The sequence below is a fragment of the Cytobacillus horneckiae genome (genome assembly GCF_002835735.1).
Lineage (GTDB): Bacteria > Bacillota > Bacilli > Bacillales > Cytobacillaceae > Cytobacillus > Cytobacillus horneckiae.
In genome coordinates, this window is sequence record NZ_PISD01000049.1 from 1 (window position 1) to 57671 (window position 57671).

The window sequence follows — 57671 nt, forward strand, 5'->3', positions numbered from 1 at the left end:
TTATCATCTTTATTCGGGCTTCGGGGTTCTTGATGGAAATACGGCTCTTTCTTATCATCTTTATTCGGGCTTCGGGTTTCTTGATGAGAATCCGGCTCTTTCTTTTCGAAATTAACTTGGGTTTCGGTTTTATTGATGGGAATTCAGCGCTTTCTTATCTACTTTGACTGAAGCTTCATTACATAGTGATTGACATCCGCGTTGATTGCCCCTTACTCTTCCAACTGTTCCTTATTCCAAATGCATGAAGTTAAAAATGAATAGAGGGAGATAAACCTAATATCTCCCTCTTGCAAAAATTAATATGAAATTCCTGTGCGATAGTGTGTCTCTTCAAATGACTTCTTATCAGGGTCAAAATAGTCTTCATTATAAGCAGCGACAAATTTGTCATTCTCTACATAGCCCGACCCCCAAGTAGGGTCCATTGTCAGCCATTCACCATCCACCTTCGCTTCCACCCATGCATGGCGGCCGCCTAGAACTCCTCTAGTAAAGCCTGATCCAGCATTACCTTCCACGAACCTGGCTTCGATTTCACTTGCTCTTAACAAAGCAATCGCTAAATAAGCATAATCCTGACAAACGCCAATCTTTGTCTCTAAAGCTTTTAGTGCACTATCATCCCAATTAAAGTTATCTGTATTGAATTTATCTACATCATAAGCAATATTTTTTGCGACATATTCATAAACAGCTTTTGTTTTATCCCGTTCAGCGTCTTTGCCTCCTGTTATTTCACCTGCTAGTTCTTTAATTTTTGGTGAATCTGACTCAACCCCTCGCGAAGGAAGAAGATCCCGCTTATCTTCCCCCGTTGATTCCACCTCAAACTTTGCAACGCCGAAGAAACGGAATGTATCACTGTTTTCCTTTTTAATTTCAGGTACGCTGACGGTTACTTCATACGTACCTGGTCCAAATCGTAAATGAAAGGAATCATCAAATGTAAAGTCTTCAACTGGTATGACATCCAATGCTTCATCCTCACCCTTTTTTGTTGTGATATAAAGGTGAGAAGTTTCCGGTCCCCATTCCGCTTCTGGATCAATTGTACCGCTAATGCTGTACAGCCCGTCAGACTGATCACCGCTATAAGCAGGTTCAACAAGCGTTAAGCCACGTTCATTATACATATTGGAATATTCAATAGGCTCCATCCTTCGTGCCGAGCTATTATTAATCATGATTGTCGTCGCCGTTTGATAATAATTTTCTCGATCTTCATCAGGTACCATGACCTCAAGCTTATGAAGCCCTTCCCCATAGAACAGTGGAACATCGTAAGTAAACTGATTTCCATCTATAGCCAATACATGATTCCAATTATCCGAATCCTTTGAAACGCGAATCATAATCGTATCATCATCTTCTAATTGACCAGCCAAACCGGTTAATGAAAACGTCTCATCTGCCTCTACAAAACTTGAATCAAGATTAATGGACATTTCAGCATCCTGACCAAACGGGGTAAAAGTCATATCTCGTTTCTGTTCAGGGTTCACATTATGGACCGTAAATGACGCTGTATCATAATAATAATTATCCCGTTTCGTATCCGGAAGCTGCACTTTTACACGATACGTCCCCTCACCATTGAAAAAGTGAATCACCTGCTTAAACTTTCCATCTTCTATCGGTGCATAATACTCATAATCTCTCCCAGCCGGCCCCTCTTCATCCGAAGTTACCTTAATCCATGCATAATCAGACTTTAATCCAGTGAATTTTTCAATGGCTCCTTCAACAGTCACACTGCCATTCACAGCAAACTCTTTATATTCCGGTGCACTGAAAGCCGCACCAATCTCTTCACTATAAGTCGTTAATGCTAAAGGCTCCATCACCAGTTGCTTATTTTTCTCTTTTACCAACTTCTCATACTTATCTTCTTCCGTCTGCTTTTCTGACTGTTTGCCGCCATCAGCAACACTGCTGTCACTGCAGCCGGCTAAAAAGAAAAAACCACATAATATCAAAATAGGAAACAATGAAACTCGTCTTAACATGCCGTCCTCCTTTATTTTTCAAAATCATTTATTGTCAGTCTCTTAGTTTTATCGCTTGACACAGAAAAGAAATTTCTAAGTCACATTCATACTTACGATTAATTCCAATTTTAGTTCCTATGTCTAAATACCCGTTTTTTAAAAATAAATAACAATTAATTCCATGTGTTTATTTTGACATAATCATCTTCTCTTGCCTATAGGAGGGATTGCTTGCGTGAGTTTTATTTTAATTGTGTTAACAATCCTTTTGGTGCTTAAACTTTTAAATGGGACATTTATAAATAAAAACCTTGAAAGGCAGATAGCCCATCACAATGAGGGCACCTAGGGAACATCATTCCAGCCGGCTTCGTTCTACTTAGCCGATTTCTCTGCCGGTGATGAAGTCTTTGCCGGAGATGGCTTCTACGCCTGCTTTGATATTAGAAACACAGGGGACGAAATCGAGTGGTTGAGAGCCAGCCCATAAAAGATTGGCTTGATTATACATTCTCTTGTTCAATGAAATGACTTACAACTCATTTCAACTTATATTATTCTTTCTCTTTACTAATCTTTTTGTAAATATTACTTAATATCTATGTCATTAAAAAAGCACCTTTTGTCATTAGTAGACAATCAAGTGCTTTAAGTTCATCTTTTTAGTAAAATAAAATCGTTATTCTAGTAGCAACAGTATGACACTTATATATATCGTGAATTAAGTATTACGCTAAAACTTACGAGTTTGTATTACTTTTTTTAACAGGCAATTTTCCAATCTTTATTCATCACTCAAAATCCTATCATCTAACCTTTTTCTATATTTAGCAATTTGTTCATGTGAACTAATAAGGTTACTAACATAATCAATCTGAACCTCTCTATTATCTTGAAACAAATGTACAGTCGCCCCCTTACTTATTAAAGCATCCATTGTTTTCTTAAAACTTTTTAACTCATCTGTTTCAAAATAATCACATTCTAGTACCACATTATTATCTTCTATATTTCTTTTAATCTCTTGAATGCTTACTCCATTATTCTGCCTGATAATCGATACATACTTTAATTTGTTTGAATCATCATCAATCTTCAGTCTCATCTTTACCATAAAATTTTTCCTCCCTAAAAGTCTTTAATTATTTTTATTGTTCGCAGCTGTGTTTCTTAGGTGGTATATAATATCTTGGAGTGTTGATAACTTCATCAAATTATGTTTACAAGCTAATAAATACAATAAACAAAAGTGATAAAAGAATTAAAAACCGGAAGAAAATACATTTTCCAGTTTAGTTTATGATGTACTCATTGTTCACTCATCTTAAATAAAACATATTTTCTCGTTATACAATAGAACCCATGAATTCAGTGATAATTAATATATGTTCTTTTAGTTTCACCGTTTTTAGATTTTCAATTTTCTCTGTTCCACCTAATCCTAATAAAGTGGTTTACCCAATACACTCTTTATTGTTATGAGCTCTGTATTTACTAATCGCTACAGGATAAGGCTGCCACAACAGCTACTTCTAGTACCAATTCCTCTCCAACTCTTTCTATTTTTTAAAACATCAATTTGTTTCTTTTATTAACGATTCTCCCCCTTAACTTTTCTGTTTCGTTCGAGAAATCAGCTGTTTTTCCCAAAGGAATATGTTGTTTCCTACCGGTTGATAAAAGCGATGATTTTCTCCTTTTAATCTCATTTAAATCGAATTTAAGTTAATTTCTGTAGGATAACTCACTACGGTCCGCATAGAAAAAACACCTCTAAGTAGTCATTAGGTTAAAAATAACCGAATTTCACTTAAAGGTGTTTTATTTGCCTCATGTTATGGGTTCATTCCCAAGGCAACCAAGTGCATTATTGTTTACTTTTCTTCAAATGCCTTCATTCTTTCTATTAAATCTAACTGTTCTTTGTTTTTGCTTATATATTTGTATTCAAAATACTTAATTCTAGCTGTTGGACCGAATTCACTTTCATGCCAATTTGTATAATCAAAATGTACATTTAATTTCCCTGTATCATTTAAAGTTAATGTCACTGAAAACCAAGGTTCTTGGTCATTATCAATAAAAATTTTTTGGAGTTCGACAGTTAGTTGAAATAATTTATGTAACTCTTTATTATATGCCCTCTTATCTACACTATATACTTTTGGTATATAATGTGAAAAAATGTGTTTCTTCTCACCTTTGGGCATAAAAAAGAAGAAAACTCCTCCTTCTCCCTCCTTAATTTCACCATTAAAACAGAAATTATCCCATTCAGTAGGTATCATATCATTAACCTGTTGTGCAATTTCTTTATACAACTCGTTTAATTCTATTTCAAAACTCATCAATATCAGCCTCCAGATTTATTAGCAATCTCACGAATTATTGGAAATTGGCCTTCAATTTCATATTCGACCAAAAAGGAATTAGGTCTCATTGTTTTATTAGAATAAATTGGTTCAATGCTAACAGAAACTTTCTTAGGCGGTACCTCTTTCAATGCATTGGCCCACTCAGTCTCCATTTCATACCAAACCCCACCCCTCCTATTAATTTGACTATTTTGTGGTACAAGATTATCAATATCAGGAGGACCATTAAATTGTGCTCCTATTAAATGTCCACCATCATCATCTGGTAATCTATCTTTATCTCCTACATTTGCTTGTGCATATTTATTTCTATTTGCCTTTTTTAATACAAGTTCAGAAGCCTCAACAGTCACAATACGCCCAAGTTCATCGGTAGTATATTTATAATTATCATTCGTGACATACTTTGCATTTGGAAGTAACTGCTTTTTCCCATTTTTACCTTTTACAATATGTTTTCCAAATTCAGTTTCTTTAATTTCTTTAATAATATTATCTTTCCCAACACCCTTACCAACCCCATCCTTCACCTTCCCAGCCATACTCACAATCTGTTTCTTCCGCTGCTTCTCCAAGAGTTGTCGGCTGGATTGGCGTTCCGTTTGGTGTGGCGTAGGCGGGTTGCCAGGTTGGGATTCGGATGTTGCTGATTTTTTCGCTTAGGTGGGCGGCTGTGTTTCTTAGGGTGTTGAAACCTTTGGTGACGGCTTTGAAGACGTCATCTATGACAGCTTTGATTTTGTCTGGGTTGATGAGGTTTTTTAGCTTGCTGAGGTGCTTGCCTCCCCATTTGACGACCTTGGTGGCTCCTTTGACGATCATTTCCTCAAAAATCAAGTATTAAAACATAATGCCTTTATGGTATAACCATCTTGAGCTTTCATACAGTCTATTTTTTGTTGTCCAAAGCTTTAATTTTTCTCAATAAAACACTTTTTTTGACAATCCAGTGCTGTGTAGTTATTTTTATGGTGTGATTGAGAGCCAGCATGAATGATTGGCTTGATTATACATTCTCTTGTTCAATCATATCTTACACACTCATTTTATCTTACATATATCTTTTTCCTTATTAGACTTATTTGTAAATAGCACTTAATATATATCACTCATCTTTACTTAATAAAACATGCGATACATTTTGGTTTATTTCTATCTTTCGTTAAAATTGTCCTTCTCTTTTCATGATACTAAAAAAGCACTTTTTGTCATTGATAGACAATTAAGTGCTTTAAGTTTATCTTTTTAAGTAGCTTTGAATTTGGTTTGATTATGTTACCTTTTGTATTTTCTGTAAAGTATTCCATTAGAATTGCGAGTTCATCAGTTTCATTCTTACTTTATATTCATTGCCTCGAAAATGTCAACTCTCCTAAAATCGTACTTCATTTTATTTTCTGTTCTTATCATTTCACAAAATACTTCTTAATAAAAGTATTTTTAAACACTGATCCACTTCACATATCCTGTGTTTTTCATATGTTCTAGTTAAAGTTTGTATCCGTAAAAATATTTTTGTCCTCTTTCCCAGTTTTTACTTAAAAGTCCGTTAATATAGTCAATAAAACCTTTATAATTGCTTGCACTAACAACAGTATAGTAATTCGCAGGTACTCTTTCACCGGTCCAAATAGATAATAATGATGGTATTAATTCCATTTTTAATGTCTCCTCATTATTTGCAGCAACCATAACCCGCTGAATCAATTTTTTAGCTATGTCTCCAGGAAAAGCTAAATTCTGTTGAAAATAATAACTTTCTGTATCCTTTTCCTGACAATACATAAAATAAAAATTACCAATTTCATCTATAGTTGCATTTTCGCCAATTCGCTCTTCAAAATTAATAAAAGAATCAATAGAATCTCTTATAATAGTTGCTGTATCACTAATTTCGTCCCAATCTTCAAGTAAGGCCAATAAATATGGAATTACATCAAGAGAAAGTGATGTTGGGGCTGCTGATGCAAAAGTGTTTACTGTTTCTTCAGTTACCTCACTAAGAAAACGTAAATTATTTAAATCCCTTAAGTCATCATGTGTTGCAACAGATAAAAATACTCTAATACATAAATTCAAAACCGATTCATCTCTAGTCTGATTCATTAATTGGATCAATAATGTTTTTTGGGTAAAATCCCCTATTTTAAATAATTCTATTAAATTAAATAAAACCTCCGTTTCTGTTACAGACTTTAAAATTTTTTCTTTTATTTCTGAATTAGCTAAAGTTGTTTTTTCTCCAAACCATATACTATTCATTAGATTACCAGTTTCACCCATAAATGCACCTACTTCCATTAAACTATCTTTTTCCATTTTCTCGTTGCCATTTCAAAACTTTATTTTGAAAAACAGTAACCTCAGTATGTTGAGGATTATTACCAAATACAATAATCCCCTTTTCATTCTCATGTATTTTTAATACCTTAGCATTTTCTTTACCATAACCCATTTCATGATAAAAATCCAAATTTAAATCATTAATTTGTTCTCGACGAATAGTTGATTCTCCTGTATTTTTTATATTTGAACTTACATTCTCCCCCCCAAAAGATAAACCTTGTACATGGTGACCTTTTTCAAGTTCTCCTCTTCTTACTAACGCTTGATAGTCTGCTCTTGCTTCCTTTAGTTCTTTACCCTTTACTAATGTAGATTCATCAGGGTTAGGATACCAATCAGGGTTAGTTTCGTGTAATTTTTTTGCATCATCATAATAAGGTCCATAAACATCCTTTCTTGAAGGAGAATTATTACCACTCCCCCTACCAACCCCATCCTTCACCTTCCCAGCCATACTCACAATCTGTTTCTTCACACCATCCGCTGCTTCTCCAAGAGTTGTCGGCTGGATTGGCGTTCCGTTTGGTGTGGCGTAGGCGGGTTGCCAGGTTGGGATTCGGATGTTGCTGATTTTTTCGCTTAGGTGGGCGGCTGTGTTTCTTAGGGTGTTGAAGCCTTTGGTGACAGCTTTGAGGGCGTCATCAATGACGGCTTTGATTTTGTCTGGGTTGAAGACGTTTTTTAGCTTGCTGAGGTGCTTGCCTCCCCATTTGACGACTTTGGTGGCGCCTTTGACGATGGGACCTCCAAAGATGGCGGCGACGAGTGCGCCTCGTTCCAGGTAGCCGATTTCTCTGCCGGTGATGAAGTCTTTGCCGGAGATGGCTTCTACGCCTGCTTTGATATTAGAAACACCGGGAACGAAATCGAGTGTGTTTGAGAGCCAGCCCATGGAGGATTGGCTTTCTTTGACGTCCTTTACTTCTGTTCCGGCTATTCTGAAGGTCTCTGCCTTCATTAGCATTTCGTTTGTGCCCAAATGAACGGATGCGGGGCCATATGCTAAAAACTGGCTGAAGTTTGGAATGGTTAGGCCGCTTAGTTCCATAGCCAATTGGGTTGGCTTGTATTGAGAGATGCTGAGTTTGCCTGTTTGGAAGAGGCTTTTGATTTCAGTCACTGTCCGATTTAATGTTCGAAGGTCCTGGTCGACTTTTTCCAGCTTGGATGATTGGCTGCGGTCGAATTGATGCAGCTTTTGCAGTGTTTGATCGGCATGGCTGCCTGCCCGGTTTGCTTGTTGGATGAAGTCACCTTCATTCAATCTCGGAAGCGATACAATATCACTGACAGACTGGATGGTGGCATTGCCTTCACCTGTCAGATCCCTTGTGATTGTTTCTGCTTTGCTTAAGCCTTGTTCCACATCGTTTTCGATAAAGCTTTGGCGAATGAAGCCTTGCCCTGACGGTTCTAATGAGCGAAGGGCATTTCTCATTTCAAGCAATATTGCTTCATATTGATCTATCGTGTCTTTCATATACGTGAGGAATGGCAGGTGGGATTCTTGATAGAAGGAACGGATGGATTTTCCACCTTCTCCCTTTAGCTCTCCCTCAAGCGAAATAAAAGATTGAAGATTTTGTTCTATTTGTTCCAACTGCTTTTTTAATTGCAATAGAACTGTTATTGTTTCCTGAATGCCTGCATGTAATTGTTCTGCGTCTAGTACCTTCATTATATTTCACCCCGCAGATTTTTTTCAAACGGTATGACTTCCTGTTAAACAGAAAATTCTTAAAATAAAAATTTGCAATCATTCTCCATTGAAGGAGAATGATTGCTTTACTTTGAACCTTGTGCCATCTTTGGAATAAGAAAAACAAGGATTATGATGACTGCTACAGCAAGAATTGCTAAATATAATGTCTTTAAGCTAGACTGGCTGTCTTCGCTGCTCTGCTCTGCTGCTTCGTTTGCAGAAGCGATATTTGACTCTTGTGAAAAGAGGTTAAGCTGTTCTGCTTGAAGTGCAACCGTCTTTCTTGGCTCTGATTCACTTGAGAAGAGTTTCTCTTGCACTTGTTCATTTTGATTCAGGTTTCTTTGATCAAAGGTTAACCCTTTTTGTTCTTCTGGCACCTGCTGTTTTTGCTTATTTGCTTCATCTCTTAAAAACTCTTTATTATCTCTGAATTCTTTATCCTCATAAAGATTGGGGACAAGGGTTTCTATACTCGGCGCTGCCCCTGCTGTTTGTGTATGGCAGAGAAGCAGCACCGGCAAGACAGAAAGAATAAAGAGAATGTATTTACGAAGCTTCATAGGTTTCTTCATCGTCATTTTGAGCACTTCTGTTTTTAATATAGTTCACGCCAAATGGGATGAGTGCCAATACAAGGATAATAGCTAGCAACGTAATTACTGCTGGTATGAACAATGTATCTGGACCGTACTGAATGGACATATAGACTTTAGACATCGGATCCTCATAGCCGATATTAGGTGCGGTTAGCGCCAATAGCGGACTGATGAAGAATAAGACAAGTCCTACACTAGCAAACCATCCGATTAGGCGTCCGAGCGAGAATCCGACCGACACCACAGCCGAAGCAGCTGCCAAAAGCAATATCGTAAAGACTGTCCACTGGATGGCACTTTGTTCTCCTAAAGGATAAATATCCATGCCATACATGCTGATAATCAACCCTACAACTAAGTTTAATAGAATAAACATCGCACCTTTGACTAGTTTTGAAGAATTTGAGAAATAGTAGCTGAAATAGCCAATCATTAAACTGCTGATTAACACGATTACTAGCACGACAACAGGCGGCACTTTTTTCTCTTCCTGCTGTGCTGCTACCTGCCCGTTTACTTGCAGCGGGCTTGCCAAGTGATTATAGACATGACCATTTTTTTGACCGTCAACAAATGTATTTCCTAATACGGAAAAAATATCATCACGATACATCTCTGTTGTGGCTACATTATCTGACCATTTCTCATTTAAGTGGTCTGCATCCTGCTGAACGCTTTGCACCTTCGTTTGCAGCTCATCTGTATAGGTAACAACATTCGTTTGGCTTTCGCCGATATGATTGATGGCATCATTCATCGTTACCAGTCCATCACTGATGCTTTGCTGGTTCGTTACAAGCATGCCGCCGTTCTGAGATTCGCCACCTTGAACTGGCGCTTCTCCAATAATCGACACCATTTTTTGCATAACAGCATCTGCACTTTCCTGAATCACGCCAAGCTCTTCTCCCACTGTCGCTTGCTGCTCCTGCATTTTTCGGCTGTGATCCTCAAAGAATACAGTCGTTTCTTCCTGTAATGATGTTAGCTTTTCATCTGCTTCTGGCATATCAAGCAGCAACTTATCGAGTATAGACTGCTCATCTTCCTTTATGCCCAAGATTGGATTGAGGCTTGCAACATATGCTTGTTGGTTTTGCTCATCTCTTAAACTATTGGCAATGGCTGTTTCAAATTTAATCAACGCTGAGTGATAGCTCATAATCAGTTCAGGCTGCTTATTTACTATCTCTTTATTGAATGCCTCTCTCAGCACCTTTCTTTCGTTGTTTGGTTCATTTGATTTTAGCAATTGGGATTGAAGTATTTGCTCTTCTTTTTTCTCGATTTCGTCCATGACAGGTTGCAATCGATTTCTAAATAAGTCCAAATACTTCTCTTTAAACTGATCAGTTAACGTCTGAATGCGCTCCTGCAAAACAATGACTTGCTGCTGCAGTTCAGCCACTTGTTTCTGCAGCTCCTCAACAGTGCCTTGAAGAGGGTTTTCTTCCTCCTGTATGACTCGCAAGTTTTCATTAATGGCAGTCATTCGCGCGGTCAAGTCTGTTAATTCAGCAATAGCTGAAGTAATTTCTTTAATCTCAGGATCATTGATCTGAGTTAAAGATTCGCTGACAACATTCACTTCTGCCACGATAACCGAAAGCTTCTGTCTTTCTTCTTCTAAAGAAGGACCTGGCTGTTCTTCTCCTCCGCCTTCACCTGGATTTTCAGGATTTGGCTCATTTCCATCTTGCGGATCCTCTTCAATTGGCTCCTCCGGCAATTCCGGCTGTTCTGTAGAAGCTTCTGCCAATTGTTTTTTCAAATGGGGAATGCTAGTAATATATTTCCCTATTTCTTCCTCCTCGGCTTTTCTTCTATATTGAACTAAATCATCTCTTTGTCTCGCTACTTGCTCAATGCGAACCGCAGACAGCTCAGCCATCGTTTGGTTGTTTTGAGCAGGGTGGTGCCTAAAGCGCCCATGCTTTTAGACAGCTCATCACTTTGTTCGCGAAGATAAGCTCTTAGTTCCATATATCTAGGGTTTTGCTGGCTTATGGCATCATTGACCACCGCCATGCTTTCCTGCTGAAGCTGCTGAAGGAGCTCTTGCTGATTATCTTGATACTCTTTGTATTGCTCGACATATTCGACAAACGAACTTAATGACTGTTCGAATTGCTTCACATTTTCAGTATTGGATACAGTAAACTCTTCATTTGATTTCAAAGAAGATTGGATGCTTTCAAGCATCGTTTTTTGCTGTTCTATTTCATTGGCTAAATTTTGAGAGCTTGGTGAATAGAAGGCATACATCGTATTCTGGAAATCTATTTCTTTTTCTAAAATTCCATCAAACTTGCTTCTTACACTCTCTAAATCTTGAGATACATAACTCCAATAAAGAGTAGAAACGCTTGAATTCACTCTGGCAGTCGCTTTTTCGATTTCACGCAATACTTTTTCGCGATTGACTGCATTCAATTGATCTTGAACGGTATAGCGAAACTCTGCTTTTACAGGCGTTAAATCCTCGTATGTCATAATGTTGGTTGAAAAATCAGATGGAATGTATACAACCGCATCAAAATTTTTGTTTTTAAGACCGTTTACGGCTGCACTTCGGCTTAGGACCGTCCAATCAAAAGATGAATCGGATGATAATACAGAAGCGATTTCCTGCCCAAATTCCAGTTCTTTCTCGTCCTTCTCTGCACCTATATCTTCATTAACAATTGCGATATTCCTTGTTTCACTTGTACGAACAAGCAGAGGATTATCTCCAATCGAGCTGAAGAAAACAGCTGGAGTTGCAAGGACTAAAACCATTACAATGATCATTTTAATGATATATTTTACTTTTTCCGTCATGAGAACACCTTCCTTTCAGCAGCGCAAAGCGGAATTTTTATTTTCACTTCTTTTCCATTGATTACATAATAACCGAAGCCCGGGTGTATTTCGGCTTCCTTGCGGTCATAAGGGAGAGTAAACAATGTTTGATCAGATTTCTTCATTAACAATACTGCCTGACGGATTTGTTTCATCTCAGTTGTTAATGAATCATATCCTTTCGATAAATCATTGCTGTTGCCTGCAACGATTACATTAAACCCAAGATGGCTATAATTCCTCATTAGTTTAGCCATGCGATCTTGAAGCAGAGTGTCCAATGTTTGCGAGAATCTTGAATATCCGTCGATAACGAGCAATATTGGATCAAAGCGACTATTCATTCTGCCTTGCTGAACCCCTTCTAAATATTCTGTTTCACGAATGGTCAACAGCTCTTCAGCCGCTGTCACCCAATCTGTAATTTGCTCCTTCGTTTCAATATAAGAAACTGCATCGTCATCAGCATAGCTGGATAAGCCCCTATCGAAGGAGTCAAACACTGCCATCGTCTCAATTCCGCGTTCAATCGCAGTATTAAGAATCACTTTGAGGACATTGGTTTTACCTTTTTGTCCTTGCCCCATGACCATACAGTGCTTGTTCGTTTCCAGATTAATCGTTACCGGCTGTACAAACTCTTCGTCTAAGCCGATAGGAATAAGCCATTGGTCCATTGTTGTGCTGATATAATTCGCAAAATTTACCGTAGTTAATTCAGTAGGAAGCATCGGTATCGGTGCAGGTGTTTGGCAATGTGCATATTTCTCCTTAAGCAATTTAATATCTTTTCTTATTGCTTCCAATACCTCTAAATCATCTTTCCCTTCAGCAGGCAGGAATACTTGTGAGAAATGGGCCTCATCTCGTTTAATAATCGCTCTTCCCGGTATTGGTTCAGGACTGAATTCCGTTCTGCCTAAAATGGAAAATGCTTCACTTTGATCAAGCAAGTAATGAACAATCTTCATTTTTAAATTATTCACTAGCGCCTGCCTGATTGACGTCACTCTTGTCGCTGTTAAAATCATATAAATGCCAAGCGACTGCCCATCACGAACAAACTGATTAATGAATGGTTCGATATCCTGCATTTCTTCTTTAATAAAGTCAAAGTTTTCAATGGCGATAAAAACAATTGGCAGCTTTTCTTCACTCATACTGTTAAACATCTTAATACTGCTTACTTCGTATTGCTGCAACAACTGTTTCCTTCTTGCGATTTCATCTTTTAACACTCTCATAAACTTCTCAATTTTTCTTTCATCATCCATTGAGAAGAAATCAGCTGTATGCGGAAGCTGCCTTAATGGAAGCAATGTGCCATTTCCGAAATCCATTAAATAAAAATGCACTTCCTCTGGTGTATATCTTTCAGCCATGCTCATTAACAAGGTCATCACTGTGTATGATTTACCGTATCCAGAAGAACCGAATACACCAATATTTCCTCCATCTATTACTTGGTATTGATATGGATACTGGCTCTGCTTTTCAGGCTCATCTACAAGAGCAAAGCTGATTTGTTCTTTTTCTAACGATAGATGCGCTTTTCTGATCAAGCGCTCGCCTAATGGCGGCAGCCACGGGCTATTTAATTTTTGTATAGCCATCTCCTTTTGCAGCTCTTCAATTCTGCCTACTACCGCTTCTATCTCTGTCGTACTATCTTTTTTCTTGCTATCATTTGCGGAAACATCAGATAAAGGTATTAAACCAAGATCTGTAACGAACGCCACTTCATCTTCCGCTTCAGAATGGTCTTCCATGTATGGGGCACCGCTCCAAGCAGATTGGAATAATTCATATACTTCATTATTGCCCACCTGCAAATAACCTCTACCTGTAACAGTAATGGATGCGGCATCCGCATTCTTGAGTATTTCCTTGCTGTCATTTGCATCCTGAACTTTTAAAGCGACTTTAAATCTGGCGTTACTCCATATTTGTTCATCAATGACTCCTCCAGGCTTTTGCGTGGCAAGAATCAAATGGACGCCTAAGCTTCTGCCGATGCGCGCCGCACTTACCAATTCTCTAATAAAATCCGGCTCCTCGCTTTTTAACTCTGCAAATTCATCAGATATTAGGAATAAATGCGGAAGCGGTTCCTCAGCCGCTTTTCGTTTGTATAGGCTTGTATAATCATTAATATGATTCACTTGATATTGATCAAATAAGCGTTGCCTTCTTTTTAGCTCGCTTCTAATAGAGGCAAGCGCTCTGGCACTAAAGTTCTTGCTGCCCTCTATATTTGTAATGGTTCCTAATAAATGCGGCATATTTCTAAATGGCTGTGCCATTCCTCCGCCTTTGTAATCAATCAGCAGGAAGGCCACTTCATGCGGATGAAAGTGAACAGCCAGCGAAAGTATGTAAGACTGCAAAAATTCACTTTTACCAGATCCGGTTGTTCCTGCAAGCAATCCATGCGGTCCATGCGCCTTCTCATGAAGATTTAAGTAAACATAATCTTCCTTTCCTTTCATCCCGATCGGTACTGCTAAGGATTTCGCTGATTCTTTTGTTAGCCAGTTTTCTGCTATTGGCAGCTTTTCTACTTCTGTCACACTCATCATTTCCAGGAATGATATACTTTGTGGAATCGAGTTTGTCATTCCGATTTGATGATCCAATGTTCTTAACAGCCTCGCATAATGTTCATTGCCATCCTTATTATGCTGATCGAGTTTGAAAGGGATGTTTACTGCCTTTTTCTTTTGGATTAATATATCACCTTCATGATCATTGATATATCTAATCAAGGTGTGAATATTGTCAGTTAAGTTCTCTTTCGATTCCGCAGCGAAAATGACTGAAATGCCTAAATCATGATGCCTTCCTTCTAAATACTCAAGAATGACATGATCGGCAATCAGCTGCTGATTCGTAACGATAAAAACTAGATGAGGAGAGAAACGCAGGTTTTCCTTCTCTTCTTCCAAATCCCGTTCCCTAATTAATTCATATATAGAAGATAAAAGCTGATCACGCGTTTGTTCGTTATAGATTAACCCTCTTGCATGCAAATGCGGCAGCTTAAAATGCGGCAGCCACTTTACCCATTCCCAGTCACGGTACTCCTCTTCCTTAAAGATGAAGACAAATCGCACATCGTGATAGCTATGGAAAAAAGCAAGCTGGCCTATCATTTGATGAATTTCATTCTTCACCACTCGTTCTTTCCCAATAAGACCGATGGATCCTTCAGCGAGATTAGCCACAACAGGAACATCTTCAATCTCGCTATAAATCTTCTCAAGGAGCTGTGATTGTTCAACGAGTTCATCCATTTCTCTGTTGGCCATATCGCTGGCATTTAGAGCAATTTCATAGCTTGATGGGACTGTACCAATACCAAGCCTGAATTGTAGAAAGTCATCGCTCTCAAGTGTTCGTTCCCATATTCTATCTGAAATTTGCCCTGTTAAATATTTCATTCTTTCAAATGCAGGGAAGTGAAACGTTAAAAAATGCCTTTGCTTTTCGGCTAGCTCGTGAAGCTCTTTTCGCTTATTCTCAATATAAATTGTATAAACTTTGTATCGCTTTTCCTTTTTTCTTTTCTGATTGCTTCTATCCTTAAAATATTGAACAGAGGAAGTAATTAATGTCGTCATAAACATAACCATCGTTATGATGATAAATATGCCCCTTGGCTGAATTAATGCGACGACACCCATCACAATCAGCATCACCAACGGAGGCATGATAATCAGCCACAATCCCCGATTTGAAACATCCGCTTCCTGAGAAGGAAACGATAGGTTAACTTTTTCATCGGGTTTCTCATATACCATTCTAGGCGTCCTTCGATAAACCGGATATTTCTTTTTCATTTCCGATTCTGGAATAGCCATTAAAGGAAGCTGTGACTTAAATTCATGTACACTGGAAACTTCTATCACATCTTCTTCAATGAAGCGAATCATTGTGAAAGGGAAGAAAAGCCATTCGCCGACATCTATCTGTTGTTTGCCTTGAATCCTTTCTCCATTTACATAGAGCGGCTGATTTTCTTGCTCGACTAGCCATTTTCCCTGTTGTTTAAATAAAGTGAAGGAAACGTTATTGTGTATATTCAGCGCTGATGAAGTGTAAATATGTGCATGATCATTGGTTGTGGAAAACGTCACTTCCTGTTGATCTCCTGCATAATAAACGCCGCGATGATTATATGATGATGTCAGAACCATCTTCATTTTATGGTTATTATCAGTCCATTCAAGCTGGCTCTCATTAGTTAATGTTCCGACCGTTTCACCAGATGCTTTCGTTATGGTATAGCCGTGTTCACCCTTTGATAGACGTAAGGGTCCTTCATTAAAAGGGAACCCTTGAAAAGTAATCGTATGTTTAACATCATTGCCTATCAATATCTCGTCTGTTTGCATCTTGCTTAAATCAATAGATTGATAGTATTGATTATAAAATATCCATAAGGTACTCATTTCATTCACCTCCCATTGGAGTTATTCACCCTTTTTATCTTCGTTCTTTTCTGTTTCTTGTTTTTTGTCTTCATTCTCTTTGGCACCTTGTTCTTCTTCTTGTCCTTGATTGGCGTCTGCTTCTTCTGCTGAATCAGATGTCACTTCTTCTGCAGGAGGTGCGTTATTCTCCGTACTTTGATCTTCCAGCTCTTTTTCAAGCTCTTCGATATCTCGCTGATATTCGCTTTTTTCTGATTTTATCTTATCAAGCGCTTCCTGCTTTTCCTCATCTTTTATATCACTATCAGCTTTTACTGCTTCCTCATAGTGAATGAGTGCATACATGATTAAATCCAAATCTTCCAATTCTCTTCCTATTTTTAGCGCTTCTTCAGGCTCTCCCCGACCAATATATATCCAATATTGTAAATATCGTTGATCAGATTGAAGAGTAACCGTATTGGAGATATTATCTTTCTGTTCCTCACTTAGTGATTCGTTAACTAAATATGATAACGCAAGCTGATATTGAATGACCTTTGGCATATCATCTACTTTATAACTAGCTAAACTTTCAACTACTCTGCTGTATTCGCTCTTTAAAAAATGCTCCTGACTACCTACAAATGCTGCCTGTTTAGGCTGCGCGATGATCAGGGTATATAATGAAAAGATGAGTAAAGGAATTAAAAATACTGTTAAGCCAATTGCAGAATACTTCAGCCATTTCCAATTTTTCTTTGTCACTTTTACAAATTGCTTTTCTCCGCGCTCAATTTCCTTTATCTGTTTTTGCAACAGCTCAAGCAGCTGCTGTTCATCTACTGCTGCCAGTATCTCAGACGTGATTTTTGATAGTTCAATTGTTTGATTGAATTGCAAATACTGCTCAAAGGTATATTGTTTATCTACAGCTGCAGCAACGGTAGCTTTCAATTCTCTCCATAATCTTTCAGGCGCTTTCTCGTATGGAGGCAGGCTTTCTTTTACTCCATAGTGAAGAAAGTGAGGACTTAAGCTTTCGTCTATAAGAATATTGTCTGGGCAAACAATTAAATTAAGTCTTGGAAATGGATGTTTAATCATTGCTTTTACTAGCTGAGAAGCAAATATAAATCGGCTTCTATCATCTAATGTTTTCATTTGGGAAAAGGTTTTGAAATATGAAGGTTTATAAAACTTGAGGATTAATTCGTCCTCGGTGAAGATTATTTCTTTTTCAAGGAAAGATCCTATATCATTCAGCATGCCGATTTCGGCTTCATTGTCTAATTTTATTTTTTCTCTTTGGAACACAATGCTTATCGTATTGTCTTCCATTTTATACAATGCTTCGAGCTGTTCTTCTAAATATGTTAGTTTCTCCTGCGACATATCATTTGCTCCCTTATAAAATTTCGAGACGATCCCCGGTCGTAATTCCACAATCTATAAGCTTTTCATTGCCAGACAGCACGACTTTTTTATTCGCAATCTTTAGCCAGTATCCTTCTCTCGGCTGCCCGGAAATGGATCTTGCCTGCCAGACAATATCTATCAAGTTTTTAGCTGTATGATAGTTCGATAGACGGATATCAAAGGTTTCATCTTTATAATTTTTTAAATCTACAGTAACCTCTATGTACACAATAAGCACCTCGCTGCCTAAAACTAATTTATTACAAAAGTAATAGAGAGTTCACAGATAAAGAGCGCCTCCATCGAAATAGACCGGCGCTCCCCTCTTACTCCATATGACTAGATGAAGTTAGCCACGAATTTGGCTTGCAATTTGGCTGTCAGCATCTGCAAGTGCATGAGCTGTGTTTTTAAGCTGAACAGATACTTCAGTTAAAAGGCGTTGCATATCAACAATTGAAGGGCGCAGGGCTACGTATTGATCAGCAAATGCTCTGCTTGATTCCCCTTCCCACATTCCTTGCAGCTCTTCAATCATTCTATCTAATCTTGAAAGCTGATCCTCCACTTGGGAACTTTCGTTGTTATAGCGAGCAGACATACCTTCTAATTCAGCTGGTGTTACACGGATAATACCTGACATTTAAAACATCTCCTTTTCCAAAAGTTAATTTAATTGTAAAAATACACAATACTAAGGTCAATTAATAAATAGTAAAAAATTGAAAAACAGTAAAATTTAACTACTTAATTAGTATAAACGAACAAAATTAATTCTCAATCATTCTTTTTACCCATTTCCAAAGCTATATGATTCTAGTTTTCTATCGGTACTTCAGATTCTTCATAATTAATTGTAATAAATTGGCTATTCATATCATTCACCTGATAATGATATCTAGCAGCCAGTGTATCCATTGTACTCATTTGATCATTAACTATACTGTCCATTCTTTGATGTTGGGAAATAAGTGTCTGCATCGTTTCCTCAATCACTTTGCCTGCACTGGCATCCAGCTCTTTTTTAATCGCAGTAAACAGGCTTTGACTGAGATTCCCCATTTGTTCCAGCTCGCTTTGAAAGAATGCCGCCTTATGATGCAAATCTTGATGCGGTGTAAATCTGTACGGTTTGGTTATTTGCCCCATAAAAACCTCCTTATCTTAAGAAAACTCAGCGTTCGCTAATTCGTTCCGGCGAATGCCTTGTTTACTTATGCGATATTTTAACTACAAACCAAATTTTATAAGAAATGTCTAATTTAATAGGTTAAATAAGTTAAACTTTCATATTAGCCAAGTCAAAAATGTCGGAGATTTTTTGATCTTCATGAAATAACTGTTCAATGGATGATCTAATTCTATTAATCAGCTTCGTGCCTAATTCAATTTCTCTATCAAAATCATGGAACATTTCTTCAAACTTATCCGTCAACAAAGCATCTAGCGGCCGAATATCTTCATTAACTGAAATACCGGTGATCTCCAAATTCTTGGATGGCAGCAAATACTTAAATGCCTTTGGATTGGATTCCATATAATGAATAGAATGCATCAACTTGGATGTTCTCTGCTGAAAATCGTGGATATATTCCTGGCTATAAAGGTTTCTTAATCGGTTCAACACCTCCTTTTTATCCTGATATTTATCCATACCCAGCTGATAGATTCTAACAGCTGAAGATAGATTCACTTCGACTTTTTGCGAATGACTTCCTGTAGAAATAATCATGTCATTGCCTTCATATCTTTTATTATCGTCAGACAAAGCGGTAGCAACATGATTGAGTCCGTGAGCATCAACCGCTTTCGTCAAATCGCCAACCCAATCCTTGATTCCCTCCCAGAGATTGCTCAACTCCTCTTTAATATTTGCAATCTCCTGCTTTACAATTGCTGCTAAATTAATAAAATCAACAAGGTAATTAAACATATTTGGCACGTCAGGCTTAAAAACAGCTTCCATTGCGCCCTTACTGAGATTGCCGATTGCCGTTAGTATATTTGCAGCAGAGCCCTTTATTGCTTCTAAATGAGGAACAAGATCTTCCCGAAGTGTTCCTGTTGTGGCATATAAAATCCTTATAAAAGAAGGAATGACACCGACTAATGCTGTCAGCCTTCCCTGCATTTCTAACAGATGCATTCTAAGTTTACCTACAGAACTGAATAATTCAGTCGGTATATTAGGTACTAGTGCAGGCAATTTTAAGTTTGTCGATCCTAATGGAAAAATATCAAAGTTGACATCCACACCTGTAAACTTCCATTTTGGACCAAAGACAAACTTATTCCATTCTTTCTGAATATTATCAATCAGCACTGGAATATTTTCATCATATCCAAACATCCCTTTTACCAGCCCTTTTGCCCCTTCTTCATTGTAGTATGGAGCCACAGTCGTCAAAAACATTTGCAATGTTCTTAAATCTTTATCCGATATATTTCCCAGCATCGTCCGCAGACCTTCAAAATCCGGGTCAGTATTAATCATTTCTCTCGTCCCTAAGTCGAGAAAACCTCTAATGCCTGATGCACCAAAAAGCATATCTTCTTCAGCCGTAATATGATGAATATGCGCACCGCGCTTTTTGTAATATTCTTCAGCAAAGGTCTTTAATTGATCAGGTGGAATAGCATAAAGCTGGTCATCATCATTTGGGTCAATGTTAAACTTTCTTGCGATATTAAATTGAAAATTCACATCTATCTGAGCCAACTGATATGCGCTTGGAGGAGCATCGTTAATCGCATATACTTTTGTATAGGAATCACTCATGAGCTGCAGCATTTGGATTAAGTTTCCACCTAAAGAATGCCCAATCCCATATTTTTCAACTTTCAATGTGTTATCATGATCAGCTTTAATAGACGCACTTATTTTCTGGCTAACAATCTCATCGAAACGCATCGCATCTTCATATTGATTCTTTACCTTACCAGTAAATATGCCTAAACCATTATAATACCAGTCTAGGGGCTCGCCTTCTCCATTATCCTCACTATGCTCACTGCCTCTTGTGATTGTATAAGATTGATTAATATTCAAGGAAGGGTTATAGAAATGGATGACGGTTCCATCAAAGCCGGAATCCTGACTTGAGGTTTTCAATTCATCGATATCATCCGAATGGTAAATGGTTATATTAGCCGGCAATTCTACTCCCATTTCTTCAATATAAATCCTTCGTATTTCTTCCTCTGAGATTTCCCCTGAAATACCATACTCTAAATTCGCTATTCTCGCTTTTAAAATATCGGTATTTAAAATCTCTTCACTCATAACATCACCTACGCCTACTATTCTAAGAAAGACACTGATTTCATCATCATTAGAAACTTATCTTTTATGGAATCTTGCTCAGGACTGCATTCTTCAGCAAAATCTTTACAAGAACTGCGCGCGAAAAACCTGACCGCCTGATCACTGTTGTTAGACTTGATATAAGTAAAATAATTATAGGCTTTGTCGCCATCTACCTCATATACATCTTCTGCGTAATAAAATGTATGACCATTCTCTTCAAACTCTTCATAGTCTCCCTCATAGTTAGCATAGCTTGATAAAAGGCTAAGATTTGCGTCAACATCATTCGTTATAGGCCTATCTTCATAAGTGACCATGTAATAAAAAGCAAGGTTTTCATCCTCTTTGTTTTCCCCAAAACTGAAGGATTCGTAAAGATTTTCATTTCTTTCATAACTTGCGCTAGAAACTTTCCCATCTTTTGGGAACAGCATTGTAAATCCATCTGTTTTTGATTTAAATTGATAATATCCCTCTTGGACTTCTTCTCCAGATGTCAAAAATTCCTTTGTAAATTCATCTTGTAAAGCTCGCGTCTCAGGTGCAGAACCTACTACTTTTTCTTTCTCGACTTTCTCATTCCCTGTCATTCCACAGCCCCCTATTACAAGCACACTGATACAAAAAATCAGGTATATGAAGTATTTTTTCAACCCATAATCCCCTTTCAAACACTCATTATCCAAATTTATAGAAAATAACTACATAATATTTATTACCATGCAGTTCCAGTTCCGTCAATTCATCACATTAAACAGTGAAAAAACACACCGGTCCTTTTGATTCATCACCTATGTAAAAGGAATTAGAATATTAGTTAGATAGTATTATTTAAATTTTTATAAAATGGATATTTTTTCAATAAGAGAAATAATACACCAAAATAAAGAAGATTTATGGGTTAAAATAGGTCATTATGATTATTTTATATATAACCCCACTTTTTCTTCCTCCAAACATATTTTGGATATTTATTTCTTTTTATGGAATTTGCTTGTGAATGATATAAGCTTTTATAAAATTGGCATTATTTTTGCTCTATAAAAAAAATATAAGTATAATAACTACGTAGATTCTTTCCCCAATCCCTCCTAAGTTCCAACAAATCATTTGTAAGATTAATATCGGCAAAATCAAAAGTAAATATATTCACTTTAAATATATTTTTTACACTTTAGTAAAAAACAGTAAAAATGACCTATCGACCCTCTAGTAAAAATAAGTATTTTTCATCATTATGTGAAATTTCTTCCATGTTATAGTAAAAAGGGCAGCTATTTTATGGAATTTTATAATTATATTTACCCCTTAAGGCAGGCAATTTCTTCATTCAAATAGTGTGAAGGTCGCCTATTATTAGAATGGTATAAATCGAGGTGAGTTTATGTCAATCGGCTATTATTATAATCTTTTGCAGGAAAAGAAAGCCCAGTTAGCAAGGCTCCAATCATGCAATGGAAAATTGCAGGGAACCCAACAAGAGTTCGCCCACTATAAAAATACAGTACTGCAGCCTGAACTATCAGCCTCTACTTGGCAGGGGAATTTAGCCAATCAATTTGAGGATATACGCAATTCCGGCATGCTTAGCAGTTATCAGGACATCCAGAGCAATCAATTTAACCAAGTATTTTCTTCACTCCATTCGAAAATACAGCAAATTAATAATGAAATCAGCTCCATCCAACAGACCATCACATACTTAGAAGCGCAGGAACGCGAAAAAAATTTAAAATAGCAGTCAGATTATTTACTAAGGAGGTACCTCATGAGTACTGAAATAAAAATGATAAAAGGTGATGTGGACGCTGCATTATCAAAGCTACAATCCTCTACCAGCGCCCTTCAAGCTTCGCTTCCTTCTTCCATTAGCGGCAATAATGTTTTAGACACCGTAAATAAGCTTAACGAAATCAATCAAGCATTCGTTCAAGTAGCGGAAGCCTATAAAGCCTTATTGCAGCAAAATCAGGAGTCGACTAAGAAATCAGTTGAATTTATGGCTGAGGCAGATAAACATCTTTCCTCTATTATGAAAATTCAATAAGGAGGGAAGGATTTGAAAACATTAGATGCTCAAAAGGGAATTGAACAAACTCTCAATAAAGTTAGTACTCATGGAGAACAATCCCTTTTGAACGGAGTCGATGGATAAGTCCGTTTTGTTAAGGTTCTAATGACTGGAGTCCATTCTTCATATTTTTTAAGGTAGATTCGTATTGCTGAAGAACATCATTATAAAAAGCAAAAAAGACTGATGGCAGTCTTGGTAAAAAGCTTTAATCGATTGCCCGCCTGTTCATTTTAAAGAGTGATCTAGTGAGACATTTCCTTTTATAGAAGCTTCTATAAAAAAAAGCCTCTATAACTTATTACGCTGTATGCTATTTATTTAAGACCTCAATATCCATGGAAGAATATGACCATTATCTTGACCATATTTGCTTTAGTGGAAAGGTAGAATTAGTTGTAAAAATTCTAAAAGGCGATTAGGATAAAATGGAAGAAGAATTAACACGCCTCAATCTGTTTTATTCTCCATTCATTGTTAATAAGATAGACGGTAAAAAAATTGAAGCTGCTTTAAAAAGAAAAACCGCTGGAAAGACTTTATAGGTAAACTTACCTTTGAAGATTTTGTCAATGCAGAAAACAAGGTAATTTTTCAATTAGATCAAGCAGACGCCTACAAACAAAGGAAGAAACAGTGACGTTCCTTGAACCTGAACTTGTAAGAGATAGAAGTATAAAGAAAGCTAAATAGATTTAAGGATGTAATAGACTACTAGCCTTAAATAAAATAACCGGTTTTTTGGTCTCTTTTCGAAATTTGATACTACCTTTTGCATGCGATCACCGACTTTTTGTCTCTTCCGGGTTTTGATAGCACTTTATGCATGTAATCTCCGATTTTTGGTGCCAAATCGGTATTTGACGCCATTTTTAGCAATATAGAATTGAGCTAAAAAAACCGATATGACCTTTGCAGTCATACCGGTTTACCTTTATTCCCCTACAACTTTCGCATCCTTCAACATCTCTTCCGTCACTTCAACACCCTGTGCTTCTGCGGCTTGTTTGTTCACGATTAATTCAAGGCTTTCCGGAAACCCGACTGGAATATCACCTGGGTTTTTGCCTTCGAGGATATCGACGGCCATTTTTCCGGTAGTGTAGCCGAGATCGTGGTATTCAAATCCATAGGAAGAGAACGTGCCTCTTTTGACTGAATCGCTTTCACCGACAAAGGTTGGAATCTTTTCCACGTTTGCGACCGTAATGACAGATTCTAGAGCGGAAACAACAGTATTATCCTTTGGAATATAAAACACATCCGCTCGTCCAACGAGTGATTCTGCGGCTTGCTTAACTTCAGAGCTTGTTGAAATGGCTGAAAGTGCATACTCCAGCCCATTTTCTTCTAACGCTTTTTTCGCATTATCTACGTTAACAACTGAGTTGGCTTCGCCATCATTGTATATAATTCCTACCGTCTTCGCTTCAGGTATAAACTTTTTAATCGATGCAATTGTATTTTTTATCGCATCCGGGTGTGTATCTGATGTGCCTGTTACGTTGGCTCCTGGCTTTTCCAAATTTTGAACAAGTCCCGCGCCTAATGGGTCGGTAATTCCCGTAAATAAAATAGGAATATCCTTTGTGGATTGTACAACTGACTGTGCACTGGCTGTAGCAATCGCTAAAATAAGATCACTATCATTTGTCACAAGGTTTTGCGCAATCGTCATATTATTGTTCATATCCCCTTGCGCATTTTGGTAATCTATTTTTAGATTCTTCCCCTCTTCATAGCCAGCATCATTAAGCGCAGCAATAAACCCTTCTCTTGCGGCATCCAAAGAGGGGTGTTCAACAATTTGTGTAATCCCGATTTTTACTACTTTCTCTTCCCCACCGCTTGTGCTTGAATCGGAGCCACAAGCTGAAAGCAGCATCAACGAGCCACAAACCATTCCTGCCAATATTTTTTTCATCCTAAACTCTCCCCACTCTAGCTATTTATATATCTAAATTTTCTTAATGTTTTGATACTAACACGCTTTTTTAGTTTAAAGCAATACCAACATTTATATTTCAAATTGTTTTTTTCGAAAAAATCCAATAATTTGGTTTAAAATGTATTCATATGGGTAAATATCAATGGGGTGTTATGTCTTCATTTTTATATGTTAGGGGGTTCTGTCAATTCTAGACGAAGAATACATAAAATTTGTAGAACAATCTCCTGATGCAACGATTCTTCTGCAAAGAGGTATTATTAGATATATTAACGACCTTGGGGTAAATTTGTTTGGTGCTGCACAAAAGGAAGAAATGATCGGAAATGGCTTGCTTGAGTTTCTTTCCACAGAGTACTTTGAAACATTTAATCATATGATAGAGGAAATAGAGCAAGAGGGACATTCTTCTTTTCAAGAAATGATGTTTTTTAAGATGAACGGGACAACATTTGAAGTAGAATTAAAAGGCATTTCAATTCATTATGAACATAAAAGCGTGATCTATCTTATCCTGCGGAGTGTGGAAGGCAAGAAAAAGACAGAACAATTTCTAATGGAATCAGAGAAGCTGCTGATTGCCGGGCAGCTGGCCGCAGGAATTGTTCATGAAGTCCGTAATCCACTTACTTCTATTAAAGGGTTTATTCAATTGAGCCAGAGCCAATATGATGAAGATAAAAATAGATTTTATCTTAATATTATTCAAACGGAGATTGAGCGCATTGAATTGATTCTTACGGAACTTCTTACATTAACAAAGCCACGCAACAGTCATGTGGAATCAAACGACGTCGAACAATTGCTGCAGGAAGTCATTACATTGATTGATACACAAGCAATAATGAATAATATTGACATACATATTACTATTAAAGACAAACTTCCTGTTATCTACTGTGATAAAAACCAGCTTAAACAAGTGTTAATTAATATCATAAAAAATAGCATTGAAGCGATTATTAACCATGGCAGTATTACAATAGAAGGAAATATAGAAGGTAAACACATACATTTATGCATAACGGATTCTGGTCCGGGTATCCCCGCTCATCTCCTTAAACGCATCGAAGAACCTTTCTTTACGACAAAGGAAAATGGAACAGGACTTGGCTTAATGATTTGCAGACAAATTATTGAGAGTCATAATGGCTCAATGAAAATACGGAGCAGCTCAAAAGGAACAAAGATACATATTCTTTTACCAATCAATACCCATAAAATGATTTTATGAAACACTGGCCGCATCAGATATGAGCTTGATAACATTGTATCCGTGGAGAATTCATTAATTTCCTACTATATAATTGGACAAGGATTAACATGCGAAGCACACTAATGTCAGAGGAATGCCCATTTCATACATATGGGTTCATCTTTAATAGAAAATATAAGGAGGCTTCCCCCTACCAATCCAAATCAGCAAATATAAAAAGATAAATGGCTGATTCAACATATACTCCTCCGTCAAGGGGGTTTTTCTTGTTAATCAAACGTTTGATTAAACATGATTGATCGGGGCAGGTTACATCTTGATCAGCTTTCAAACAGAAAATACTTCCCTTATCAGGAAGCATTTTCTGTTTGCTCAGCCATCACCGATTCTTGACGCCTAATAAAATTCACGACTAAATACACAAGCGGCGTAATGCAAATCGATGCGATAAATTTGAATGCGTATTGGGAGACAATTAATCCCCCGAGTACTGATAGTGGCATTGTGCCATAGAAAGCAATGGTAATAAATATAGTAGTATCCGCCAGTTGGCTGACCATTACAGCGACATTATTGCGGAGCCATAGTTTCTTGCGGCCATGCCTCATTTTTAGGTGATTGAATACATACACGACTATGGTTTGACTAATTGCGTACGACACCAGGCTAGCTAAAATCACACGAAAGCTTCCGCTTAATATTATTTCGAATGAGACTTGCTCTGTAAAAACAGGGGCTGCCGGAAGATTAATTGTTATTATGATAAAGATAATCGCAAGCATTTGTGTAATCAAGCCAGCTTTAACCGTTCGCTGTCCTTCCTTCTTCCCATACACTTCTACAATGATGTCGATAATAGGATAAGTGAAGATGAAGATCACAACTGCAGCTGGCAGAATCGCAAGGTTTCCGATGCTGAACAGCTTTACAGCAACTATATTTGCTAAAATGAGCAGCCCGACATAAATTCCATTTAAATATAAAATCATCTATTGTCCACTTTCTCAGGGTATAAATCATGATTCATCATGCGGTAGTCAGCCATCTCTTCATATTTTGTACCAGGACGGCCATAGTTGCACCAAGGATCAATGGAAATGCCGCCACGCGGAGTGAATTTGCCCCAAACTTCAATATAGCGGGGATCAAGCAGCTTAATTAAATCATTCATAATAATATTCACACAGTCCTCATGGAAATCCCCATGGTTTCTAAAGCTGAACAAATATAATTTTAAAGATTTGCTTTCTACTATTTTTTTATCAGGAACATAAGAAATATACATCGTTGCAAAATCTGGTTGCCCTGTAATTGGACAAAGGCTAGTAAACTCCGGACAATTGAATTTAACGAAGTAATCGCGATTGGAATGCAAACTATCCACTGCTTCTAATACCTCTGGAGCATAATCAGATGGATACTGTGTATGTTGATTTCCCAATAATGTTAAATCTTTTAAACCTTCTTCATTTTTTCGGCCAGACATGAAAAAACCTCCTTGAAATATGTACCCGGCTTTTTTTCAGAGAGAGGCTCCTTCTAAAAATTTAATAGATAAAGAACAAAAAAGCCATGTCCAATATGGACATGGCGTATCGTCATGTATCCATAGTTTTTTATAGAGGGTTTATCGCTATGAACCTCTCCCGGGCCAACTGCTCGGGTTTCAACTTTTATTAGTTTATAAGATGTTCGTTGATTCGTCAATTATAATTATCAAGTAGCATAAACTTCATGGCCATCTGACTCATCACGAATTTCTCCTACAATTTCCGAAAGAATATCTTCCATTGTAACAAGACCAACCGTTACGCCATTTCCATCTGTTACAATGGCCATATGCGTGCGGGTTTGCTGCATTTTTAAGAACACATCTTTAATCGAGATGGATTGCTTAAAGCGCGGAATATCATGAATGAACTCATCAACCTCACTTTTTCTTCCAGCCGCAATGCTCGTAAGCATCTCTTTCGTATTAATAAAGCCGATAAAGTCTTCCTCTTGATTGCTCACGTCATTAACCGGATAACGCGTATATTCATACTCATCAATGACTTCAATCATTTCAGCCAAAGAACGATGCTTCTCAATCGTAATCATTTCAGCTCTCGGAATCATAATATCCTTTAGCTTCCGCTCATCAAACGCAAAGATATTTTCTAAATAGGCGAGCTCTGTCTGATTGATTTCGCCGCCTTCATAGCTTTGAGTGACGATAAGCTTCAATTCTTCCTCAGAGTGAACTGTATCATGTCCTGCCGGCTTTACACCAAAGATTTTAAGGAGCTGTCTTGCAGAACCGTTAAGGATGCGGATAATAGGACTCATAATTTTGCCAAACCAATATAGCGGCGGTGCTAAAATTAAAGTCATTTTTTCTGCATATTGAATCGCCAGTGTTTTTGGCGCAAGTTCACCAATTACAACATGCAAGAAAGTAACAATTGCCAATGCAATGAAGTATGAAAGCACTGTTGCTACTGCAGCTGGCACATTAAACTCATCAAATACAGGCTCGAGGATTTTCTGTACAGTTGGTTCACCTAAAGCTCCTAATACTAGAGCTGTAATCGTAATACCTAGCTGACAAGCAGACAAGTAGTAGTCAAGATCGTGTGCGACTTTTTTCGCCATCTTCGCTTTTTTATTTCCTTCAGCAATCAATTGATCAATCCTCGACATCCTTACCTTTAAGATCGAGAACTCTGCTCCCACGAAGAAAGCAGTTAGAAGAATAAACACTGCTACTAAAAATAAATTTAAAATAATTATACCGTCCAATTATTTCCCTCTTCCTTGAGGGATTCACCTCCAAGATGATTACGTGAATGAATGAGGGGCTTCCTCTTCTATTTCTTGTTCAAAATGCTGATGGAAAATCACTTGTTTGATTTGATAGTTATCCATTTCAGCAATCGTCCATAAATGCTTGCCATGTTTTATTTCATCGCCATTTTGTAATGCATCGACATTTTTAAACTGAACCCATCCAGCAATTGTATCAATGTCTTCACTATCTTCAAAGACAAGCCCAAAGCGCTCTTCAAGTTCCGATAAAAGAACACGGCCGCTAATTGTATATTTATTTTCCCCGGACTTGCGAATATCGGCCACTTCATCGTCATCAAATTCATCGCGAATTTCACCAACAAGCTCTTCTAAAACATCCTCCATCGTTAAAACGCCAGATGTTCCGCCATACTCATCCATAACAACTGTCATATGAACCTGCTCTTGCTGCATTTTCAATAAAGCATCTTGAATGCTTGTTACTTCAACAACAAAGGGCACGTTACGCACATATTCCTCCAGCCGGCTTTCTCTGCCAGCAACGATATGACTCAACATTTTTTTCGCATTTACTATACCGATAATCCGATCCTTATCCCCGTCTTCTACAACAGGATAGCGCGTATAATTATGCTCATCTAAAATACTAATAATTTCCTCGTAGCTCATATCTTTATCAATTGTGACAAGATCTGTTCTCGGCACCATGATATCTTTCGCAACACGCTCATCAAAAGAAAAAACATTTTCCAGATATTTAAGCTCTGTTTGGTCAATTGCTCCGCCTTGGAAGCTTTGTGCCATGATAATTTTTAATTCCTCTTCCGAATAAGCCTGCTCATGACCTGCCGGCTGAACACCGAACATACGAAGAAGCACTCGGGATGCACCATTTAATGTTTGTATGAGTGGATACATTATTTTGCCAAACCAGTATAATGGTCCCGCAAGCAGCAACGTCATTTTTTCAGAAAACTGAATCGCTAAAGTTTTCGGCGCCATTTCACCAACGACCACGTGAAGATAGGTAACGAGAATAAATGCAATGGCGTAAGAAGCAGCTGAAGCAGCAGCATCAGATAAATTTAGCCAATCAAACACAGGGTACATTAAGCTTTTTACAGCGGGTTTACCTAACGCACCAAGTCCTAACGCAGTGACAGTAATCCCTAGTTGACAGGCAGATAAATAATAATCAAGATCTGTCGCCACCTTCTTCGCCAGCACAGCTTTTTTGTTGCCCTCTGCAATTAATTGATCAATCCGTGACATCCGGATTTTCACAACGGCAAATTCAGAAGCAACAAAGAATGCCGTCAATGCAAGTAAAATTACTAGTAAAATAAGATTCATTATGGTAATTATGTCCAATTATTTCCCTCTCTTGAGGGATTCACCTCCAGAAATAGTTAAAGCTAATTCAATCGTTTTATTGCATTTAATTACTTATCATCAAGTATGCGAAATACATTTTTTCTGTTTGCAGTTAAGTTAGTTTACCCTCATAACGATTGATTTCATCCTGGACTTTACTCACAATTATCGTCTGACCTTTGTTCTATTTTGTATAAATGAACCTTCAGATTCAAATAATATACCATCGCTAATTCTTCCTAATTATTCAGGACATCCAATGGATAAGACGATTGTTTGAAGAGGATGTGCTCTACACGCAGCAATAATGGTTGTGTAGTGCAATCAATCATTTGTGAAATGAATTTGTTTAATTTCGCCACTTGCCAATTCTCATGAAACGCCTTCCCAATGGACTTCCCTCCTTTTTATTACTTGCAATCTATTTATCAATTAAAGTGATACGTTCCACTTTTCATTTATTTCTAATTTAGTTAAGAACAACATATACAATCATCACGCAAACTATTACGTTATAGTTTATGAGAAAATTATATAATGTATAGGATATGAAATCAAGTGATACCTTAATTAGTTAATTTCCGTAAAAGTGTAGCACATCTCCTCTGATCAACCTTTTACAGTTTTTTATTTTTTATTGAAAAAGAGGCAATAAAAAAAGACTTGCTTCAGCAAGTCTCAGGCTGTAGAGAAACTTATAACAAAAATAAAAATGAAGGGATTCGGATTTTTCGAGGTTTATCGCTCGCTTCCTTCGCGGTTCGAGCTTCGAGCCGCTTCAGCGCTATGCACCTTTAGTGTCTCGACTGCCTCGCACCTCTCAAAACCAACTAGAATTATTAATTATCACTTTCTCAACACTCTGAGACTTGCTTCAGCAAGACTGCTTTTCAAACTAATTGATCTAATAGTGTTGTAGCAATTGAGAAATAGATTAATAAGCTTAAAATGTCGTTTAATGTTGTAATGAACGGACCTGAGGCAACTGCGGGATCGATTTTCAATTTATTGATGACAAGCGGGACCATTGCCCCAATAACCGCCGCCATACTTAAGGCAAAAAATAATGATACACCCACAATAAATGCCAACAGCCAATTGCCATTATAAAAAATGCTAATGATGCCCATGAGTACAATCATGCATACAACCCCGAGCATTGTTCCAGTTCCAAGCTCTCTTTTAACAATTTTCCACACGCCGGTTTTTTCTATTGATCCAGTAGCCAGTCCTCTGACAGCAACGGCTAATGACTGTGTTCCTGTGTTACCCGCAGTGCCCATAATCAATGGCATAAAAGCGGCCAGCAGCACAATTTGTTCGAGTGTTTCTTCAAATTGACCGATAATATTCGCTGTGATTAAACCGAAAAACATTAATAAGATAATCCATGGTGCCCGTTTTTTTGCGGCAGTAAATGCTGTCAGGTTCACATCTGTTGCACCTTTAGAAGCTGTGAATTCATCAAAATCCTCTGCCGCTTCTTCTTCCAGCACATCAATGACATCATCCACGGTTATAATTCCGACCAACTTTTTATCAGGTGTTACGACCGGTACAGCAAGGAAGTCATACTCTTTGATGAGATGAGCGACTTCTTCCTGATCGGCATTTTCGAACACCGATACAACTTGAGTGCTCATGATTTCATCAACTGTTTGATCTGGCTGTGCAATAATTAAGTCTCTCAATGATACAACACCTGCAAGGTGGTGGTTCTCATCAATCACATATAAATAATAGATTGTTTCGGCATCAACGGCTGTTTGCCGCAGTTCATCTATCACTTCGTTGGCAGTTGATTGGACAGAAAGATGAATAAATTCTTTCGTCATAATGGCACCGGCTGTTCTTGGTGCATAAGCCATTAGCTCAATTACTTTATTCGCTTCTTCCTGATCCATCGACTGCAGGATATCATCGGCATTTTCAACTTCCATTTCTAAAAGAAAGTCTGCCACATCATCTGCAGGCATGTAATTAAACATCGCTACGGCATATTGAAACCCAAGCTGATTGAATACTTCTGATTGTTCATGCAAATCAAGTCCTTGAAAAATATCAGAGAACTCTTCAGGACTCAAAAATAACAATACTTGCTTCTGTCCGGCAAGTTCCAGTGATTGAAATACTTCGACTTGATCAGTCGGATGAAGCTCCAAAAACGTTTCGCGAAAAGCCTTTAGGTTTCGTTCCGACAAATGCTTTACGATAAGTTTTTGATAATCTTTTCTATCTTTGTTTTTTAGTTTGTTCATTACGACCCCTCCGTTTGCGAAGAGAGCCTATTTATTCTGTAGGGTAGCTTTGGTGCAGAACAAATACCCTCCTCGAACGATATATTTTAAACTCAATTGACTGAATGACCTCGGACTGGGAATACTATCCATCCTACACCACCCCCTTGTTCATTTTCTTTAGTAGCTTGTGTAAACCAAACAATAATCAAAAAAGCACCTCCATCAATGGAGGTGCGGAATGCATACAAAATACAGCATGTACTTTTCATACAAGCGTTCTGCTTTTCCTCCATTCGTAGAGCTTTAGCACTGTGCAGCATAGGCATAGCCAGCTGCGTTAAAAACCACCTTATGTCGATGGTTTCTGTTGACCCATTGGCGTCTTTGGACATTTTTGGGCAGCAGCGTATCTCCAGCACAGGAGCCTCACCTAACGAGGATATATAATTATTGCACTGTCAACTTTACAGCCGGCGAAAGCTTCTGTCAATAGCATAGCGGAATTTCCATTTAAAAATATGGCTATCTATTATTAAGAAAGGGCTTCCTCACATTTATGGAAGCCCCTTTCTTTATGTCTATGCGTTGTATCCTAAAATGGCTTTAGGCTCGAGGAATTCTTCAATACCATAGTCTCCCCATTCCCGGCCAATGCCGGATTGTTTGAATCCACCAAATGGAGCTGAGAAATCAGTTCGTGGATTATTCACCTGCACTTGTCCGGCACGGATTCCTTTTGCTACTTTTTGCAATGTTTCTTTATCATTGCCGTACACATAGCCGGCTAGGCCGTAAATCGTGTCATTGGCAACCTTGATGGCTTCATCAATATCATCATAAGTGATGATGCTCATAACAGGACCAAATATTTCTTCCTGTGCAATCGTCATATCATTTTTCACGTCAGTAAACACAGTGATTTTCGTGAAATAGCCTTTTTCAAGTCCATCTGGTTTTCCTGTTCCACCAGCGACAAGAGTAGCTCCCTCATCCATGCCTTTTTTAATATAGGATTGAACTGTATCCCATTGGTTGTCATCCACTAACGGGCCGACTGCCGTTTTTTTGTCCAGCGGATCGCCAACAGGAAAGGCTGCAATCACTTCTTTCACTGCCTCGACAAATTCGTCATGAATGGATTTTGGTACAAGCGTCCGTGTGGCTGCAGTACATACTTGACCAGTGTTCATCGCGACATTAGCAACAGCGGTTTTGGCTGCTCCTTTAATATCCGCATCATCTAGAATGACAAGCGGCGACTTACCACCTAATTCAAGCGACACCTTTTTAATTCCAGATGCAGCATTTTCCATTATTTTTTAGCCAACCTCACCTGAGCCAGTAAATGAAACGAAATCAATATCAGGATGTGAGCTAATACCGTTACCAATCGTGGAACCAGAACCCGTTACTAGATTGAATACACCTTTTGGCAAACCTGCCGCCTCGAAAATCTCTGCTAAAAGGAAGGCTGCAAACGGTGTGTTGGATGCAGGCTTAAGTACAACTGTACTGCCGGCCGCAAACGCGCTTGCCAGTTTAGTTGACGTTTGATTCGTTGGAAAATTCCACGGCGTAATTAAGCCTGAGACGCCTATCGATTCCTTCCGGATGAGCGTCTCGCCCCGCTCCTCTTCAAATTGGAAGGTCTTTAATTCCTCTGCTGCCTGCCTAAAATGCTGCAGCCCCATTTGATAATGGACCTTGTCACTTTTAGAGATTGGTGAACCAAGCTCCGCTGTAATCACTTCTATTATATCGTCTTTTCTTTTTTCATATTCTTGGGCAATTTTTTCTAACAGTTCAATTCTCTCTTCTACAGTCGTCTGTGAGAAAGATGGAAAAGCCGCTTTTGCAGCAGCTACGGCACGATCCAAATCCTCTTCCGTACCCGAGCTAATTTTCCCGATGACCTCTTCCGTTGCCGGATTAATTACGTCAATTGTTTCAGACCCGGTTGAATCAACCCACTCGCCATTTATAAAGTGCTGTGTACGATTACGCATATATAATCAAGCTCCTTCTTGAATCATTATTGTTTATATTTGATTCATTCCCTTTGCACATTCGAGTAAACATGAACTTGATATTTATGCTTATCTATTTCAGTCAGAATAATTTTAAACTTATTGTAAAAACCTAACCACTAGTGTTAGCAGCTAACACTAAACTACACCGTGAAGGGATATACTTTGAATACTCTCTTTAGCTTGATTTCATCCTTTTGCTGATAAAATTTGCATTCATTATTAAAAGAAAAACAGACGTTTTCGAGTCTTTTTTTAGAATGCAGCCTCTGGCTAGATAATCATCGTGCTCTTTTCACAGCATGAAAAAAAGGTAAGCATCACAGCGCTTACCTTTTTTATTCATTTTGTTTCTTCTGATAGATGAGCTGTTCTTTGTCCATTGTTCCTGGCGGCTGCTCCAGCCATTCATTATCAATCATTAGATTGGCGATATCTTTAGCGTATTGAGCAATTTCCAGAGAAAGGCGTTCATAGTTCAATATTAGATCATTCCGCTGGCTGGCAGCTGCCGCTGTTGCATAATTGCCCGTTCCCGCAGCTGCCAGCATCCCCATATGAAACATAACCAATTTATCCGAAAATACTTGAGCTGTGGAATTGGTTATCGAAGAATCGGCATTAACTGGGGATTGAATATTATTTTTTATCAGCGTATCAGAGAATACCTTTACATGCTTTTCAGCAAATTCTTTTCCCCGAAGAAGCAGCTTCTGAACTTCTTTTCTTGGTGAAGACTGCGCAAAGCTGGTAGCTAATTTAATCCCGACGATATTATTTTGAAAGTTTAAATGAAGATGGGAAATCTCAACTGCATTTAATGGACGTTTGTTTGAAAATGGGTTTAAGCCTTTAAAATAGCTTTTGCTGTCGACAAAATCCTTCTGCTTTGGATAATCAATAAAAGGCGCACGAACATAAAGTCCTTTTTACAAAAGCAATTCTGCACTTTCAACAAATAACTCCGATGTTTTGATGAGCGTATCCTTAAAAAACTTTCTAATATCTTCTCTGCACTCAATGATAAAAACCGCTATACCCAAGCAGCCCTGCTTTAGACATATGGTTGACATAATTCAGCATAAAATGATCAGTTTACAAGCGCGGTGCATTCAAATTCACATCACTGGCAGAAAACCCTGCAGGAACTGGTATTTTTTCCGCCTGCAAAATATCTTCAATCTTTTCTAGATGATGGTCCGAAATACTGTGCCCGATTTCAATCATCGTCTTAATATCTGCATCTTCCACCGTACTTAACAGATAACTCAATATTTGAATCGACATACTATTATTGTTGTATGAAGTCCATAAAGAGGCAATCTCAGAGGATGTTAAATCAATCCTGGATTCTTGCATATTAAATCCCCAAGTTTACTTATTTTGAATTTAATATCTGTAATATGTAGTGAAATTATTCTATCCTACGGCTCTGCATGATTGACTTGGTGTCAACAACCAAACAGTCTTTTTTTTAGTACATATAAACTGTTTTTAATACAACTGTACAATCAATCGGACAGTTTTACTCTTCCGAATGAATATTTTTGTTGAAGGAGAGGCAGGCACAGTTCTTGCAAAGAAAAGACATAGAGATTAGGGAAATACTGAAGTGTGAAAAAAGGAGGGAAGTTGACTTCACATGATTGTAAGCCCTTACATAACTCAAATCTCTGTTTTGACCATCGTATTAGCTTGTAAAATAGGAATTTATTTTTACGCGAATGGCCTAAAAAATGAATATGTGGGGGTAAAAAATGTTGAAAAAGAATATGAAGTGGATAGTTTTAGGGGCCATTTTTATCTTAGCCATCGTCAACTATGCCGATAAGATTATTGTCGGAATCACAGTCAATCCGATTATGGCCGATCTAAGCCTCGACTATGGACAATGGGGGATCGTGGGCAGCAGCTTTTATTGGCTGTTTTCAATTGGTGGCATTATCGGTGCCGCATACTCTGATAAGATTGGTACAGCTAAAATGCTTGCCATTATGGCGCTCATCTGGACATTTGCACAGTCGATGTCCCTATTCATTATGGGGCTTCCATTACTATTATTTAGCCGCATATTATTAGGGGCTGGCGAGGGTCCGTTTTCAGCAGTAGCAGTTAGTCATTTATCCAAATGGTTCAAGCCAGAACAGCGCGGTCTTGCCATCTCGATATTGAACTTAGGTAATAATGTTGGAAAATCGGTCACTGCACCACTGATCGTCATCTTAATGACCACATTCAATTGGCGAATTGCTTTTTTCTTCTTTGGTATCGTCAGTTTCGTTTGGTTTTTAGCCTGGTTATGGATTGGAAGACAAAAGCCTGCTGAGGAAATCATTGAAACAAAAACAACAGTGAATGAAATTGCAGCCACTGTAGAAAAACTTTCTTTTAAAGAATCGCTTAAGCTTTTCTTAACTGCGAAATTTATTTTCACAACGCTCGCCATCTTTTTCGGAACATCGGCTATCGCGTTTACACTATCATTTAACCCTGCCTATCTCATGAATATTAGAGGATTTAGTGCAGAAACAGCTGCAAACATTATCGCAATTGGCGGATTAACTGGTGGTCTATGCGCCGTATTGATTTCGCTGTTCTCAGACAAAGTCTTCAAAAAAACAAAGGATTTTTATCTTTCACGTATCCTATTCACTAGTTTATGTTTAATTTTAGGAGGCTCTTCTTATATCGGATATATGTATTTCCAAGGGACGACATTATTAATTATCAGCATGATACTCATTAATGCGTTCATGGTCGCCATGTTCTCACTTGCTCCACAAATCGTCAACTCGCTCAACCCGCAGCGACGCGGTTTAATGTACGGAACAGCGATGGGCATTGGAAGCACGGCTGGCATCATCGCCCCACTCGTATACGGCTACGTACTGGAATCATTCAGCAACAACCTGTCCGGCGGCTTCATCACCGTTGTCTTCGGCTTCGCGGCTGGCATTATTATTTGCGGAATCATGCTGTTGATCTTTGGCAGGCAAAAAGCTGGTGGGGATGCGGTTCAGGTTTGAGTTGAGTGAGGGTTTGAGGATTTGGGTTATAGTTATTTTTATGGTATTTTAAGTACCCCTATTGGAAATAACAAATGCCTCCCATCAAATGATAATCAGATGGGAGGCATTTCAATATTTCCTTAGTTTAGATAATCGTTTGTTGAAAACACTTGTTAAATCTCCGATTCCAATAGATAATCAACTTTTTACTTTGCAACCATGTATAACAATATTTTTTCCATTTCTTCTTTTGAAAGATTATCTGCACTCATAATGATTTCATATCCTTCTTCTGGTACTTTTATTTTCATACCTTGTATATATCTATCTTCATAATAAACGAAATTAATCTCAAAACCCTTTAACTTATATTTACCTATATAATCATATTGTAATCTTTTTTATTCACCCTCCCGATTTTCATCCATTCTCCATTGAGTTGTATGAAATCCAGCATTATCTTCATCACGGTATTGTATTTTCACCTATATTATTCTCTTCAGTAGTTACCTGTTCGCTCTTCAATTGATATCCAACTGGGACATATGGGTGGATGATTGGATAGTCTACCATCTTTTGAGCCTCCTCTAATGTATGGTTACAAGCTCCGTTATTCTATTTTCATATTTTTGTGCTTTCTTTTGAATCTCTTCTATTCTTTTTGTTTCTACAGCGTTTGGAATCTCTCTATTTTCTGATGCCACCTCATTCAGAATATCCGTTTGTTCTTTCACTAATCGATTGTAATCAGCAAATCCCTGTTCTGTAAGATGCCTTTCTACTAATTCAAAGTGGTGTTCAATTCCTGTTAGATTTTCTTTTTCATCAGGGAAAGTTTCTAGCAGTTCTTCCTTTGAACCAAATATTTTACCTATTAACTATCATCAGCATCTGTTATATAAGAACCTTCAGCTCTCCATGTTGTTACAATAATTAATTCTGAAGGAACCATACCAATTATCCACTTAGAATATACCTTCTTTTTCTTCTTTGTTTGCCCTTTTTGCTTGGATAACCCTCATCTCTACTCTAAATCCACTCCATTTATGGAATATTTCAAGAACAGAGAACTATAGTATAGAAAAGGAAATATAGAAAAAAAGTTTCATTTGGGATTATTTTATAGTCTTTTTGTGTAAAATTTCGCTACTTTTTTATAAAATATACATAATAGAAAATTGTGGGAGAGAAGAAAATGAAAGATCAGGATTACCTAATTGATCAACTTTATTCGGATATTTCAATCATTAGTGACCAAATGCATCAAAACAGAGAAAAGTTGGCACGCCTTAAACGTTCTCATCAGAACATAACTGATAAAAAGGAAGAATTTCCCTCAAACAAAAGGCTGATTGATGAGCCTCAGTTAACTTCATCTGTTTGGGCTGGGAAGCACTCCAATAAGTTTCTTGATATCAGGAACGATATTGAAACGGCTTATTTTAGAATCGAAAGCCATGATATTGAGAGGTTGCTTGAAAATATCGAGGAGAAGATTTCCTATTTTGAAGCGGTTAATCAAACACTTACAAATTCTATTTCTTCAAAGCGGGAAATAATCTCGCAGTTTAGAAGCTCGTAAATATGGAGGAAACCAATGTCGGAAATAAAAGTAGTAAAAAGTGAAGTAGAAGCAGTATTTAAGGAATTAAAAAGCAAAATAGATCCCCTTGATTCGAGTAATCCTCAAATTTGCTTTTCCGAAAGCAAACTGGATTTAACTGAACAGATTAGCAATATTGAGCAGAACTACTATCAGGTTATCGAACAATATAAGTCCTTGTTAATAAAAGTTGAACAAGATGCTTGGACCAGTATCGAAGCGCTTTTTACAGCTGATCTGGATCTAGCTAGAAGAAGCAGATAAATAGGTAAGGAGAAGATAAGATGAAAGTGCTAAAGGTTTCTGAGATTCTTCCTGAATTGGATGCTTCCATTAAGAAAAAGGATATGGAAAAAAGGCAAATCCTCGATATCCGAAACTCTCTAAACAGGATAATCGACCTGGACCATTCTCTCACAGGACAAACAGGGGTAGCGATAAAGGAGCACTTGACGGTCCTGCATATCCCTGCCATTCTTTTATTCAATCAATTTTTGGATGATTATATGCAACAGTTAAAAGCAGTTAAGAGTTCCATTACAAGCTATGAAAACACAAATGGTTTGGTAAGACTGGATTTTATTGAATACGAAGTGAAACAGGGACTCAACCAGCTTGAAAGAATAACAGAAGATTTGCTTGAATCGATTAATAATGATTTTAATGATGTCAGTGATTTAGTTGGCGGTTCTACTGTTACAATTGCTCCGCTTTACTTTCCAATCGAACGTGCACGCAAGCATAACAAAACTGTGCTAGAAAATCTAAACGAGCTCGATTATAAAAGCATGAAAGAATTGCAGTCCTCTACAGATGCACTGCAAAGCATAGCTTCATTTATTGGTAAAATTAAAGGCTGGTCTACTGATGGTATTGCCTTAAGTGACTCTAATGTAAAAGAGATTGAAAAGTACTTTTCCGAAACCGATGTAATTAGTAAATTGATTGATTCGGCATTGAAGCTGTCTATTGAACAGGGAGATTCGACTTTCGAAGGAAATGTTGCAGACTGGCTTGATAAAATAGGAAAAATGAATGGGGGAATAGATGCCGCAAAAGGCTCAATAGCAGCTGCTGTTTTATTATCAAACAAATAGCCCTTACAAAAGACGGAAAAGGTAATTTCGTTATTAAAGCCCATCCAGATTGGCTTAAAAGCAGCAATGGAAAATACGGTTCCAGACTTGCCGATACAATCCACAATATCTTAAAAAAAGGAAATTCGAGTTCAATCGGTCACATTCAAAATTATTTTTCTAAGTTTCAAAATGCCCCAAGCAGATTGCTTCGACACTTTGTCGGCTTGAATCCGGGAGCGAATGTACAAAGTTACCTTAAGATTTTACAAGATCAGCATCCTTATCTGAAATTTTCTTTCTCTCAGGCAGAGGTATACAAACGGGGTGCACTTGACGTGAAGGCTACACTTGGCCAACTTGCAGATGCTAAAGCGGCAAAAGCAATGGCTAGAAAAATCCCTTATGTCGGAATTCTCTTTTCACTTGGAACTAATGCTGGGGAATTTGTAAGTGATCAGAACAAGTACAAATCAGAATGGGAAAAAGGAGGCAGGGCAGCAGCTGGAATTGGTATGGATATCGGCATTGCAGGATTAACAGCAGGAGGAGCAACTTTAGGAACAATGATCTGTCCAGGCCCAGGAACCTTGATTGGTGGTGCGGTAGGGGCAACCATTGGAATTGTCGCTTCATTCCAGCTAGAAGATAAAATTAAAGATGTTGGAGAAAAAGCAGGGAAATGGGCTGGAGAAACATATAAGGATTTATCAAAAGCCGCAGGAGATATAGCTGATGATTTATCTGACAAACTTTCCGATGCAGGCAACTTTGTCACTGGTTTATTTAAATAGATGATATTGAAGGAGATTCTTATGAAAAACACTGTTCCTATCAGTCTATCAACACACGAACTCGCTTTCTGCCTTGCTTTATGCGGATATGAAAGCATGGGAAGCCAGATTTTTAACAGCATGCAGTTGTCAGTTGAAAATGAAGCTGACCGTTTTATACAGGAAACCGAGATTTCCTTAAGAAGAAAAGGGTTTTGGGATGAGGATAGAAGCACAATGCTCGTATCTGGGCTGGAGGATCTTCTTCATCTTTTGGTTCATTCTAAGAAAAAAATTCGCTCTATTAAAAGTAACCAAGTTTTGTTTATCCATATGTTAGATCAAAAAAATGTATTATTTCAAGAAATATTGGGACAATCCCACTTTTTCTCCATACAGGCTATCGAAGAAGGATTAACCAATCTACTGGAGAAACATTTAGGATTAGACAAGGAAAGCCCAAAGCCGGAGAATGGTTTTCAAACCCTACTATTTTCAGAGCAAATGTATGACGAATTACATCGACTTGACCCTTCCGTGCTGGAAAAAATGGTAAATGACCCTGCTTTAGATGTAGAACTTAGACAATTCTTCGCTGATTTCAAGGAGAATAATCAGGAGTTTGACAATATGTCCTTTATGGAGATGGACTATATTAAGGATTACATAGAAATAAAACAAGTGAATTTCCTACTTCCAAGTAAACACTTTATTTGGAACCTTAACTATGAAAAGATCGAACAGGAAGAAGTTTATATTATTCCGGAAAACATAAACGAGTATTGCAAAGGGTTAAACGAAGCCATTATGCATTATTTCTTCCAAGGAACAGCTCCTGCAATTAAATAGGCATTTAATAATCGATTAGGAAGTGTTTTACTAATGAATAAAATAATCGGCTTACTCCTTGCAATTGGCATTTTCACCGGTATTTCCGCTATGTTGACAGGTATTGATATCCCTCTGCCAAGCTCATACATAACTGTCGTGTTCGCAAGCAATGGGGTCTTTGCCTTCTTTTCTATTTTCACCCAACGCCTCGTCATGGCTCTCTATGAAACAAATGTGTATGAAGAGCGGTCTGGATTCCTGAATCAAGCATTCAAATATATTGCTATTTTTACATCAGGCATCAATTATCATGTCCAAAAGGTCCTAAACCGTCTGCCGCTTTTCTTTAATAAATTCCTTGCCTTTTGCTTTTTTCTTTCCTTGGTCTGGATCGGTTTTGGGATTATAGGCATTTTCAATTAACATGCAAGGATTATATCAATCATACATTTAAGGAGAGAAGATATGTCGAAGAAGGCGCAGTTAACCATTTCAACTCGGGATCTTATAGAAGCATTAGCCCAATCGGAATGCGAAATTTCAGCCCGGGAAATCGGAAAAGAAAATAAGTGGAAAAAAAGAGAGATCGATAAATTGATTAATAGTGTGGACCAAAAAAATGATAAACTGTTCAGCGGATTAGAAGAAATTATTGACCATATTGTCCATGTAGAGCGGAAAGTACGGTTTGATAAAGGTGAAGAATATATTGCCATCTACTCAGCAGATAATCACAAAAATATCATGATTGAAAAAGTACAGAACAGTAGACATACATTTTACACACAACCATTAGCTGAAGGCTTTATTCAAATACTTTGTGGATTTTATGGATATGCATCTTTGGAAAAGGTGGATCCAGTGAAAATGAATCTTCAAATTGACAGAGAAACCTATGATCTCATACATACCGTTGCGCCGGAAGGCCTTGATAAAATGATAGTCGATGAAAAGTTTGAACCGCAAATCCGTACATATCTGCAAGACTTTCGACGGAATGGGAAGATCGAATGTAAGATAATCTATGCAAAAAACACTGGAGGCGCGGTTGATTCAGTTGTCCTCTTTGTACCTGGGAGTGAATATATTTGGTCGATTGATTATGAAAAAGTGGAGAATAATCAAATAATCGCAACAAGTAGTTCTACCGAACAGTTTTTTCAGCTAATCGAACGCAGCCTTTATGACTATCTAGGTGAATCAATACCACAAAAAAATAATTTGAACAAAAAGAAAAAAGCTGAGAGCAAAAAGAAATTTTCCTTTCAAAGAGGCCTCTCCTTTTTTGGAAGAGGAAATGTCTTGTTATTAATCCTCCTTCTCTTCTTCTTTTTAAATAAAAACAGTTGGAGTTATGATGGCGGCACATTTGTTTTATTATTTGCTGTGCAAACAGAACTGGTTATCTTTTTCTTGTCACTTATTGCTTGTTTACCTGCTAAGAAGGAAAGGGTGCAACAATAAATTGTTTGCTAAAATTCATTTCTTAAACGAAAATCTCTAGAAATTTTTTTAGGGATTTTCTTTTTTTAAAATAATTTAGAACTGACTGCCTCAATAATGCTAAAGCTCCCCCTGACAACTCAGTTTCATAGTGATCATCAAACAACGATGTATATTTTTTGCGTTTTAACTGACAACATTAAGAAAAGGCCTCTATCAGTTCAATAAACTGATAGAAGGCCTTCAACTTTAAAGATATTTTCAAGTTAGACGATTAAATAGGTCAGCATTTTTTCAAACACTGGTATCCACCAATAAATCAAAGGTTTCCAAGGCCTATTACATCATGCCCCTTTAAGATGAAAGTATGTAATACCTTTAACGCTTTGTGTAATTAGCGGTATATCAATGTTTATGCAAATAAAAGGTGTAATATCTTTAATGCAAATTTATTGTTTTTCATTCATGCCCATTCTCTACTTATTTCTAGTCAATTAATAGAAATAGAATAACCTGTTTACTCATCCTTCTTAAACCCAATCATTATTTTAATTATGGTACGTTTAGAAGGGGAAGTTTTGATTCTAGAAAACATCAATATTACCTAAGAAGTATCTAACTATATGATTAATCTTTTTTTACCTCATTAGGATCTTATCAATATATTTTTGCTATTTCTCGTTTTCAGAAAAAATTCTAGATGTTCTTTTAGGAATCCAACATAACGGTCGACCTCTTCTATTGTTGAGTATGGCGAGATCGCAAAAAATTTATGCGCATATACGGATATTCGCTTGTTTGAGTTTGCTGCTTTCACGAGACACTGCTTTTTTGTATTTCCAAAGAAGACGGTATCTCGTTCGACACCAATCACCTCTGCAAATTCGTCATTAAATTGATTAATTTCCGTCATTTCTTCTACGGTTAAGAGTCCGTTCAATTCATCATTCCATTTTGTCTTTTCAGGATAAAAACGGAATGTTGTAACGGGAGAAATCTCATTCGTGATTACTACATTCGAAATTTCTTTTGTTAACGTCTCTCTAAATGCAATATTGACACGAATATAGTTGGCTAAAAGCTCTTGATAGCCCTCGATTCCAAATGCTAATAAAGACGCATAAATCGTCAAAGCACTTCCCATTCGCGAGCATTCAAGGGTGTAGCCTGTATGATAGCTACCATAACCACGATTCCCAACATACGGCGTTTCCGCTTCATCTAAATCAACATACTTAAGATACTCACTATTTTTGATTAAAAATAAACTCGTGATATATGGGGTTTGTCCAAGCTTATGGAAATCAAAGACCATACTATCTGCAAGCTTGATATGTTTAAACTTCTGTTGATAGGATTTCAATACCTCATGAACGTTGTCTTCAAATCGCAGAGGATTACTTTCAAAGTCGTAATGATTAAAGAAAGTATACATGCCCCCCATAGCAGAGTCTGCATGGATATAGATTGGAGATATGCCATATGTGCGTTCCAATTCTTCCGCTATCCGCTTAATTCCCTCAATGTCATCAACCCCAAATGTATCAGTAGTTCCCATTGTGGCAAGGACATACAGAGGAACGCCGCCTTTTGCAATAACATGCTCCATTTTTTCTTTTAAATCTTCTAGATTCATAGAATGATCGGCATTAGCTTTCACGCGAATCATGTATTCTACACCAATCCCAGTTGCTTCTACAGATTTATACAGACTGTAATGTGATAGCTCTGAACAGAAGCAATAGAGATTTTGCGGTACACCCTTTTGATTAGAGAACGGCGCGTAACGGGCAATGGCAAGGCGTAAAGAGTTAAAGACAGCCCCTTGTCCTCCCCAAGTTGTATATCCTGCACTGATGCATTCATCATACCCGATTAGTTTGGATAGCATGCTAGTTACTTCGATTTCTGCTGTAGCTGCTGCTGGGCCTTCCACATCCCAAAGATTGTTCCCATTGACTAGCACCATTACTAAATTCCCGATGATACTAGAAATATTAGGAAGGGGTGCTGCATTGGCTACATAATTTCGATTGACGTACCTGTGTCCTTCTACCAATTTTACAAGCTCCTGAATCACTTCTTCCATCGGTACACCCGTTTTTGGAACATCTGCCTTTTGAATGATACGATTATAATAATCGTCTGTGTACTCTGGCATTTCTCCTAGCGTTAGTTTGTTAGGATCCTTTAATTCATCTATTTTCGTTAAAATCGTCTTAAAGTAGGACATTAATTCCTCTCTTTGCAAGTCATTTCCGTCCATACTAGGAAACAATTTTTGTATTTTCTTCATTGTTTTACCTCCTTGAAGTTTTTACTAGAAGTAGTTTTATTTAAAGAAAATTAAAATCCGATTGGATCTCCTTGCTACCCCAAAAAAGAAGCTTCCCACAAGGTAGTTTACTACCTATGAGAAGCACTCTTATATTTATCCGTCAGCAAGATGAATTCTTTGCTGCCACTTTAGCTTTCGTAATTTCAACACCATGATTCTATGTAAATAGTAATTTATTTACATCCTCTTTTAACTCTACAAGATTCTCTGCTTCCTGAACGAGTTTTTGCATTGTATGCAGTTCATCATCACTAATTTCTATTAGTTCCTCAAACATTTCAAAGGATTCCCGAGAGATAGAAGCGATCTCAGCCATTGTTAACATGATCTGGTGAGAAGCAGAAGATAATTCTTCCGTGCTTGCAGAAGAATTTTCATTATTTTCCGCGATGATCTTTGTAGTAGCTAGAATCTTTTCAAACATATTCCCAACCTCTACAACGGTTGTATTCGTATCTTTAAATTCTTCTGTTCCCTGTTGCATTGACTTGATAACTATTTCAGTTTCTTCTTGTATATTCTTTACAATATTTGATACTTCAGAAGAAGACTGGCGTGATTGTTCAGCTAATTTTCGAACTTCATCAGCAACAACCGCAAATCCTTTACCTTGTTCACCCGCACGAGCAGCTTCTATTGCCGCATTCAATGCCAATAAATTAATTTGTTCTGAAATCCCTGTAATTACTTTTACAATAGTGCCGATTTCATGAGATTTTTCTCCAAGTTTATTGATTGCATCAAATGTTGTATTTATCGTTTGATTAAATTGCTCCATTTTTTCTAAGGAACCCTTTAAGTTCTCGTTTCCTACTTGCGTCAATTCTAAGGTAGTATTCGATTGTTCCGAAATTTGATTTGATCTCACTGATAGATCTTCAATAGCCTGTGCCATTTCTTCCATAGATGCGGCGCTTTCTTCTGTAGCTACTAATTGTTTCTGTAATCCTCTACCTACTTCATCAATTGCCGCTCTAACAATATCTGCTTTCTCTGAAGCATATTCACCGATTTCAGTGAGGTTTTCTCCTTTTTCATGTACATTTTTTGAAAATGAAAAAAACTTTTCCCTTACACGGCTGAAAAACTCAATTAATTGATTAAATACAGCATGATCAGAACTTCTTTCATCAATTTTGTTTGTGATATGACCTGCTGATATTTCTTTCATTCCATTTATTATTTCTTTTTTTATATGAGGATGATGTTTTAACGAAAAATATCGGTAAGCAAAATACACCGATACCCCCATTAAAATCACAATTATAGCTAGCATAATAGCTTCCATGATAAATAAATCCCTACCTCCTATTAATGAATGAATTAGGCTTAATTATGAATATTTTAAAGCTCTCTAATAATGATATATGTTCCATCCGATACATCGGCAGGAATACGATTCAACTTACTATTATCCTGATATTTATGAACAATATAATTTCCTTCTAAATCTTTATATTTTTTCATATGATGATATTTTTCCATTACACGTATCGACTTCGGATTTGTCGCTTCACCTAAAACAGCCTTCAACCCTTGTGATGATGCCTTTGTTATCAATCTGTTTCCTAATTGCTGAATAATTTCATGACGGTCATGTTCAGCTATCACTCCTAACATGAATAGGTGTAATAACTCTCCGTCTTTGATTTCTTGTCCGTTTCGTTTTTTATAATCTTCTATGAAACGTTTATCTACATCCTCCAAAACACGCAGAATGACATTCATATCATAAAAAGAACCTTCAAATATATCTTCACCGATAATCTCTGGCGCATTTGTATCTCCTGCAAGTACACCAGCAACATGATTATTAGCATCTAGAGCGACGGCGCAATAGCCCTGCTCTATTGTAGAGGCTAAATATTCCTTGGTAAACTGATAGAAATCTTCATAACCTAGATTTAATTGACCTACCATCGGTTCCTGAACCCATTTCCCTGAAACATCCACTCCAATAAATGAACGAGCTAGACACTCAGCTGCTTTCTCAATTAAAGCTGGTTGTTCCTTCGTTACAATCTCATATGTATACAACGCTTCTGTTGTTTGCACTGATTGACCTTCCTTTCAAACTAAAAAATAAATATTCCCTTTCTATTGGACCTAATATTAGATAGGATGTTGAACTTTATCGATAAATGTACCTGTGAACTTAATTCTCTCAAGTGTATTCCTAATCTGCACTTGAGCAATTTTAGATGCCGGCTTTACTACAAGAATATCCTTAAAACCTAAGCTAGAATAAAATTGCATCGTTTGCTCCAACTGCGGTACAACTTTTGATGGGACAGGTGTTTGGTGAGTCCCATCAACAACAAACGTATATTCTAGTCTTGATACTTTATTAATTGTATCCTGTAAATCAATCATATAGCCTTCCGCATCTTCCTCCCTCATTAATCCATGCACCTGGACATGTACTTCTTTCGCAATCTCATTAATTGCCATTTTATATTTCTTTTTATCTACGACTATCATCTTATCATCTCCTATTCCCTATAGCCGGCTATACTTCATTTTTGACACTTGCACGTTCTGTTCCTAAGAGCGCAATAAATAAAAGCTATCCCAAATATAGATAAGGATAGCCAAATAACCGCTTGTTATTATTCATGGCAACCCGACTATCATTATCCATTAGGATTTTAGACTCGTAGCTTTGCGTCCTTACCTTTCGATAAGTTTGCCTTTTTCAATTTTAGAAAACATAGTACTAATCTCATGATAAAATATTACTATAACATTATAAATTATTTGCCATATTTTGTCGAACTATAGATGTTTTTCTATTTCTACTTACGAATAATCTAATCAACTTATTTATGGTGAATTTCTAATGTTTTTGTTAGATCTATTTTTTAAAATTAAACAAAATTACTGTTGTGCAAATCATGGACAGGATCAGAAATAAAAAAGAAGCTTCTCATCAGTTTGGTGAACTGATGAGAGGCTTCTTTCATTTTTATGGTTGTAATTTTGTAGCGTATTTTTAATATTTTACTACACATCTGGCTTATTTTAACGGTATTGTCAATAAACTAATGGACAAGTAATTTTTCGAATTTGATTTCATCTAATGAAGAACAGTAAATGAAGGAATTTTCTTTTACGCATAAGATTTAATAATCCATAGATCTTATTCTCTTTTTGGGAAATTTTGTTTATAATTTTATTGATAGAGTTAAGCATTGAATTGCTTTCTTTCAAATGACACATGGAGCTGATATTTTTTGAAAGTACTAGATAAAATTGATTTAGAAAACAGCATCCATCAACTCACTACAGCCATTAATCTTCTTAAAGAGCAGATACACCAAGTTCAACTTGATATACAACACCTTGTCTCTCTTGAAGATGCCTTAAAAGGACAAGGCGGTCAGGCTATTCGACTTTTTTACCAAGAATGCCACCTTCCTTTCTTAGTATTTTTAGTAGAATGGATTAATGACTATGAGTCTACTCTAAATAAGATGTCTCAATCACTTCAAGAACTGGAACCTTCTCCTTCAGGTTTTATACGACAGTCCTTTTTAGAAAATGAATTGGTACAGGGATTAAGAAGGGCTGATACAAACACAAAGGAATTAACAAGTGAAGCAAATAGCATCATTCAATCGGTTCAAGATATTGTAACCCTTCCACTCCTAGATGAAGGAACGTTTGTTAGAGATACAAGACTTGCACAGGATACAAGTGTTGAAACGCTCGAGAAGCTTCGAGAATTTGATAAACGGGAAACAACTTCTCTTGAACCTCTACAACAGGGTTTACAAAAAATGAATCAATATATTGAGCAAATGAGGTCTATGTTCAAAAACGGAGAGTTTAACCTTGCCCTATATAAACCGGAGGTACTCACCTGGCAGGATTCTTATGATAAACTATCAAATAAGAATACAGATATAACTACAGAACAAAGCACGCTGCATGATATTGCTGAAGGAGTTATCGAGGGATCTACCAATGCTGTAGCTGACGTATGGGAGGGCTTAAAGTCAACCTTTAAACTGGTGGGAAACATCCCAATGATAACTAATCCGAGGCATTTGCAGAATGTAATTCGGTTTAGTCGTGGTGAAAACCTGTTGGAACATTACCGGTTTATCAATCGGATAATTCAAGATCCGAAAGCAAGCATTCAACCAGTGATTGATATGCCCAAATACATATGGACGGGAATTAAAGAAGCTTGGGAGCGAGATGTAGTCAATGGGGATGTCAAAAGCCGAACCGCTTTTTTCTCATATGGACTGACTTCATTAGGTATCGGGCTTCTTGGAGATAAAGGAATTAGCAAGGCCGGTACCATTGTTAAAACAGTAGACAAAGCAGCTAAAGGAATAGAAAACATTCCAAAACCTATTAACACACCGACACCAGCTTTGGCAGGAGGAATGTCTCAACCTCCTGTCCCCTATAATGTCATTAATAACCCATTGACACAGGTTAAGACGTTAACGGAAGATGTGTTTGAGGTTAAGGGTATGGGGAAAGCTAAAACATTTGGTAAGTATTCAACAGCTATTGATGATAAAGTAAAAGTCATTGAAAAAGTAGATTTACCAGATTGGATAAGTGAATCATTTTCTGATAGTAAGTACAGAACTGTGATTACAGAAGAAAATATTACGTTTTATAGAACTTATGGTGGTGGTGCAAAACCAAGTGGGTCATTTGTAACTACTAGTCCAGCTAGAAATAGAATTAATGCAAAAACAAGCACGGCATTAGTACCAGATTGGAAAAATACTAGGCAATATGAAGCTGTTATAGAAGTACCAAAAGGACAAGTTTTAAATATAGGTAGAGTTGAAAAGCAATATACAAAAACTGGAACATTGCTAGAAGGCGATGGGGATCAAATATTATTACCACAAGGCTGGCCCTCTGAATGGATAAAAGAGACACGAGAGGTTCCGAGTAGATAGGAGGATATAATGGTTAAGAAAAAGCAGTTAATTGAACAAATAAAAGTGGTGATAAATAAATTGGAGGAAGACAATACTAAAGATTTAAATAGTGGCGTCTTACAGCTTATCTATATAAGATATAAGAAGGCATTAGAAATATTAGAGAATAATGAAGATATCAAGGGGATAAATATTTTGGGTGGTGTGCGTGCGTATATGGATAGTTATAATGACTATCAAAATCCGCTATTAGGAGAATTACATAAGGCTGAAAAAATAATTAAAGAATTATTATAAAAAACATTAACACGCATAAGCATATATACTAATGAAAGAAAAGCTAAACATAAGTGAAATGTACAGAAAAAAGAAATAGTCATTTTGAAGTTGAGACTCTATGACCATCATGGAGTACTATGCGCAATGATAGAATAGAAAAAAAGTACGAGCTAGGCGAGATGGCCATTTTATTGGGCAACTCCTGTTGCAATAATAAAATTATTCCTTTAAAAAAAGCCCCTCAAAAGTGCTGCACCCTAAATGTTAGAGTTTTAATCTAACATTTAGGGTGCGGCACCATGAGAAGGGCTTTTATTATTATTTCACTCTTAATTTTTGATTAGGATAGATAGTATATTTAGAATCGAGCTTGTTCCAGTCACGAATTTGTTTAATTGTACTTCCATACTTAGCAGCCAACTCAGAAACTGTATCACCTGATTTAACAGTATGATATTTTGCAGTGGATAATACTTTAATAGTTTGGCCAATTTGGAGATTTTTCTCTTCGACTCCAGTATTTAACTTTCTTAAATTGGAGACGGTTGTATTGTATTTCTTGGCCAAAGAATAGAATGTATCGCCCTTTGCAATTTTATGAGTCTTAGATGAAGTATTTGGCTTAGATTCTGATTCCTTTTTCTTTTCCAATTTATACACTTTGACTAAACCATTAACATGACCACGTGCAATTTTATTAATGAACGCAGTTTGCTTTAAATTGTCTGCGTCAGATTTACGGTCAATAAATCCGTTCTCTGTATGGATAGCCGGCATATGGCTTTCTCGCAACACGTGTAAATTTCCTTGTTTTTGTCCTCGATCATTAAAGCCTGTTTCTTTAATAACAGCATCGTGAATTGCATCTTGGATTTCAAGTGTTATTCCTTTAACGCCGGGATAAATGAAGTCCTCATACCCTTCACCGCCACCAGCATTTACATGTGGTGATACAAAAACATCAGCTCCCCATGCGTTCGCTTCATCTGTTCGCTGTTTTAATGAACGTGTTTGATCGCCTGTACGGCTCATTTTAATCTCTACATCTTCATACTCTTCCAAATAAGCTTTTATTTTTAATGCCATAGATAATGTTAATTGTTTCTCATAAAGACTGTTGCCAATTGATCCTGGATCTGTTCCGCCATGACCTGGATCAATGAAAATTTTAACCATTAATAAAAACTCCCTTTTATTAATAAAAAAAGACTGCCCAATAGGGCAGCTTTACTTAGTTAATTTCTCTAATCTTAATGTTGCTCTTTGTCTTTTTCCTTTAGCAGTAATCTAGTTGTTCTTAAACCATGCCCAAGTTGCTGCGGCACCTGTAAAGATGGTACTTACAACTTCTCCCCATAATTGCTCACTACCTGGTATTGGATTCAATCCTGTTGCTACCAAGAATTGATTAACTAACGCTACTAATAATACCGCCGTTCTGATTACTGTGCCTTTATCCATTTTCATTTTTACACTCCTCCTAGAACGTTATAAAAAATAACGATTGTACCGCCTATTACTCCAGTACATACCGCTGTTATAATTCCACCAATAAATCTCCCCCCTACAGCCAAAATAAAAAAGCCCTATACGGCTTCTGGTTCTAATCGTTCAATTAATTTATTTCTAATGACTCCTTTTAATGCTGCAGTTGATTCATTGCCCTCAAATTCTTCTGCAGTCAATGGAATATAACCATTCATATTTAAAGTTCTACCCTCATCGTAGCTAATAAAATAAACTTGCACCTCTGCAACGTTATCCTCTTCATATCTAATATTATGTTTGAGATTTGTATATACATTAAACAACATCCTCCATTTCATTTTCATTACTGGGACCAAATTGTTCACATAGATAGTCGTATATTTCAGAAGTCTGACCCTCATACTCTTCGTTTTCAAATTTCTTCAACGCTTGAGCGATGGTACGAATCAACTCACGATTATCACCGCCTTCAAGAACTAACTTCTCAGCATATAGTTCCTTTAAATCATTAGATAAAGCAACCATATCCTTGACGTCATAATTTCCGTCTTTAATAATCGCTTCTCCTTTTTCATCCTTATTTGAGTGTTCCTTTAGTATCTCTTCTCTTTCTAAATCCACTGTTTTCAAACGTTCATTCATAATGTTTATAAGTCTTCTTCTGAATCGAGAATCTTTCCTTGTCAGTTTTAAGCTATATAAAAAATCAACAGCCTTTGGTAATTTTCCATATTCTAATTCTACTTTCATAAAAAATGCCTCCTTTTATGACAAGCTTGTTTTCAATTTATTTAGTTCTTCTTCTAATTCTATAATTTTTTGTTCTTCCAGTGGCGGTTAATAACGGTGTAATGCAAGGGGATTTTGTGATTGATAGAGCAACACCTTTTTATATGGACACGGAGAGGATATTGAAAACCAAGTTATTTCTGATAAATACTTAGAGAAAGAAGAACTGTTGCCATAGAAAAAGGAGAAATTGATGACTATGTCATTTTCTTAACATTAGCTTGGACAGGCCTTAGAATTGGAGAATTACTAGCACTTAAATGGAAAGACATAGACTTTGAAGGAAATACAATCAATATAACAAAAACATATTATAATCCAAGAAATGTAACTAAGGATTATCAACTTTTACCCCCAAAAACCAAAGGTTCTATAAGGAAAATAACAATAGAAAGTGAAGTTGTTACAACTCTAAAAAAACATAAATTAAAGCAAAAAGAAGTTAAACTCCAGGTTGGAAATGATTTTTATGATAAGGATTTTGTATTTGGACGATTTAACGCACCCTACTATGGATACCCACACTTTATTAAAACAATAGAAAACCGAATGAGAAGTTTATTAAAAAAGACTTCAATAAACAAAAAAATAACACCACATTCCTTAAGGCATACTCATACTTCTTTATTGGCTGAAGCTGGCGTTGAATTACTACAAATCATGGATCGTTTAGGTCATACTGAAGATGCTACAACAACACAAGTATATCTTCACATCACAAAGGATAGAAAAAAAGAAGCTTCTCAAAAGTTTGGGGAACTAATGAGAAGCCTCTAAAATTTCTATACACGGCACCTTTTTACGGGTGCCGAGCTTTGAACGTTGATATAACAAGCTTTTAAAAGCTAAATTACATCATGCCGCCCATTCCACCCATGCCGCCCATGTCAGGCATTGCAGGTGCGTTTTCTTCTGGTTTGTCAGCTACGACTGCTTCTGTTGTTAGGAACATGGCAGCGACTGAGCCAGCGTTTTGTAGAGCTGAGCGTGTTACTTTTGCAGGGTCAACGATACCAGCGTCGATCATGTTTACCCATTCGCCAGTTGCAGCGTTGAATCCAGTTCCTACTGCTTCGCGTTTTAGGCGATCTACGATGATAGATCCTTCTAAGCCTGCGTTGTGAGCGATTGTACGTACTGGTTCTTCCATTGCACGTAATACAATGTTGATACCCGTTTGAACATCGCCTTCTTCTTGTAATTCAGCAACTTTGTTGTATACGTTAAGAAGGGCAACTCCACCGCCAGATACCATTCCTTCTTCTACAGCAGCGCGTGTAGAGTTTAGGGCATCTTCAATGCGTAGTTTGCGTTCTTTAAGTTCAGTTTCAGTAGCGGCACCAACTTTAACTACTGCTACACCGCCAGCTAATTTAGCTAGGCGCTCTTGTAGTTTTTCACGATCGAACTCAGAAGTCGTTTCATCCATTTGTTTGCGGATTTGGTTCACGCGTGCAGAGATTTGCGCGCTGTCTCCAGCACCTTCAACGATTGTCGTATTTTCTTTTGTCACTACAACTTTAGAAGCGCGTCCTAAAGAGTCGATTGTTGCAGTTTTAAGGTCACGGCCAAGCTCTTCAGTGATGACTTCACCGCCAGTTAAAATTGCGATATCTTCAAGCATTGCTTTACGACGGTCACCGAATCCAGGAGCTTTAACAGCTACTGCATTGAATGTTCCGCGCAGTTTGTTCACTACTAATGTAGAAAGTGCTTCACCTTCAACATCTTCAGCGATAAGCAATAATGGCTTGCCTTGTTGAACCACTTGCTCAAGAACTGGCAATACTTCTTGAATGCTTGAGATTTTTTTGTCAGTGATTAAGATATATGGATTTTCTAAAACTGCTTCCATTTTATCTGTATCAGTTACCATGTATGCAGAGCTGTATCCACGGTCGAATTGCATACCTTCAACGATATCCATCTCAGTTGTGAAACCTTTAGACTCTTCAATTGTGATAACGCCGTCGTTGCCAACGCGCTCCATTGCTTCAGCGATTAATTGACCAACTTCCTCATCAGCTGCAGAGATAGACGCAACTTGTGCGATAGACTCTTTGCCTTCAATTGGTTTAGAGATCGCTTTTAATTCTTCAACAGCTGTAACAACCGCTTTTTCGATTCCTTTGCGGATACCCATTGGGTTTGCACCAGCAGTTACGTTTTTAAGTCCTTCACGAATCATCGCTTGAGCAAGTACAGTTGCAGTTGTTGTACCGTCACCTGCTACATCGTTTGTTTTGCTTGCTACTTCAGCAACAAGCTTTGCACCCATGTTTTCGAAAGCATCTTCAAGTTCGATTTCTTTCGCAATTGTTACACCATCATTTGTAATTAATGGAGAACCGAATTTTTTCTCAAGAACCACGTTGCGTCCTTTAGGTCCAAGAGTAACTTTTACAGCATCTGCTAGAGTATCTACACCGCGAAGCATAGAACGGCGTGCTTCTTCACTAAATTTAATATCTTTAGCCATTGTTTAGTACCTCCTCTATAATTATCAAACTATTTTTGTATAAGTATATAGCTGTCAGCAATTAGCCAATGACAGCAAGAATGTCGTTTTCACGTAAGATTAAGTATTCTTTATCTTGGTATTTAACTTCTGTACCAGCATATTTTGAGAAGATAATATGGTCACCTTCAGCAACCTCTAATGCAACACGTTCTCCACTTTCAAGAATACGTCCTGTACCTGCTGCAACTACTTTACCTTCTTGAGGCTTTTCTTTAGCACTATCCGGTAGTACGATACCGCTTGCAGTTTTTTCTTCTGTTTCAACAAGCTCAATAATAATTCGATCACCTAGTGGCTTCAACAAGTGAAACAACCTCCTCAATCCATTTAAATTATTTTTATTAGCACTCTCTTGACTTGAGTGCTAACACATCTTTTATATTAATAAATCCTGTTAACTTTTGCAAGCATCAACCTTTAATTTTTACGAGAAAAATAAAAACGATCAACTGCAAATAAGCCAACCCCAACATTCTATACAGTTGGATTCCTTTTTATTCACGCTTTTTCAGTTATACTATTTGAATCTAGAGGCTATTTATTAGTAAAATGTATGTTAGTGCAACTCTCTAAGGAATAGGGGACATTTAATTTGAAAAAAGAGTATTGGCTTATATTAATTATTTATATAGCAATGCAGTTATCAGGGATAGTCGGTATTCCGCTTATTCTATTTATTGGTGATTCGCTAGGGAAGGATTTTCAAGAGACTGCAATGATGGCTCCGTCGCTTTGGATTATTCTTAGCTTCTCCGTCACTTTAATTATTACATTATGGCTGCTTAGAAATGAGAAAAATGCCAGCTTAGATAGAGATAAAGCGCCAGCAGGTGCATCCATTGCATGGGCGATTGCCGGAATTCCGCTCGCTTTTATTGCACAATCGGTTGCAGCCCAAATCGAAATGATGCTCGGTATTGACATGGGCTCCGAAAATACACAGCAAATTATGAGCTTAATTGAAACATCAGCGATCGTCATTCTAGTTGTTTCGATTATTGGACCGATTTTAGAAGAGATTATTTTTAGAAAGATCATTTTCGGTTCTCTCCATAAGCGCCTAAACTTCTTCTTGTCAGCACTGATTAGCTCGTTGATATTCTCTTTAGCACATGGAGAAATCGAGCATTTGATTTTATATGCGGCAATGGGCTTTACATTTGCGTTCCTTTATGTAAAAACAAAGCGGATTCTCGTACCGATCTTCGCTCACGTAGTCATGAATACAACAGTCGTCATTATCCAGTTAAATATAGAGAACTTAGAGAAATGGCTTAAAGAAATGGAAACGGTGCAAATGATTGTTAGGGGACTACTATGAGAAGAATACCTTTGTTTAGCGGCATCTTTTATTTGCTGTTTGGCATCATCTTTATCTACTTCGCCATCCTGAACCTGCAAATCAACGGCGAATGGGGATTTTTCACTTACTTGCTCCTCATCATCGCCACCTTTGATATCGGCGGAGGCATCAAGATGATCGGGCTTCATTTTAGAATGAAAAAAATGCAGGAAAAGAAATGATATCATGGACTCAAAAAGAGGCAGCTCTTTTTGGGTCTTTTTTGTACAGCTCTTTGCTGTTGAATGGATGGCACTTATTTTTACAGCCATTGTTAATTTATTGGGTCTTTAAAATAACAGGAACTCTGCTTTTCTCACTGATAGGCTCTTTGTAATGACAGCTTCTCTGCTTTTAATGCAAATTGCCACATGATCTCGAAAACACAATAAAAAAAAACAGCCAAGACAAAACATTTACTGTTCCTCTCCACTGTTTTTCATTACGGATATATTTATTGATCTTTCGAAGGATAATGCTTTAAGAAATATACTAATGATTGCAATTCTACAGCTAGATCAATATGATGTACCCTTATATGAGAAGGTACGGACAGTCTTGCCGGTGTGAAGTTTAGAATGCCCTTCACTTTGCCTTTGTTAATCCGGT

The 57671-nt window shown here is 37.3% G+C and carries 53 protein-coding genes, 2 pseudogenes and 3 riboswitches (1 of these 58 running past the window's edge); of the genes and pseudogenes, 16 read left to right on the forward strand and 39 right to left on the reverse strand.

Features of this window, described 5'->3' with window-relative positions:
• Nucleotides 1-299: 299 nt before the first annotated feature.
• From CWS20_RS20035 to CWS20_RS20125, 19 genes and pseudogenes are all read right to left on the reverse strand, one after another.
• A complete protein-coding gene (locus CWS20_RS20035; protein WP_101226374.1) occupies nt 300-2009 on the reverse strand; it encodes a transglutaminase domain-containing protein in 1710 nt (569 codons plus the stop codon).
• 361 nt (nt 2010-2370) lie between these two features.
• Nucleotides 2371-2502, reverse strand: a complete 132-nt coding sequence (locus tag CWS20_RS29360) for a pre-toxin TG domain-containing protein (protein WP_083957244.1) — start codon at nt 2500-2502, stop codon at nt 2371-2373.
• Between the two features lie 273 nt (nt 2503-2775).
• Nucleotides 2776-3105 carry a hypothetical protein gene (locus tag CWS20_RS20045; protein WP_066193108.1) on the reverse strand — a complete coding sequence of 110 codons (330 nt, stop codon included), beginning with the start codon at nt 3103-3105 and terminating at the stop codon, nt 2776-2778.
• A 232-nt stretch (nt 3106-3337) separates the two neighbouring features.
• Nucleotides 3338-3517, reverse strand: a pseudogene (locus CWS20_RS20050) (T6SS immunity protein Tdi1 domain-containing protein); the annotation flags it as partial.
• Nucleotides 3518-3865: 348 nt separating this feature from the next.
• On the reverse strand, nt 3866-4339 hold the full coding sequence (locus tag CWS20_RS20055; protein ID WP_066193106.1) for an immunity protein YezG family protein: 474 nt from the start codon (nt 4337-4339) through the stop codon (nt 3866-3868).
• 5 nt (nt 4340-4344) lie between these two features.
• Nucleotides 4345-4908: a DNA/RNA non-specific endonuclease gene (locus tag CWS20_RS20060; protein ID WP_066193102.1), complete on the reverse strand. Its 564-nt coding sequence runs from the start codon at nt 4906-4908 to the stop codon at nt 4345-4347.
• Nucleotides 4877-5203, reverse strand: a complete 327-nt coding sequence (locus CWS20_RS20065) for a hypothetical protein (protein ID WP_066193100.1) — start codon at nt 5201-5203, stop codon at nt 4877-4879. Before CWS20_RS20065 ends, CWS20_RS20060 begins: the two co-directional genes overlap by 32 nt.
• A gap of 651 nt (nt 5204-5854) precedes the next feature.
• Nucleotides 5855-6649, reverse strand: coding sequence for an Imm47 family immunity protein (gene imm47, locus CWS20_RS20070; RefSeq protein WP_162840971.1), 795 nt, complete (start codon nt 6647-6649; stop codon nt 5855-5857).
• Between the two features lie 22 nt (nt 6650-6671).
• Nucleotides 6672-8390 (reverse strand): ribonuclease YeeF family protein, encoded by a 1719-nt coding sequence (locus CWS20_RS20075; RefSeq protein ID WP_083957243.1) that lies wholly within the window; start codon nt 8388-8390, stop codon nt 6672-6674.
• A gap of 107 nt (nt 8391-8497) precedes the next feature.
• Nucleotides 8498-8995, reverse strand: a complete 498-nt coding sequence (gene essA, locus CWS20_RS20080) for a type VII secretion protein EssA (protein ID WP_066193098.1) — start codon at nt 8993-8995, stop codon at nt 8498-8500.
• Nucleotides 8964-10904 (reverse strand): coiled-coil domain-containing protein, encoded by a 1941-nt coding sequence (locus CWS20_RS20085; protein ID WP_083957242.1) that lies wholly within the window; start codon nt 10902-10904, stop codon nt 8964-8966. The genes essA and CWS20_RS20085 overlap by 32 nt, the downstream gene beginning before the upstream one ends.
• Entirely contained in the window at nt 10868-11833 is a 966-nt protein-coding gene (esaA, locus tag CWS20_RS20090) for a type VII secretion protein EsaA (protein WP_083957241.1), read from the reverse strand. The genes CWS20_RS20085 and esaA overlap by 37 nt, the downstream gene beginning before the upstream one ends.
• Complete coding sequence (gene essC, locus CWS20_RS20095; protein WP_066193096.1) at nt 11830-16305, reverse strand: type VII secretion protein EssC; 4476 nt, start codon at nt 16303-16305, stop codon at nt 11830-11832. The genes esaA and essC overlap by 4 nt, the downstream gene beginning before the upstream one ends.
• A gap of 21 nt (nt 16306-16326) precedes the next feature.
• The gene (essB, locus tag CWS20_RS20100) at nt 16327-17661 is read right to left on the reverse strand and encodes a type VII secretion protein EssB (protein WP_066193094.1); all 1335 of its coding nucleotides are present in this window, start codon (nt 17659-17661) and stop codon (nt 16327-16329) included.
• 13 nt (nt 17662-17674) lie between these two features.
• The gene (gene yukD / locus CWS20_RS20105) at nt 17675-17914 is read right to left on the reverse strand and encodes an ESX secretion system protein YukD (RefSeq protein WP_066193092.1); all 240 of its coding nucleotides are present in this window, start codon (nt 17912-17914) and stop codon (nt 17675-17677) included.
• A gap of 120 nt (nt 17915-18034) precedes the next feature.
• Entirely contained in the window at nt 18035-18328 is a 294-nt protein-coding gene (locus tag CWS20_RS20110; RefSeq protein WP_066193090.1) for a WXG100 family type VII secretion target, read from the reverse strand.
• 173 nt (nt 18329-18501) lie between these two features.
• Nucleotides 18502-18834 (reverse strand): hypothetical protein, encoded by a 333-nt coding sequence (locus tag CWS20_RS20115; protein ID WP_066193086.1) that lies wholly within the window; start codon nt 18832-18834, stop codon nt 18502-18504.
• Nucleotides 18835-18964: 130 nt separating this feature from the next.
• A complete protein-coding gene (locus CWS20_RS20120; protein WP_066193085.1) occupies nt 18965-20968 on the reverse strand; it encodes a DUF6792 domain-containing protein in 2004 nt (667 codons plus the stop codon).
• Between the two features lie 17 nt (nt 20969-20985).
• Complete coding sequence (locus CWS20_RS20125; RefSeq protein ID WP_066193084.1) at nt 20986-21582, reverse strand: YvcA-related protein; 597 nt, start codon at nt 21580-21582, stop codon at nt 20986-20988.
• Between the two features lie 794 nt (nt 21583-22376).
• On the opposite strand from CWS20_RS20125, the gene CWS20_RS20130 reads away from it, so the two are divergent.
• Entirely contained in the window at nt 22377-22730 is a 354-nt protein-coding gene (locus CWS20_RS20130; RefSeq protein WP_066193082.1) for a YwqH-like family protein, read from the forward strand.
• Nucleotides 22731-22760: 30 nt separating this feature from the next.
• The gene (locus tag CWS20_RS20135) at nt 22761-23039 is read left to right on the forward strand and encodes a YwqI/YxiC family protein (protein ID WP_066193080.1); all 279 of its coding nucleotides are present in this window, start codon (nt 22761-22763) and stop codon (nt 23037-23039) included.
• Nucleotides 23040-23997: 958 nt separating this feature from the next.
• On the opposite strand, the gene CWS20_RS20140 is transcribed toward CWS20_RS20135, so the two are convergent.
• The gene (locus tag CWS20_RS20140; RefSeq protein WP_066193078.1) at nt 23998-24987 is read right to left on the reverse strand and encodes an ABC transporter substrate-binding protein; all 990 of its coding nucleotides are present in this window, start codon (nt 24985-24987) and stop codon (nt 23998-24000) included.
• A gap of 229 nt (nt 24988-25216) precedes the next feature.
• Here CWS20_RS20140 and CWS20_RS20145 point away from each other — a divergent pair, with 229 nt between their 5' ends.
• Nucleotides 25217-26245, forward strand: a complete 1029-nt coding sequence (locus CWS20_RS20145) for an ATP-binding protein (protein WP_276328328.1) — start codon at nt 25217-25219, stop codon at nt 26243-26245.
• A 332-nt stretch (nt 26246-26577) separates the two neighbouring features.
• On the opposite strand, the gene CWS20_RS20150 is transcribed toward CWS20_RS20145, so the two are convergent.
• The 8 genes and pseudogenes from CWS20_RS20150 to CWS20_RS29210 all read right to left on the reverse strand — a co-directional run bounded on the left by CWS20_RS20150 (nt 26578) and on the right by CWS20_RS29210 (nt 36017).
• A complete protein-coding gene (locus CWS20_RS20150; RefSeq protein ID WP_066193072.1) occupies nt 26578-27216 on the reverse strand; it encodes a queuosine precursor transporter in 639 nt (212 codons plus the stop codon).
• Nucleotides 27213-27713, reverse strand: coding sequence for a preQ(1) synthase (gene queF, locus CWS20_RS20155; protein ID WP_066193070.1), 501 nt, complete (start codon nt 27711-27713; stop codon nt 27213-27215). Before queF ends, CWS20_RS20150 begins: the two co-directional genes overlap by 4 nt.
• Before the next feature lie 116 nt (nt 27714-27829).
• Nucleotides 27830-27877: riboswitch (PreQ1 riboswitch) on the reverse strand.
• 66 nt (nt 27878-27943) lie between these two features.
• The gene (locus tag CWS20_RS20160) at nt 27944-29008 is read right to left on the reverse strand and encodes a hemolysin family protein (RefSeq protein ID WP_066193068.1); all 1065 of its coding nucleotides are present in this window, start codon (nt 29006-29008) and stop codon (nt 27944-27946) included.
• 39 nt (nt 29009-29047) lie between these two features.
• The gene (locus tag CWS20_RS20165) at nt 29048-30388 is read right to left on the reverse strand and encodes a hemolysin family protein (RefSeq protein ID WP_066193066.1); all 1341 of its coding nucleotides are present in this window, start codon (nt 30386-30388) and stop codon (nt 29048-29050) included.
• Nucleotides 30389-31281: 893 nt separating this feature from the next.
• Entirely contained in the window at nt 31282-32649 is a 1368-nt protein-coding gene (mgtE, locus tag CWS20_RS20170; RefSeq protein ID WP_066193064.1) for a magnesium transporter, read from the reverse strand.
• Between the two features lie 262 nt (nt 32650-32911).
• A riboswitch (M-box (ykoK) riboswitch) is annotated at nt 32912-33076 on the reverse strand.
• A 133-nt stretch (nt 33077-33209) separates the two neighbouring features.
• Nucleotides 33210-34637, reverse strand: a pseudogene (locus CWS20_RS20180) (aldehyde dehydrogenase family protein).
• A 359-nt stretch (nt 34638-34996) separates the two neighbouring features.
• The gene (locus CWS20_RS29365; protein ID WP_350339534.1) at nt 34997-35224 is read right to left on the reverse strand and encodes a DUF3231 family protein; all 228 of its coding nucleotides are present in this window, start codon (nt 35222-35224) and stop codon (nt 34997-34999) included.
• A 529-nt stretch (nt 35225-35753) separates the two neighbouring features.
• Nucleotides 35754-36017, reverse strand: a complete 264-nt coding sequence (locus tag CWS20_RS29210) for a DUF3231 family protein (protein ID WP_326135466.1) — start codon at nt 36015-36017, stop codon at nt 35754-35756.
• 398 nt (nt 36018-36415) lie between these two features.
• Between CWS20_RS29210 and CWS20_RS20190 the strand changes: the two genes are divergently transcribed.
• The 8 genes from CWS20_RS20190 (at nt 36416) to CWS20_RS20225 (ending at nt 43413) form a co-directional block, all read left to right on the forward strand.
• Entirely contained in the window at nt 36416-37684 is a 1269-nt protein-coding gene (locus CWS20_RS20190) for an MFS transporter (protein WP_083957240.1), read from the forward strand.
• 1177 nt (nt 37685-38861) lie between these two features.
• Nucleotides 38862-39248, forward strand: a complete 387-nt coding sequence (locus CWS20_RS20195; RefSeq protein WP_066193059.1) for a YwqH-like family protein — start codon at nt 38862-38864, stop codon at nt 39246-39248.
• Nucleotides 39249-39263: 15 nt separating this feature from the next.
• Nucleotides 39264-39533 (forward strand): YwqI/YxiC family protein, encoded by a 270-nt coding sequence (locus tag CWS20_RS20200; protein ID WP_066193057.1) that lies wholly within the window; start codon nt 39264-39266, stop codon nt 39531-39533.
• 20 nt (nt 39534-39553) lie between these two features.
• A complete protein-coding gene (locus CWS20_RS20205) occupies nt 39554-40366 on the forward strand; it encodes an LXG domain-containing protein (RefSeq protein WP_083957239.1) in 813 nt (270 codons plus the stop codon).
• 317 nt (nt 40367-40683) lie between these two features.
• The gene (locus CWS20_RS20210) at nt 40684-41139 is read left to right on the forward strand and encodes a hypothetical protein (protein WP_083957238.1); all 456 of its coding nucleotides are present in this window, start codon (nt 40684-40686) and stop codon (nt 41137-41139) included.
• A 21-nt stretch (nt 41140-41160) separates the two neighbouring features.
• Complete coding sequence (locus tag CWS20_RS20215) at nt 41161-41967, forward strand: hypothetical protein (protein ID WP_066193055.1); 807 nt, start codon at nt 41161-41163, stop codon at nt 41965-41967.
• Between the two features lie 33 nt (nt 41968-42000).
• On the forward strand, nt 42001-42372 hold the full coding sequence (locus tag CWS20_RS20220; RefSeq protein WP_066193053.1) for a hypothetical protein: 372 nt from the start codon (nt 42001-42003) through the stop codon (nt 42370-42372).
• 42 nt (nt 42373-42414) lie between these two features.
• Nucleotides 42415-43413, forward strand: coding sequence for a hypothetical protein (locus tag CWS20_RS20225; RefSeq protein ID WP_066193050.1), 999 nt, complete (start codon nt 42415-42417; stop codon nt 43411-43413).
• A gap of 625 nt (nt 43414-44038) precedes the next feature.
• Here the strand turns inward: CWS20_RS20225 and CWS20_RS20230 are convergent.
• From CWS20_RS20230 to CWS20_RS20245, 4 genes are all read right to left on the reverse strand, one after another.
• The gene (locus CWS20_RS20230; RefSeq protein WP_066193048.1) at nt 44039-45688 is read right to left on the reverse strand and encodes a pyridoxal phosphate-dependent decarboxylase family protein; all 1650 of its coding nucleotides are present in this window, start codon (nt 45686-45688) and stop codon (nt 44039-44041) included.
• 199 nt (nt 45689-45887) lie between these two features.
• On the reverse strand, nt 45888-47018 hold the full coding sequence (locus CWS20_RS20235) for a methyl-accepting chemotaxis protein (RefSeq protein WP_066193046.1): 1131 nt from the start codon (nt 47016-47018) through the stop codon (nt 45888-45890).
• Between the two features lie 56 nt (nt 47019-47074).
• Nucleotides 47075-47785 (reverse strand): hypothetical protein, encoded by a 711-nt coding sequence (locus CWS20_RS20240; protein WP_066193044.1) that lies wholly within the window; start codon nt 47783-47785, stop codon nt 47075-47077.
• Between the two features lie 57 nt (nt 47786-47842).
• A complete protein-coding gene (locus CWS20_RS20245; RefSeq protein ID WP_066193042.1) occupies nt 47843-48211 on the reverse strand; it encodes a hypothetical protein in 369 nt (122 codons plus the stop codon).
• Between the two features lie 133 nt (nt 48212-48344).
• A riboswitch (cyclic di-GMP riboswitch) is annotated at nt 48345-48431 on the reverse strand.
• Nucleotides 48432-48963: 532 nt separating this feature from the next.
• Here CWS20_RS20245 and CWS20_RS20250 point away from each other — a divergent pair.
• A complete protein-coding gene (locus tag CWS20_RS20250) occupies nt 48964-50661 on the forward strand; it encodes a ribonuclease YeeF family protein (protein WP_066193040.1) in 1698 nt (565 codons plus the stop codon).
• Nucleotides 50662-50670: 9 nt separating this feature from the next.
• Nucleotides 50671-50940: a hypothetical protein gene (locus CWS20_RS20255; protein WP_066193037.1), complete on the forward strand. Its 270-nt coding sequence runs from the start codon at nt 50671-50673 to the stop codon at nt 50938-50940.
• A gap of 300 nt (nt 50941-51240) precedes the next feature.
• Here CWS20_RS20255 and CWS20_RS20260 read toward each other — a convergent pair whose 3' ends face one another.
• The 4 genes from CWS20_RS20260 to CWS20_RS20280 all read right to left on the reverse strand — a co-directional run bounded on the left by CWS20_RS20260 (nt 51241) and on the right by CWS20_RS20280 (nt 53160).
• Nucleotides 51241-52098, reverse strand: coding sequence for an N-acetylmuramoyl-L-alanine amidase (locus CWS20_RS20260; protein ID WP_066193036.1), 858 nt, complete (start codon nt 52096-52098; stop codon nt 51241-51243).
• Nucleotides 52099-52209: 111 nt separating this feature from the next.
• Nucleotides 52210-52389: a phage holin gene (locus CWS20_RS20265; RefSeq protein WP_241198924.1), complete on the reverse strand. Its 180-nt coding sequence runs from the start codon at nt 52387-52389 to the stop codon at nt 52210-52212.
• Between the two features lie 119 nt (nt 52390-52508).
• Nucleotides 52509-52736, reverse strand: a complete 228-nt coding sequence (locus tag CWS20_RS20275; RefSeq protein ID WP_066193035.1) for a hypothetical protein — start codon at nt 52734-52736, stop codon at nt 52509-52511.
• Nucleotides 52726-53160 carry a hypothetical protein gene (locus CWS20_RS20280; RefSeq protein ID WP_241198925.1) on the reverse strand — a complete coding sequence of 145 codons (435 nt, stop codon included), beginning with the start codon at nt 53158-53160 and terminating at the stop codon, nt 52726-52728. Before CWS20_RS20280 ends, CWS20_RS20275 begins: the two co-directional genes overlap by 11 nt.
• A gap of 276 nt (nt 53161-53436) precedes the next feature.
• Here CWS20_RS20280 and CWS20_RS20285 point away from each other — a divergent pair, with 276 nt between their 5' ends.
• Complete coding sequence (locus tag CWS20_RS20285) at nt 53437-53976, forward strand: site-specific integrase (protein ID WP_241504226.1); 540 nt, start codon at nt 53437-53439, stop codon at nt 53974-53976.
• Nucleotides 53977-54049: 73 nt separating this feature from the next.
• Here the strand turns inward: CWS20_RS20285 and groL are convergent, their stop codons facing one another.
• Both groL and groES read right to left on the reverse strand, forming a co-directional pair.
• Nucleotides 54050-55678, reverse strand: a complete 1629-nt coding sequence (groL, locus tag CWS20_RS20290) for a chaperonin GroEL (RefSeq protein ID WP_066193027.1) — start codon at nt 55676-55678, stop codon at nt 54050-54052.
• 61 nt (nt 55679-55739) lie between these two features.
• Complete coding sequence (gene groES / locus CWS20_RS20295) at nt 55740-56024, reverse strand: co-chaperone GroES (RefSeq protein ID WP_066193025.1); 285 nt, start codon at nt 56022-56024, stop codon at nt 55740-55742.
• A gap of 288 nt (nt 56025-56312) precedes the next feature.
• Here groES and CWS20_RS20300 point away from each other — a divergent pair, with 288 nt between their 5' ends.
• Nucleotides 56313-57041: a CPBP family intramembrane glutamic endopeptidase gene (locus tag CWS20_RS20300; protein ID WP_066193023.1), complete on the forward strand. Its 729-nt coding sequence runs from the start codon at nt 56313-56315 to the stop codon at nt 57039-57041.
• Nucleotides 57038-57244: a DUF4305 domain-containing protein gene (locus CWS20_RS20305; protein WP_066193021.1), complete on the forward strand. Its 207-nt coding sequence runs from the start codon at nt 57038-57040 to the stop codon at nt 57242-57244. Before CWS20_RS20300 ends, CWS20_RS20305 begins: the two co-directional genes overlap by 4 nt.
• Nucleotides 57245-57516: 272 nt before the next feature.
• Here the strand turns inward: CWS20_RS20305 and CWS20_RS20310 are convergent, their stop codons facing one another.
• Nucleotides 57517-57671, reverse strand: partial view of a redox-sensing transcriptional repressor Rex gene (locus CWS20_RS20310; RefSeq protein ID WP_066193019.1) — the end only. The gene runs 490 nt beyond the window's last position; the window shows 155 of its 645 coding nt (coding positions 491-645); the start codon falls outside the window, past its right edge; the stop codon is at nt 57517-57519.

What these genes read in the sequence shown, in the direction of transcription:
- CWS20_RS20035 (WP_101226374.1), bottom strand. Translation starts at nt 2,009, where the DNA reads ATGTTAAGACGAGTTTCATTGTTTCCTATTTTGATATTATGTGGTTTT.
- CWS20_RS29360 (WP_083957244.1), bottom strand. Translation starts at nt 2,502, where the DNA reads ATGTATAATCAAGCCAATCTTTTATGGGCTGGCTCTCAACCACTCGAT.
- CWS20_RS20045 (WP_066193108.1), bottom strand. Translation starts at nt 3,105, where the DNA reads ATGGTAAAGATGAGACTGAAGATTGATGATGATTCAAACAAATTAAAG.
- CWS20_RS20055 (WP_066193106.1), bottom strand. Translation starts at nt 4,339, where the DNA reads ATGAGTTTTGAAATAGAATTAAACGAGTTGTATAAAGAAATTGCACAA.
- CWS20_RS20060 (WP_066193102.1), bottom strand. Translation starts at nt 4,908, where the DNA reads ATGGCTGGGAAGGTGAAGGATGGGGTTGGTAAGGGTGTTGGGAAAGAT.
- imm47 (WP_162840971.1), bottom strand. Translation starts at nt 6,649, where the DNA reads ATGGGTGAAACTGGTAATCTAATGAATAGTATATGGTTTGGAGAAAAA.
- CWS20_RS20075 (WP_083957243.1), bottom strand. Translation starts at nt 8,390, where the DNA reads ATGAAGGTACTAGACGCAGAACAATTACATGCAGGCATTCAGGAAACA.
- essA (WP_066193098.1), bottom strand. Translation starts at nt 8,995, where the DNA reads ATGACGATGAAGAAACCTATGAAGCTTCGTAAATACATTCTCTTTATT.
- CWS20_RS20085 (WP_083957242.1), bottom strand. Translation starts at nt 10,904, where the DNA reads ATGGCTGAGCTGTCTGCGGTTCGCATTGAGCAAGTAGCGAGACAAAGA.
- esaA (WP_083957241.1), bottom strand. Translation starts at nt 11,833, where the DNA reads ATGACGGAAAAAGTAAAATATATCATTAAAATGATCATTGTAATGGTT.
- essC (WP_066193096.1), bottom strand. Translation starts at nt 16,305, where the DNA reads ATGAGTACCTTATGGATATTTTATAATCAATACTATCAATCTATTGAT.
- essB (WP_066193094.1), bottom strand. Translation starts at nt 17,661, where the DNA reads ATGTCGCAGGAGAAACTAACATATTTAGAAGAACAGCTCGAAGCATTG.
- CWS20_RS20110 (WP_066193090.1), bottom strand. Translation starts at nt 18,328, where the DNA reads ATGTCAGGTATTATCCGTGTAACACCAGCTGAATTAGAAGGTATGTCT.
- CWS20_RS20115 (WP_066193086.1), bottom strand. Translation starts at nt 18,834, where the DNA reads ATGGGGCAAATAACCAAACCGTACAGATTTACACCGCATCAAGATTTG.
- CWS20_RS20120 (WP_066193085.1), bottom strand. Translation starts at nt 20,968, where the DNA reads ATGAGTGAAGAGATTTTAAATACCGATATTTTAAAAGCGAGAATAGCG.
- CWS20_RS20125 (WP_066193084.1), bottom strand. Translation starts at nt 21,582, where the DNA reads ATGACAGGGAATGAGAAAGTCGAGAAAGAAAAAGTAGTAGGTTCTGCA.
- CWS20_RS20130 (WP_066193082.1), top strand. Translation starts at nt 22,377, where the DNA reads ATGTCAATCGGCTATTATTATAATCTTTTGCAGGAAAAGAAAGCCCAG.
- CWS20_RS20135 (WP_066193080.1), top strand. Translation starts at nt 22,761, where the DNA reads ATGAGTACTGAAATAAAAATGATAAAAGGTGATGTGGACGCTGCATTA.
- CWS20_RS20140 (WP_066193078.1), bottom strand. Translation starts at nt 24,987, where the DNA reads ATGAAAAAAATATTGGCAGGAATGGTTTGTGGCTCGTTGATGCTGCTT.
- CWS20_RS20150 (WP_066193072.1), bottom strand. Translation starts at nt 27,216, where the DNA reads ATGATTTTATATTTAAATGGAATTTATGTCGGGCTGCTCATTTTAGCA.
- queF (WP_066193070.1), bottom strand. Translation starts at nt 27,713, where the DNA reads ATGTCTGGCCGAAAAAATGAAGAAGGTTTAAAAGATTTAACATTATTG.
- mgtE (WP_066193064.1), bottom strand. Translation starts at nt 32,649, where the DNA reads ATGAACAAACTAAAAAACAAAGATAGAAAAGATTATCAAAAACTTATC.
- CWS20_RS29365 (WP_350339534.1), bottom strand. Translation starts at nt 35,224, where the DNA reads ATGTTTCATATGGGGATGCTGGCAGCTGCGGGAACGGGCAATTATGCA.
- CWS20_RS29210 (WP_326135466.1), bottom strand. Translation starts at nt 36,017, where the DNA reads ATGCAAGAATCCAGGATTGATTTAACATCCTCTGAGATTGCCTCTTTA.
- CWS20_RS20190 (WP_083957240.1), top strand. Translation starts at nt 36,416, where the DNA reads ATGTTGAAAAAGAATATGAAGTGGATAGTTTTAGGGGCCATTTTTATC.
- CWS20_RS20195 (WP_066193059.1), top strand. Translation starts at nt 38,862, where the DNA reads ATGAAAGATCAGGATTACCTAATTGATCAACTTTATTCGGATATTTCA.
- CWS20_RS20200 (WP_066193057.1), top strand. Translation starts at nt 39,264, where the DNA reads ATGTCGGAAATAAAAGTAGTAAAAAGTGAAGTAGAAGCAGTATTTAAG.
- CWS20_RS20205 (WP_083957239.1), top strand. Translation starts at nt 39,554, where the DNA reads ATGAAAGTGCTAAAGGTTTCTGAGATTCTTCCTGAATTGGATGCTTCC.
- CWS20_RS20215 (WP_066193055.1), top strand. Translation starts at nt 41,161, where the DNA reads ATGAAAAACACTGTTCCTATCAGTCTATCAACACACGAACTCGCTTTC.
- CWS20_RS20220 (WP_066193053.1), top strand. Translation starts at nt 42,001, where the DNA reads ATGAATAAAATAATCGGCTTACTCCTTGCAATTGGCATTTTCACCGGT.
- CWS20_RS20225 (WP_066193050.1), top strand. Translation starts at nt 42,415, where the DNA reads ATGTCGAAGAAGGCGCAGTTAACCATTTCAACTCGGGATCTTATAGAA.
- CWS20_RS20230 (WP_066193048.1), bottom strand. Translation starts at nt 45,688, where the DNA reads ATGAAGAAAATACAAAAATTGTTTCCTAGTATGGACGGAAATGACTTG.
- CWS20_RS20235 (WP_066193046.1), bottom strand. Translation starts at nt 47,018, where the DNA reads ATGGAAGCTATTATGCTAGCTATAATTGTGATTTTAATGGGGGTATCG.
- CWS20_RS20245 (WP_066193042.1), bottom strand. Translation starts at nt 48,211, where the DNA reads ATGATAGTCGTAGATAAAAAGAAATATAAAATGGCAATTAATGAGATT.
- CWS20_RS20255 (WP_066193037.1), top strand. Translation starts at nt 50,671, where the DNA reads ATGGTTAAGAAAAAGCAGTTAATTGAACAAATAAAAGTGGTGATAAAT.
- CWS20_RS20260 (WP_066193036.1), bottom strand. Translation starts at nt 52,098, where the DNA reads ATGGTTAAAATTTTCATTGATCCAGGTCATGGCGGAACAGATCCAGGA.
- CWS20_RS20265 (WP_241198924.1), bottom strand. Translation starts at nt 52,389, where the DNA reads ATGAAAATGGATAAAGGCACAGTAATCAGAACGGCGGTATTATTAGTA.
- CWS20_RS20275 (WP_066193035.1), bottom strand. Translation starts at nt 52,736, where the DNA reads ATGTTGTTTAATGTATATACAAATCTCAAACATAATATTAGATATGAA.
- CWS20_RS20280 (WP_241198925.1), bottom strand. Translation starts at nt 53,160, where the DNA reads ATGAAAGTAGAATTAGAATATGGAAAATTACCAAAGGCTGTTGATTTT.
- groL (WP_066193027.1), bottom strand. Translation starts at nt 55,678, where the DNA reads ATGGCTAAAGATATTAAATTTAGTGAAGAAGCACGCCGTTCTATGCTT.
- CWS20_RS20305 (WP_066193021.1), top strand. Translation starts at nt 57,038, where the DNA reads ATGAGAAGAATACCTTTGTTTAGCGGCATCTTTTATTTGCTGTTTGGC.